The 56532-nt window shown below is 73.6% G+C and carries 50 protein-coding genes and 1 pseudogene (2 of these 51 only partly in view); 23 read left to right on the forward strand and 28 right to left on the reverse strand.

Annotated elements, in window-relative coordinates; genetic code table 11:
• Both ACZ4M8_RS00275 and ACZ4M8_RS00280 read left to right on the forward strand, forming a co-directional pair.
• Nucleotides 1–969, forward strand: the 3' portion of a protein-coding gene (locus tag ACZ4M8_RS00275; protein ID WP_467601891.1) for a cobyrinate a,c-diamide synthase. The gene continues 402 nt to the left of window position 1, outside the view; the window shows 969 of its 1371 coding nt (coding positions 403–1371); the start codon falls outside the window, past its left edge; its stop codon occupies nt 967–969.
• Nucleotides 966–1631 (forward strand): VOC family protein, encoded by a 666-nt coding sequence (locus tag ACZ4M8_RS00280; protein WP_467601894.1) that lies wholly within the window; start codon nt 966–968, stop codon nt 1629–1631. The genes ACZ4M8_RS00275 and ACZ4M8_RS00280 overlap by 4 nt, the downstream gene beginning before the upstream one ends.
• A gap of 32 nt (nt 1632–1663) precedes the next feature.
• Here the strand turns inward: ACZ4M8_RS00280 and ACZ4M8_RS00285 are convergent, their stop codons facing one another.
• Nucleotides 1664–2386: a ZIP family metal transporter gene (locus ACZ4M8_RS00285; protein ID WP_467603407.1), complete on the reverse strand. Its 723-nt coding sequence runs from the start codon at nt 2384–2386 to the stop codon at nt 1664–1666.
• A 131-nt stretch (nt 2387–2517) separates the two neighbouring features.
• On the opposite strand from ACZ4M8_RS00285, the gene ACZ4M8_RS00290 reads away from it, so the two are divergent.
• Nucleotides 2518–3831, forward strand: coding sequence for a sirohydrochlorin chelatase (locus ACZ4M8_RS00290; protein ID WP_467601897.1), 1314 nt, complete (start codon nt 2518–2520; stop codon nt 3829–3831).
• Nucleotides 3815–4912 (forward strand): Rv2231c family pyridoxal phosphate-dependent protein CobC, encoded by a 1098-nt coding sequence (cobC, locus tag ACZ4M8_RS00295; protein WP_467601900.1) that lies wholly within the window; start codon nt 3815–3817, stop codon nt 4910–4912. The genes ACZ4M8_RS00290 and cobC overlap by 17 nt, the downstream gene beginning before the upstream one ends.
• 350 nt (nt 4913–5262) lie before the next feature.
• On the opposite strand, the gene ACZ4M8_RS00300 is transcribed toward cobC, so the two are convergent.
• Nucleotides 5263–6324 (reverse strand): SCO1860 family LAETG-anchored protein, encoded by a 1062-nt coding sequence (locus ACZ4M8_RS00300; protein WP_467603408.1) that lies wholly within the window; start codon nt 6322–6324, stop codon nt 5263–5265.
• 548 nt (nt 6325–6872) lie between these two features.
• Here ACZ4M8_RS00300 and ACZ4M8_RS00305 point away from each other — a divergent pair.
• Nucleotides 6873–7817 (forward strand): bile acid:sodium symporter family protein, encoded by a 945-nt coding sequence (locus ACZ4M8_RS00305; protein WP_467603410.1) that lies wholly within the window; start codon nt 6873–6875, stop codon nt 7815–7817.
• A gap of 251 nt (nt 7818–8068) precedes the next feature.
• Here ACZ4M8_RS00305 and ACZ4M8_RS00310 read toward each other — a convergent pair.
• A pseudogene (locus ACZ4M8_RS00310) lies at nt 8069–9168 on the reverse strand (amidohydrolase family protein).
• Nucleotides 9169–9623: 455 nt separating this feature from the next.
• On the opposite strand from ACZ4M8_RS00310, the gene ectA reads away from it, so the two are divergent.
• The 5 genes from ectA to ACZ4M8_RS00335 all read left to right on the forward strand — a co-directional run bounded on the left by ectA (nt 9624) and on the right by ACZ4M8_RS00335 (nt 14506).
• On the forward strand, nt 9624–10190 hold the full coding sequence (gene ectA / locus ACZ4M8_RS00315; protein WP_467601903.1) for a diaminobutyrate acetyltransferase: 567 nt from the start codon (nt 9624–9626) through the stop codon (nt 10188–10190).
• Between the two features lie 107 nt (nt 10191–10297).
• A complete protein-coding gene (ectB, locus tag ACZ4M8_RS00320) occupies nt 10298–11566 on the forward strand; it encodes a diaminobutyrate--2-oxoglutarate transaminase (protein WP_467601906.1) in 1269 nt (422 codons plus the stop codon).
• 55 nt (nt 11567–11621) lie between these two features.
• Nucleotides 11622–12029: an ectoine synthase gene (locus ACZ4M8_RS00325; protein WP_399092777.1), complete on the forward strand. Its 408-nt coding sequence runs from the start codon at nt 11622–11624 to the stop codon at nt 12027–12029.
• An 80-nt stretch (nt 12030–12109) separates the two neighbouring features.
• Nucleotides 12110–13009, forward strand: coding sequence for an ectoine hydroxylase (thpD, locus tag ACZ4M8_RS00330; RefSeq protein WP_467601909.1), 900 nt, complete (start codon nt 12110–12112; stop codon nt 13007–13009).
• 177 nt (nt 13010–13186) lie between these two features.
• Nucleotides 13187–14506 carry an alpha/beta fold hydrolase gene (locus ACZ4M8_RS00335; RefSeq protein WP_467601912.1) on the forward strand — a complete coding sequence of 440 codons (1320 nt, stop codon included), beginning with the start codon at nt 13187–13189 and terminating at the stop codon, nt 14504–14506.
• A 47-nt stretch (nt 14507–14553) separates the two neighbouring features.
• Here ACZ4M8_RS00335 and ACZ4M8_RS00340 read toward each other — a convergent pair whose 3' ends face one another.
• The 5 genes from ACZ4M8_RS00340 to ACZ4M8_RS00360 form a co-directional block, all read right to left on the reverse strand.
• Nucleotides 14554–15621: an aminotransferase class V-fold PLP-dependent enzyme gene (locus ACZ4M8_RS00340; RefSeq protein ID WP_467601915.1), complete on the reverse strand. Its 1068-nt coding sequence runs from the start codon at nt 15619–15621 to the stop codon at nt 14554–14556.
• A gap of 69 nt (nt 15622–15690) precedes the next feature.
• The gene (locus ACZ4M8_RS00345) at nt 15691–16395 is read right to left on the reverse strand and encodes a DsbA family oxidoreductase (protein ID WP_467601918.1); all 705 of its coding nucleotides are present in this window, start codon (nt 16393–16395) and stop codon (nt 15691–15693) included.
• 123 nt (nt 16396–16518) lie between these two features.
• Nucleotides 16519–17115: a GNAT family N-acetyltransferase gene (locus ACZ4M8_RS00350; protein WP_467601921.1), complete on the reverse strand. Its 597-nt coding sequence runs from the start codon at nt 17113–17115 to the stop codon at nt 16519–16521.
• Nucleotides 17116–17176: 61 nt separating this feature from the next.
• Complete coding sequence (locus ACZ4M8_RS00355) at nt 17177–17719, reverse strand: GNAT family N-acetyltransferase (protein WP_467601924.1); 543 nt, start codon at nt 17717–17719, stop codon at nt 17177–17179.
• A 144-nt stretch (nt 17720–17863) separates the two neighbouring features.
• On the reverse strand, nt 17864–19417 hold the full coding sequence (locus ACZ4M8_RS00360) for an aldehyde dehydrogenase (NADP(+)) (RefSeq protein WP_467601926.1): 1554 nt from the start codon (nt 19415–19417) through the stop codon (nt 17864–17866).
• A gap of 121 nt (nt 19418–19538) precedes the next feature.
• On the opposite strand from ACZ4M8_RS00360, the gene ACZ4M8_RS00365 reads away from it, so the two are divergent.
• Nucleotides 19539–20309, forward strand: coding sequence for an IclR family transcriptional regulator (locus ACZ4M8_RS00365; protein ID WP_467601929.1), 771 nt, complete (start codon nt 19539–19541; stop codon nt 20307–20309).
• Nucleotides 20310–21393: 1084 nt separating this feature from the next.
• On the opposite strand, the gene ACZ4M8_RS00370 is transcribed toward ACZ4M8_RS00365, so the two are convergent.
• Complete coding sequence (locus ACZ4M8_RS00370) at nt 21394–22602, reverse strand: hypothetical protein (RefSeq protein ID WP_467601932.1); 1209 nt, start codon at nt 22600–22602, stop codon at nt 21394–21396.
• Entirely contained in the window at nt 22602–23558 is a 957-nt protein-coding gene (locus tag ACZ4M8_RS00375; protein WP_467601935.1) for a 5-dehydro-4-deoxyglucarate dehydratase, read from the reverse strand. The genes ACZ4M8_RS00370 and ACZ4M8_RS00375 overlap by 1 nt, the downstream gene beginning before the upstream one ends.
• 346 nt (nt 23559–23904) lie before the next feature.
• On the opposite strand from ACZ4M8_RS00375, the gene ACZ4M8_RS00380 reads away from it, so the two are divergent.
• The 3 genes from ACZ4M8_RS00380 (at nt 23905) to ACZ4M8_RS00390 (ending at nt 26505) form a co-directional block, all read left to right on the forward strand.
• Nucleotides 23905–24714 (forward strand): NAD-dependent epimerase/dehydratase family protein, encoded by an 810-nt coding sequence (locus tag ACZ4M8_RS00380; RefSeq protein WP_467601938.1) that lies wholly within the window; start codon nt 23905–23907, stop codon nt 24712–24714.
• 154 nt (nt 24715–24868) lie between these two features.
• Complete coding sequence (locus ACZ4M8_RS00385; protein ID WP_399092738.1) at nt 24869–25141, forward strand: GlsB/YeaQ/YmgE family stress response membrane protein; 273 nt, start codon at nt 24869–24871, stop codon at nt 25139–25141.
• A gap of 113 nt (nt 25142–25254) precedes the next feature.
• On the forward strand, nt 25255–26505 hold the full coding sequence (locus ACZ4M8_RS00390) for a TerD family protein (RefSeq protein WP_467603411.1): 1251 nt from the start codon (nt 25255–25257) through the stop codon (nt 26503–26505).
• A gap of 220 nt (nt 26506–26725) precedes the next feature.
• Here ACZ4M8_RS00390 and ACZ4M8_RS00395 read toward each other — a convergent pair whose 3' ends face one another.
• From ACZ4M8_RS00395 to ACZ4M8_RS00405, 3 genes are all read right to left on the reverse strand, one after another.
• On the reverse strand, nt 26726–27757 hold the full coding sequence (locus ACZ4M8_RS00395) for an MsnO8 family LLM class oxidoreductase (RefSeq protein WP_467601941.1): 1032 nt from the start codon (nt 27755–27757) through the stop codon (nt 26726–26728).
• A gap of 59 nt (nt 27758–27816) precedes the next feature.
• Entirely contained in the window at nt 27817–29262 is a 1446-nt protein-coding gene (locus tag ACZ4M8_RS00400; protein ID WP_467603413.1) for an alkaline phosphatase PhoX, read from the reverse strand.
• Between the two features lie 600 nt (nt 29263–29862).
• The gene (locus ACZ4M8_RS00405) at nt 29863–31341 is read right to left on the reverse strand and encodes a hypothetical protein (RefSeq protein ID WP_467601944.1); all 1479 of its coding nucleotides are present in this window, start codon (nt 31339–31341) and stop codon (nt 29863–29865) included.
• Nucleotides 31342–31560: 219 nt separating this feature from the next.
• Here ACZ4M8_RS00405 and ACZ4M8_RS00410 point away from each other — a divergent pair, with 219 nt between their 5' ends.
• Nucleotides 31561–33408, forward strand: a complete 1848-nt coding sequence (locus ACZ4M8_RS00410; protein ID WP_467601947.1) for an endonuclease/exonuclease/phosphatase family protein — start codon at nt 31561–31563, stop codon at nt 33406–33408.
• A 90-nt stretch (nt 33409–33498) separates the two neighbouring features.
• On the opposite strand, the gene ACZ4M8_RS00415 is transcribed toward ACZ4M8_RS00410, so the two are convergent.
• The 12 genes from ACZ4M8_RS00415 to ACZ4M8_RS00470 form a co-directional block, all read right to left on the reverse strand.
• Nucleotides 33499–34398 carry an EI24 domain-containing protein gene (locus ACZ4M8_RS00415; protein ID WP_467601950.1) on the reverse strand — a complete coding sequence of 300 codons (900 nt, stop codon included), beginning with the start codon at nt 34396–34398 and terminating at the stop codon, nt 33499–33501.
• A 121-nt stretch (nt 34399–34519) separates the two neighbouring features.
• Nucleotides 34520–35509 (reverse strand): 2,3,4,5-tetrahydropyridine-2,6-dicarboxylate N-succinyltransferase, encoded by a 990-nt coding sequence (dapD, locus tag ACZ4M8_RS00420; RefSeq protein ID WP_467601953.1) that lies wholly within the window; start codon nt 35507–35509, stop codon nt 34520–34522.
• 174 nt (nt 35510–35683) lie between these two features.
• The gene (locus ACZ4M8_RS00425) at nt 35684–36223 is read right to left on the reverse strand and encodes a TetR/AcrR family transcriptional regulator (RefSeq protein WP_467601956.1); all 540 of its coding nucleotides are present in this window, start codon (nt 36221–36223) and stop codon (nt 35684–35686) included.
• Nucleotides 36223–36543 carry a DMT family transporter gene (locus ACZ4M8_RS00430; protein WP_467601959.1) on the reverse strand — a complete coding sequence of 107 codons (321 nt, stop codon included), beginning with the start codon at nt 36541–36543 and terminating at the stop codon, nt 36223–36225. Before ACZ4M8_RS00430 ends, ACZ4M8_RS00425 begins: the two co-directional genes overlap by 1 nt.
• Nucleotides 36544–36662: 119 nt before the next feature.
• Nucleotides 36663–37004 (reverse strand): metal-sulfur cluster assembly factor, encoded by a 342-nt coding sequence (locus tag ACZ4M8_RS00435; protein ID WP_030282991.1) that lies wholly within the window; start codon nt 37002–37004, stop codon nt 36663–36665.
• Complete coding sequence (gene sufU, locus ACZ4M8_RS00440) at nt 37001–37459, reverse strand: Fe-S cluster assembly sulfur transfer protein SufU (protein WP_467601962.1); 459 nt, start codon at nt 37457–37459, stop codon at nt 37001–37003. The genes ACZ4M8_RS00435 and sufU overlap by 4 nt, the downstream gene beginning before the upstream one ends.
• Nucleotides 37460–37515: 56 nt before the next feature.
• Nucleotides 37516–38772 (reverse strand): cysteine desulfurase, encoded by a 1257-nt coding sequence (locus ACZ4M8_RS00445; RefSeq protein WP_467601965.1) that lies wholly within the window; start codon nt 38770–38772, stop codon nt 37516–37518.
• A complete protein-coding gene (gene sufC, locus ACZ4M8_RS00450) occupies nt 38769–39533 on the reverse strand; it encodes a Fe-S cluster assembly ATPase SufC (protein ID WP_399092704.1) in 765 nt (254 codons plus the stop codon). The genes ACZ4M8_RS00445 and sufC overlap by 4 nt, the downstream gene beginning before the upstream one ends.
• Nucleotides 39534–39540: 7 nt before the next feature.
• Entirely contained in the window at nt 39541–39870 is a 330-nt protein-coding gene (locus ACZ4M8_RS00455) for a non-heme iron oxygenase ferredoxin subunit (RefSeq protein WP_399092701.1), read from the reverse strand.
• Nucleotides 39867–41048 (reverse strand): Fe-S cluster assembly protein SufD, encoded by a 1182-nt coding sequence (gene sufD / locus ACZ4M8_RS00460; protein WP_467601968.1) that lies wholly within the window; start codon nt 41046–41048, stop codon nt 39867–39869. The genes ACZ4M8_RS00455 and sufD overlap by 4 nt, the downstream gene beginning before the upstream one ends.
• Before the next feature lie 86 nt (nt 41049–41134).
• Nucleotides 41135–42556, reverse strand: coding sequence for a Fe-S cluster assembly protein SufB (gene sufB / locus ACZ4M8_RS00465; protein WP_399092695.1), 1422 nt, complete (start codon nt 42554–42556; stop codon nt 41135–41137).
• Entirely contained in the window at nt 42553–43386 is an 834-nt protein-coding gene (locus ACZ4M8_RS00470) for a helix-turn-helix transcriptional regulator (RefSeq protein ID WP_467601971.1), read from the reverse strand. The genes sufB and ACZ4M8_RS00470 overlap by 4 nt, the downstream gene beginning before the upstream one ends.
• 289 nt (nt 43387–43675) lie before the next feature.
• Here ACZ4M8_RS00470 and ACZ4M8_RS00475 point away from each other — a divergent pair, with 289 nt between their 5' ends.
• The 3 genes from ACZ4M8_RS00475 (at nt 43676) to ACZ4M8_RS00485 (ending at nt 46718) form a co-directional block, all read left to right on the forward strand.
• Nucleotides 43676–44644 (forward strand): ABC transporter ATP-binding protein, encoded by a 969-nt coding sequence (locus ACZ4M8_RS00475; protein WP_467601973.1) that lies wholly within the window; start codon nt 43676–43678, stop codon nt 44642–44644.
• A gap of 88 nt (nt 44645–44732) precedes the next feature.
• Nucleotides 44733–45503: an ABC transporter permease gene (locus ACZ4M8_RS00480; RefSeq protein ID WP_467601976.1), complete on the forward strand. Its 771-nt coding sequence runs from the start codon at nt 44733–44735 to the stop codon at nt 45501–45503.
• A 222-nt stretch (nt 45504–45725) separates the two neighbouring features.
• Nucleotides 45726–46718 carry a COX15/CtaA family protein gene (locus tag ACZ4M8_RS00485; RefSeq protein WP_467601978.1) on the forward strand — a complete coding sequence of 331 codons (993 nt, stop codon included), beginning with the start codon at nt 45726–45728 and terminating at the stop codon, nt 46716–46718.
• Nucleotides 46719–46869: 151 nt separating this feature from the next.
• On the opposite strand, the gene ACZ4M8_RS00490 is transcribed toward ACZ4M8_RS00485, so the two are convergent.
• A complete protein-coding gene (locus ACZ4M8_RS00490) occupies nt 46870–47247 on the reverse strand; it encodes a hypothetical protein (protein ID WP_467601981.1) in 378 nt (125 codons plus the stop codon).
• A gap of 130 nt (nt 47248–47377) precedes the next feature.
• On the reverse strand, nt 47378–48334 hold the full coding sequence (locus ACZ4M8_RS00495) for a heme o synthase (protein ID WP_467601984.1): 957 nt from the start codon (nt 48332–48334) through the stop codon (nt 47378–47380).
• A gap of 443 nt (nt 48335–48777) precedes the next feature.
• On the opposite strand from ACZ4M8_RS00495, the gene tkt reads away from it, so the two are divergent.
• The 5 genes from tkt to pgl are packed head-to-tail and all read left to right on the forward strand — an operon-like array spanning nt 48778 to nt 55366.
• The gene (gene tkt / locus ACZ4M8_RS00500; protein ID WP_467601987.1) at nt 48778–50865 is read left to right on the forward strand and encodes a transketolase; all 2088 of its coding nucleotides are present in this window, start codon (nt 48778–48780) and stop codon (nt 50863–50865) included.
• A 35-nt stretch (nt 50866–50900) separates the two neighbouring features.
• Nucleotides 50901–52019, forward strand: coding sequence for a transaldolase (tal, locus tag ACZ4M8_RS00505; protein WP_467601990.1), 1119 nt, complete (start codon nt 50901–50903; stop codon nt 52017–52019).
• Nucleotides 52020–52023: 4 nt separating this feature from the next.
• Nucleotides 52024–53553 (forward strand): glucose-6-phosphate dehydrogenase, encoded by a 1530-nt coding sequence (gene zwf, locus ACZ4M8_RS00510; protein ID WP_467601993.1) that lies wholly within the window; start codon nt 52024–52026, stop codon nt 53551–53553.
• Nucleotides 53550–54587 (forward strand): glucose-6-phosphate dehydrogenase assembly protein OpcA, encoded by a 1038-nt coding sequence (gene opcA / locus ACZ4M8_RS00515; protein WP_450959011.1) that lies wholly within the window; start codon nt 53550–53552, stop codon nt 54585–54587. Before zwf ends, opcA begins: the two co-directional genes overlap by 4 nt.
• On the forward strand, nt 54584–55366 hold the full coding sequence (gene pgl / locus ACZ4M8_RS00520; protein ID WP_467601996.1) for a 6-phosphogluconolactonase: 783 nt from the start codon (nt 54584–54586) through the stop codon (nt 55364–55366). Before opcA ends, pgl begins: the two co-directional genes overlap by 4 nt.
• Nucleotides 55367–55447: 81 nt before the next feature.
• Here pgl and pgi read toward each other — a convergent pair whose 3' ends face one another.
• Nucleotides 55448–56532 carry the 3' portion of a glucose-6-phosphate isomerase gene (gene pgi / locus ACZ4M8_RS00525; protein WP_467603415.1) on the reverse strand. The gene runs 568 nt beyond the window's last position, so 1085 of the gene's 1653 nt are visible here — the last part of the coding sequence; its start codon lies beyond the right edge, outside the window; it ends in the stop codon at nt 55448–55450.

Here is a 56532-nt window from a genome sequence, read left to right on the forward strand (position 1 = left end):
CTGGTGCACGGCTTCGCGTCCTGGGACCCGGAGGTGCGGCTGGCCGGCGTGATCCTCAACAAGGTCGGCTCGGACCGGCACGAGGCGCTGCTGCGGGAGGCGATGGAGTCGTCCGGCGTCCCGGTGCTGGGCGCGCTGCGCCGCACCGGCGAGGTCCGTACGCCCTCCCGCCACCTGGGCCTGATCCCGGTCGCCGAACGCCGCGCGGAGGCGGTGGAGTCGGTACGGGAGCTGGCCGCGCGGGTGCGCGAGGGCTGTGACCTGGAGGCGCTGCTGGCGCTGGCCCGCAGCGCGGGCGAGCTGCCGGACGAGGTGTGGGACCCGGCCGGGGAGGTCGCCGCGGCGGGTGGTCCGGTGGCGGGCCGCCCGGTGGTCGCGGTGGCCGGCGGCGCCGCGTTCACCTTCTCGTACGCGGAACACACCGAGCTGCTGCGGGCGGCGGGCGCCGAGGTCGTACCGTTCGATCCGCTGCGCGATACGCGGCTGCCGGAGGGTGTGCGGGGGCTGGTGATCGGCGGCGGTTTCCCGGAGGTGCACGCCCCGGAGCTGTCGGCGAACGCGCCGCTGCGGGCGGCGGTGGCCGCGCTCGCGGCGACGGGCGCGCCGGTCGCGGCGGAGTGCGCCGGGCTGCTGTACCTGTCCCGGTCGCTGGACGGGCGGCCGATGTGCGGGGTGCTGCCGGCCGACGCGCGGATGACACAGCGGCTGACGCTCGGCTACCGCGAGGCGGTGGCGCTGACGGACAACGCGCTGGCCGCGGCGGGCACCCGGGTGCGCGGGCACGAGTTCCACCGCACCGCCGTGGAGCCGGGTGCGGGCGCGTCCCCGGCGTGGGGCGTCACGCACCCCGCGCGGCGGGTGGAGGGCTTCACCTCCGGCGGGGTGCACGCCTCGTATCTGCACGTCCACTGGGCGGCGGTGCCGTCGCTCGCCACCCGTTTCGTGGCCGCCGCGGCGGGCGCCCGGTGAGCGCCGCACCGGTCGTCCTCGACCATCTGGTGTACGCGGCGCCGGACCTGGCGGCCGCCGCCGACGAGGTGGCCGGGCTGACCGGGCTGCGGCCGGTGACGGGCGGCGGCCATCCGGGTCGCGGCACCCGCAACCGCCTGCTCAAGCTGGCCGGTCCCCTCGGCGACGGCGCGTATCTGGAACTGATCGGCCCGGACCCGGAGCAACCGGAGCCGGACGGTCCGCGCTGGTTCGGCATCGACGCGCTGACCGGTCCGCGGCTGGTCACCTGGGCGCTGCGGACCACCGGTCTCGCGGCCCGGGTCGCGCGGGCGCGGGCCGCCGGGTACGACCCGGGCGATGCGGCGGCGATGGGCCGCCGCACCCCGGACGGGCGGCGGATCACCTGGGAGCTGACGCCGCCGTGCGCGGGCGGCACCACCACCCCGTTCCTCCTCGACTGGGGCGCCACCCCGCATCCGGCGGCCGCGGACCTGCCCGCGGCGGCGCTGGAGGCGTTCACGGTGACCGACCCCGACCCGACGGCGGCCACCGCGCGGCTGACGGCGCTCGGCGGACGGTGGCCGGACGCGGCGGTGACCGGCGGACCCGCCGCGCTGACCGCCGTGGTGCGGGGCCCGCGCGGCGCGGTACGGCTCGGGCACGGGGCCGTCGCGGTATGAGCGCGGTGGTGGCGGGCGGCCTCGCGGGCCGGTCAGCCCGCGAGGCCGACGACCAGCCAGATCGCGCCCGCCCCGGCGACCGTGCAGGCCAGGGTGGGCAGCACCGGGTGGTCGTGGTGGGCCTCGGGCAGGATCCCGGAGGTCGCCAGGTAGAGCAGGATGCCGCCGAAGAACCCGAGATAGCCGCCGAGCCACTGCTCCGGAAGGGTGACGAACAGGGTCGCCGCCGCCCCCACCAGCGGCGCCACCGCGTCCGCGCCCAGCATCAGCAGCGCCCGGTGCCGGGCGTTCCCGTACAGGCTGGTGATCGTGTACGTGTTGAAGCCGTCGGCGAAGTCGTGGGCGATGACGGCGAGCGCCACCGCTGTGGCCATACCATGGCCCGCCTGGAAGGCGAGGCCGATGGCGAAACCGTCCATGACGCTGTGCAGCACCATCGCGGTGGCGGCGGTCAGCCCCACCTGCGGGACACGGCCGCCGTTCGGCGCGACGGCCCCGGCGGCGCCCGGCGGACCGCTGCCGCGGGCGGCGCGCCGCACCGCGAGGAGGCGCTCCAGGGCGTGGGCGGCGAGGAAGCCGAGGACGAAGCAGAGCAGCGCGAGCGGGACGCCGAAGACCGGGCGCCCGGCGGCGTGAAGCGCCTCCGGCAGCAGATCGAGGCCGACGACGCCGAGCATCAGTCCGCCCGCCAGTCCGAGCACGAGGTGGCGGCGGTCGGTGACGCGCTGGGCGACCCAGCCGCCCAGCAGCGTCATCAGGACCGCGCCGCACGCGATGAGGACCGGCACCGCCGCACCCCTTCCCGCCGGTTCGCCCCCGGCTCTGCCCCCTTCCTACTGACGCGCCGCGCTCCCCGCACCTCCGCGCGCCGCCCGGCGGACGCCCGGTGACGGCCCCGGACGCCCCGCGGTACGTGGGCGTCGGCGCGGCGCGCGGCGTCCCGGAGGAGGAAGTGCTGACGCTGGTCCGCGCCGCGCTGGCGGAGGCGGGCGGGGCGGTGGCCGCGCTGGCCACCGTCGAGGCGAAGGCGGCCGAACCGGGACTGACCGGCGCGGCCCGGCGGCTGGGCGTCACCCTGCATACGTTTTCGGCCAGGGAGCTGTCCGGTGTGCGGGTGCCGAGCGGTGGTTCGGCGGCGGCGCTGGCGGCCGTCGGGACGCCCAGCGTGGCCGAGGCGGCGGCGCTGCGGGCGGCCGGACCCGGTGCCCAACTGCTCGTCGGCAAACGCAAGTCGGCACCGTCCGCGGGACCGTCGCGGGCCACCTGCGCGGTCGCGGCGCCCACCGGCCACCACCACGCGGGTCCGCCCCGCCCCTCGGTTATCGTCATCCCTTCGTCACCCGGCCCGGCCCCGCCGGCGTACGGCCCCCAAGGAGATCTTGTGACCACCCCTCCCGCCCTGCTCATCTCCGGTCACGGCGACCGTGACGACGGCGGGGCGCAGGCCCTGCGCACGCTGCTGGACGCGGTCGCCGAGCGCTGCCCCGAGGTGCCGGCGGCGGCCGGTTTCCCCGGGCGGGCGCCGTCGGCGCTGCCGCTGGCCGAGGCGGTCGACGGGCTCGCCGCCCGGGGCGCGGCGGAGGTCGTCACGGTGCCGCTGCTGCCCGAGGGGCCCGTACGGCGCGGGCCGGCCGCGGAACTGACAGCGGCGACCGCGCGCCATGCCGGACTGTCGCTCGTCCAGGGGCGGGCCCCCGACGGCCACCCGGCGCTGCTGGGCGCGTGGGAGCGGCGGCTGGACGAGGCGCTCGGCGGCGGTGCGCGGCGCCCGCGCGACCGGGCCCGGACGACGGTGTTGCTGGTGGGCGGCGGTTCCGGGGACCCGTACGCCAACGCCGAGGTGGTGCGGGCGGCCCGGCTCCTGTGGGAGGGCCGGGGTCTGGCCGGGGTGGAGACGGCGTTCCTGTCGTACGCGGCGCCGGACGTCCCGGCGGGTCTTGAGCGCTGCCGGGTGCTGGGCGCGGCGGTGCCCGGTCCGGACGCGCCGGGCCGCATCGTGGTGCTGCCGTGCTTCCCGCTGCCCGGCGCCGAGCAGGAGCGGCTGCGGCTGCAGACCGAGGGCTGGGGCGCGGCGCACCCGGAGTCCGAGGTGACCTGCGCCGAACCGGTCGGCGCGGTGGCGGAGGTGGCGGACGCGGTGGTGGCGCGCTACCGCGAGGCGGTCCGGGCGGAGGCGGAGCGCCGTGTCGCCGTCGGCTGACCCCGCGCCGCGTCCGGCGGCCGAACCCGATCTGCGCCACCACGGCGACGCCGAGGTCCGCGGCGCCGCCGCCGCGTTGACCGATCTCGCGGTCAACGTCCGCACGGGAACACCCCCGGAGTGGCTGAAAACAGCGCTCACCGCCTCGCTGGACTCGCTCGCCGCGTACCCGGACGGGACGGCGGCGCGGCACGCGGTCGCGGCGCGCCACGGCGTGCCGGTGGCGCGGACGTTGCTGACGTCGGGTGCGGCGGAGGCGTTCGTGCTGCTGGCGCGGACGGTACGGGCGCGCCGCCCGGTGGTGGTGCATCCGCAGTTCACCGAGCCGGAGGCGGCGCTGCGGGACGCCGGGCACACGGTGGAGCGGGTGCTCCTGCGCGAACGGGACGGTTTCCGGCTGGACCCGGCGGCGGTCCCGGACGGCGCGGACCTGGTCGTCGTCGGCAATCCGACCAACCCGACGTCGGTGCTGCACCCGGCGGACACCCTGGCCCGGCTGGCGCGCCCGGGGCGGACGCTGGTGGTGGACGAGGCGTTCATGGACGCGGTGCCCGGCGAGCGGGAGTCGCTGGCCGGGCGGACGGACCTGCCCGGTCTGGTGGTGCTGCGCAGTCTGACGAAGACCTGGGGGCTGGCCGGGCTGCGGATCGGCTATCTGCTGGCGGAGCCGGGAGCGGTGACGGAGCTGGCGCGGGCGCAGCCGCTGTGGCCGGTGTCGTCGCCCGCGCTGACGGCGGCCGAGGCGTGCTCCGGCCCGGCGGCGCTGGCGGAGGCGGCGGCCGCCGCGCGGCGGACCGCGGCGGACCGGGCCCATCTGGTGACGCGGCTGACGCGGCTCCCCGGCGTGCAGGTCATCGGCCCCGCCGAGGCCCCCTTCGTCCTCATCCGGCTGGCGAACGCGGCGGCCGTCCGGGAAACCCTGCGGACCAGCGGTTTCGCGGTCCGGCGCGGCGATACGTTCCCGGGCCTGGGCCCCGACTGGCTCCGTCTGGCGGTCCGCGACCGCACCACGACGGACCGCTTCACGGCCGCCCTCGCGGAGGCGATGGCGAAGGTGAAGGCCGGGTCGGCCCGGGGCTGAGACCGCGGCGAGGACCCGAGCGCGGGGCGCCGGGCGGGCCGGGCCGGGTGAGGTGAACGCGGCGGCTCCGGGCCGGAACTGACGGCTCGTACGGCGACGGCTCATACGGCGACGCACGGCCGCGCCGCCTTCCCCTGGGCCGGACAGAAAGATGCGGGGCCGACCGCCACCTGGCCGGCCCCGCATCGTCGGGCGCCGTCCGTCCCGCCCTGGCACCGGTGGCGTCTCCCACCCGGGCTGCGGGCGGGAGACGGCACACGGACCGTTGGCGGGCACGGGGTTGCGGACCGCGCCCGGACCGCACCCCGGGCCGGCGCCCCCACGGCACCGGCCCGGCGTACGGGGTCGTATCAGCCGCTCGCGGCGGCCTTGCGCTTACGGGCGTAGCCGACGGAGCCGGCGCCCGCGAGGAGCAGCACCACGGCGCCGCCCGCGAGGTACGGGGTGGTGGAGCTGCTGCCCGTCTCGGCGAGGTTGCCGTCGCCGCCGCCCTGGGGCCGCGGGTCGGAACCGCCGGAGCCGGAGGCGCCGCCGTCCTGGCCGCCGGAGCCGCCGTTCGCGCCGCCGGAGCCGGAGCCGCCGGTGGTGGCGCCGGTCGAGCCGCCGTCACCGCCCGCCGTCGAACCGCTGGTCGTGGCGCCGCCGTTCTGCCCGCCGGTCGTCGCGCCGCCGTCCGAGGAGCCGCCGGAGCCGCCCGTCGTCGAACCGCCCGCGGTGCCCTGGCCGGGGTCGGTCCCGGGGGTGGTGCAGCTCGCCTCGGCGAGCCGGACCCGGCCGTTGACCTCGGCGACGTTCAGCTTGAGCGGGTTGACGCCGACCTTGAGGTCGAGCGCGGTGGCCGCGGCGCTCTTCGAGGTGGTCTGCGTCTTGGAGAGGTCGAGGCGGACCTCGCCCAGACCGGGGACCTTGACCTCGGTGGTGCCGCCCGCGGTGAGCGTGACGGTCTTGCCGAGGATCTTGACGGTGCCGAGCACGTTCGAGGAGGCGGTGGGCCGCTCGCCCGCCGCGCAGACGGCGCGGGAGGTGACCTTCTCGACCTCGATGAGGGAGAGCAGCGGCAGACCGGGGACGTTGACCTTGGCGTGCGCGAGGTTGCTGTAGCCCTCGGCCTTCGCCGCGTCGGCGGTGGCCCGTGCGGTGGCGACGTCCGCGCGCAGCACCGAGAAGGGCTTGCCGCCGTCGACGCCGTCCAGATCGACGCTGAGCGCCGTCTTCTTCGCGTCGGCCGGGGCGTGCACCTCGTTGAGGGTGACGTTCAGCGGCAGCGTGACGGCCTTGTTGAGCAGGCTGACGTCCAGACCGGTGCGGAGCACGGAGGCACCGGCGGTGCCGTGGTCGGCGGCGTGGGCCGGAGCGGCACCGAGGAGGACGGGGCCCGCGGCGAGCGCCGTGGCGACCGCCGCGTGGGCCAGCCGGCGCGCGGGACGACGTGTCGGGGCCGTGAAGTCAGGGCCGGTCCGCGGGGAGGCGGGCAGGCCGGACGGACTGGTGGAACTCGTGGACACGTGTGTGGAACCCCCACAGAGGAATGGAGCCACCGTCCGCGCCAATGGGGGACATCGCGACGGCCGGTGACCTCGACCCATCCATACTGTACGCACACAGGGTGAACGGTCAGCCACGAATGGTGATTTCATTCGTATGAGTGTTTTTCGCTTGCATGTTCGGATCATGGAACGCCAGGGGCCCGCCCGCCACGGCCGCCACAGAAGTGCGCCGACGGCCGCCGCGCACACATCCGCGCCGCGAAGGGGGCAGCACGGGGCGCGGAACGGGCCGGGCGTCCAGCATCCGGATCTGTTGCGCCGTACACGGAGGTGGCGGCTACAGTGCCGCCGTGTCGAACGAGCAGACGAATCCCCCGAAAGAGCCCTCCGGCGGGACGGCCGGGCGCCCCGCCGCGACCGGCGCCACCGCGCCCCCGGCGGGCGGTGACGCACCGGCCGCGGCCCACGGTGATCTGCCCTCGTCCGACCGCGCGGCCCGGCGCGCCGTCACGGTCTTCCCGTTGCTGGTGATCGCCGCTGGCGCGGTGGGGCTGCTGTGGCCGTCGCACTTCACCGGCTGGGCGCCCGCGGTGCCGTGGCTGCTCGGCGTGGTGATGTTCTCGATGGGCCTGACGCTGACGCTGCCGGACTTCACCGCCGTCGCCAAGCGGCCCTGGGCGGTCGGTCTCGGCCTGGTGGCGCACTACGTGATCATGCCGGGGCTCGGCTGGCTGATCGCCACCGTGCTGGATCTGCCGCCGCAGCTGGCGGCCGGTGTGATCCTGGTCGGCTGCGCGCCCAGCGGCACCGCGTCCAACGTCGTGACGTTCCTGGCCCGCGGCGACGTGGCGCTGTCGGTCTCCGTCGCCACCGTCTCGACCGTCCTGGCGCCGCTGATCACACCGCCGCTGACACTGCTGCTCGCCGGGCAGTTCCTGGACGTCGACGCCGGGGTGATGGTCACCGACATCCTGAAGACGGTGCTGCTGCCGGTGGTGGCCGGACTCCTGGTACGGCTGATCGCGGGTCGTTATGTCGACAAGGTGCTGCGGGCGCTGCCCTGGCTCTCCGCCGTGACCATCGCGGCCATCGTGCTCGCCGTGGTCTCCGGCAGCGCCGCCGCGATCAAGGACGCGGCGCTCCTGGTGATCGTCGCCGTACTGCTCCACAACGGTCTGGGCCTGGCGCTCGGCTACGGCGCGGGCAAGCTGGCACGGCTGGGCCGTCCGGCGAGCCGGGCGATGGCCTTCGAGGTCGGTATGCAGAACTCCGGTCTGGCCGCGTCCCTGGCCACCGCGCACTTCAGCCCGGCGGCCGCGCTGCCCGCCGCGGTGTTCTCCGTGTGGCACAACATCTCCGGCGCCCTGGTCGCCGCGTGGATGGCGCGTACGGGACGGCGGGACGCCCGGCAGGCGTGAGGGATCCGGGGCGAACGCCCCGGGACCGCGGCGGGGCCGGGTGCGCACAGCGCCCGGCCCCGCACTGTCGGTGCCGCCCGGCGCCCGGCGCCCGCGCCGTCGGCGGCGCCCGGCGCCCGCCGCCCCGCACCACCGTTACCGCCCGTCGCCCGCGCCGCGTCCGCACCCGGACGCGTCACCCGGCACCGTTCACCGTCCGCGCCCACCTCTCCCGGCCGTCCCGCACTCCTCTGTGGCACCCGGTGCCAAGCTCAGCCGATGATCTGCCCGCGCAGGACGACCCGGCGGGGCGCGGCCAGCACCCGGACGTCCGCACGCGGGTCCTCGGGGTAGACGACCAGGTCGGCGGAGGCGCCCTCGGTGAGGCCGGGGCGGCCCAGCCAGTCGCGGGCGCCCCAGGTGGTGGCGGAGAGCGCGGCCCTCGCCGGCAGTCCGGCCCTGCGCAGCTCGGCGACCTCCTGGGCGATCAGCCCGTGCGCCAGTGAACCGCCCGCGTCGGTCCCGGCGTAGACCGGCACCCCGGCGTCGTAGGCGGCGCGGACGGTGTCGTAGCGGCGGGCGTGCAGGCGGCGCATGTGGTCGGCCCAGCGCGGGAACTTCTTCTCGCCGCCGGCGGCGAGGTCGGGGAAGGTGGCGATGTTGACCAGCGTCGGACGATCGCCACGCCCCGTTCGGCGAAGAGCGGGATGGTCTCCTCGGTCAGTCCGGTGGCGTGCTCGACGCAGTCGATACCCGCCTCGACCAGCGGGGCGAGGGACTCCTCGGCGAAGCAGTGGGCGGTGACGCGGGCGCCGAGCCGGTGCGCCTCGGCGATGGCGGCGGCGACCTCACCCGGCGGCCAGCAGGAGCCCAGATCGCCGGTGGAACGGTCGATCCAGTCACCGACGAGCTTGACCCAGCCGTCACCGCGCCGCGCCTCCCGCGCCACGTAGGTGACGAGGTCGTCCGGCTCGATCTCGTGGGCGTAGTTGCGGATGTAGCGGCGGGTGCGGGCGATGTGGCGTCCGGCGCGGATGATCCGGGGCAGGTCGGCGCGGTCGTCGATCCAGCGGGTGTCGGACGGGGAGCCCGCGTCGCGCAGCAGCAGCGCGCCGCCGTCGCGGTCGGTGAGCGCCTGCTTCTCGGCGGTGGCCGCGTCGACGGGGCCGTGGGCGTCGAGTCCGACGTGGCAGTGGGCGTCCACGAGACCGGGCAGCACCCAGCCCTCGACGGTGGTGAACTCGTGGGCGGCGGTCGGGCGCGCGTAGGTGATACGGCCGCCGACGACCCACATCTCGTCGCGCACGTCGTCCGGCCCGACCAGGATCCGCCCCTTGAGGTGCAGCGCCGCACCTTCACTCTTCGACGTCATGATGGCACTTTATGCGCAGGCTCACACCGGCTCGTCCGCGCGCCCGCGTGAAGGGGCGCACGCCGGTTCATTTCCGTGAACGCAAATGCACTCCGGCGCTTTCCCGAACGTTCTTCCCGGGGCGTCCGAGGCAACCTTGCGAAGAATCTTCCGCTGGCAAATTCCCAATTCTTTGGATGCCAGCTTCCCGTATTCTCCTTCCCGCTTTTCCCGACCTCAAACGCCAAGATTTCGCTAGCGCCGGAAGCCAGAATTCAGATCCGCTTCGGGGACGTTACGGACCTGTGACCGACTCCACACACCGTCCGCTTCGTCCGAGATTTCCGGTACAAAAGCATACATCTTGCAAGGGGTCCGCGCGCTCGGGCGCCCCCGCGCGATAACACAAAACCCCCCTCCCCCGTAACCCCTGCCCGCGATGCAATTTGCTTTTTCCCTCGGTAAATTTAATTCCCATGACCGCCGCACAAGCAGACCATGCACGTGCCCGAAGCGATATCAAGGAATTGCCGGAGGGTTTCAAGCTCGACGCCCCACGCATGGAGGACGGAGCCGCGATCTGGCGAATCGCCCGCGACTCCCGGACACTGGACCTGAACTCCTCCTACAGCTACCTGCTGTGGTGCCGTGACTTCGCCGCCACCTCCGTCGTCGCCCGCGACACCGAGGGAGTGCCGGCCGCCTTCGTCACCGGCTACATCCGCCCCGACCGTCCGGACACCCTGCTCGTGTGGCAGGTGGCCGTCGACGACGCGCACCGCGGGCGTGGCCTGGCGGCCGCCCTGCTCGACGGGCTGACCACCCGTACCGCGCGGGAGCGGGGCGTGAGCCGTCTGGAGACGACGGTCACCGCGGACAACACCGCGTCCAACCGGCTCTTCTCCTCGTTCGCCGAGCGCCACGGCGCGCCCCACCGCCGCGAGCCGCTCTTCGATGCGGCGCTCTTCCCCGAGCAGGGGCACGAGCCGGAGGTCCTGCACCTCATCGGCCCGTTCACCGCACCCGACGCCCCCTGTCTCTGACCGCGCCACCCCGCGGGCCCCGCGGTGGCACCCGGTGCCACCGGCCGGACGGGCCCGCACCCCGGACTTCGCAATCCCCCACGCCACTCATCTCCCAGGAGCATGCTGTGACCATCACCCAGCCCGACCTCAGTGTCTTCGAGACCGTCGAGTCGGAGGTGCGGAGCTACTGCCGCAGCTGGCCGACCGTGTTCGACCGTGCGCAGGGCAGCCGCATGACCGACGAGGACGGCCACATCTACCTGGACTTCTTCGCCGGCGCCGGTTCGCTCAACTACGGCCACAACAACCCGGTCCTCAAACGCGCCCTGATCGACTACATCGAGCGGGACGGCGTCACCCACGGTCTGGACATGTCGACGACCGCGAAGCGGGCGTTCCTGGAGTCGTTCCAGAACATCATCCTGCGGCCGCGGGACCTGCCCTACAAGGTCATGTTCCCGGGCCCGACGGGCACCAACGCCGTCGAGGCGGCGCTGAAGCTGGCCCGTAAGGTCAAGGGCCGCGAGTCGATCGTGTCCTTCACCAACGCCTTCCACGGCATGTCGCTGGGCTCCCTCGCGGTGACCGGCAACGCCTTCAAGCGGGCGGGCGCCGGTATCCCGCTGGTGCACGGCACCCCGATGCCGTTCGACAACTACCTCGACGGCGCCACCGAGGACTTCCTCTGGTTCGAGCGGCTGCTGGACGACGCGGGCTCCGGGCTGAACAAGCCCGCCGCGGTCATCGTCGAGACGGTCCAGGGCGAGGGCGGCATCAACGTCGCCCGCCCGGAGTGGCTGCGCGCGCTGCGCGAGCTGTGCGACCGGCAGGACATGCTGCTGATCGTCGACGACATCCAGATGGGCTGCGGCCGTACCGGCGCGTTCTTCTCCTTCGAGGAGTCGGGCATCGTCCCGGACATCGTCACCGTCTCGAAGTCGATCAGCGGCTACGGGCTGCCGCTCGCGCTCACGCTGTTCAAGCCGGAGCTGGACCTGTGGGAGCCGGGCGAGCACAACGGCACCTTCCGCGGCAACAACCCGGCGTTCGTCACCGCCGCCGCGACGCTCGACACGTACTGGGCCGACGGGCAGATGGAGAAGCAGACGCTGGCCCGCGGTGAGATCGTCGAGTCGCACCTGAAGGCCATCGCCGAGGAGCACCCGGACGCCATCGTCGAGTACCGCGGGCGCGGACTCGTGTGGGGCATGGAGTTCCGCGACAAGAGCCTCGCCAACAAGATCGCCAAGCGCGCCTTCGACCTGGGTCTGCTGATCGAGACCTCCGGGCCGGAGAGCGAGGTCGTCAAGCTGCTCCCGGCGCTGACGACCACCCCCGAAGAGCTGGACGAGGGTCTGCGGATCCTCGCCCGCGCCGTCCGCGACCGCGTCTGACCACGCACCGCGCCCGGCACTTCGTCACCGTTCCACAGAAAGGCACCGACTCACCGTGATCGTTCGCTCGTTCAAGGACATCGAGGGCACCGACCGCCACGTCAAGGCGGCTTCCGGCACCTGGGAGAGCAAGCGCATCGTGCTCGCCAAGGAGCGCGTCGGCTTCTCCCTCCACGAGACCACGCTGTACGCGGGTACCGAGACGTCGATGTGGTACGCCAACCACATCGAGGCGGTCCTGTGCGTGGAGGGCGAGGCCGAGCTGACCAACGACGAGACCGGCGAGAAGCACTGGATCTCCCCGGGCACGATGTACCTGCTCAACGGCCACGAGAAGCACACCCTGCGGCCCAAGACGGACTTCCGCTGCGTCTGTGTCTTCAACCCGCCGGTCACCGGACGTGAGGACCACGACGAGAACGGCGTCTACCCGCTGCTGACCGAGGACGGCGCCGACGCCTGAACGGCGCCCCCGCGTCCGGTAGCCGCCGGACGGCCCCCGGCATCCACGGAGCACGTACGAGAGGAGAGGAAGGCAACACCATGACCATCGCACCCGAGCGCACCGCCGACCTGTACCCGAGCCGCGGCACCTCCGAGGTGATCACCCCGCGGAAGGACCCGGTGGTGTGGTCGCAGCCCGGTACGGCGGGCCCGTTCCAGCCGTCCGAGCTGAGCGACTTCGAACGCGACGGCTTCTTCGCCATCGGGGAACTGCTGACGGCGGAAGAAGTCGCGGTGTACCGCACCGAGCTGGACCGGCTGGTGAACGACCCGGAGATGCGCGCGAACCCGCGCTCCATCGTCGAGCCGAAGTCCCAGAGCATCCGGTCCGTGTTCGAAGTGCACAAGATCAGCGAGGTGTTCGCCCGGCTGGTCTCCGATCCTCGCGTGGTGGGCCGGGCCCGTCAGATCCTCGGCTCCGACGTCTACGTCCACCAGTCCCGGATCAACGTCAAGCCCGGCTTCGGCGCGTCCGGTTTCTACTGGCACTCCGACTTCGAGACCTGGCACGCCGAGGACGGACTGCCGCGCATGCGGACGGTGTCGGTGTCGATCGCGCTCACCGAGAACTTCGACACCAACGGCGGCCTCATGATCATGCCGGGTTCGCACCGGCACTTCGTGGGGTGCGAGGGCGAGACGCCGAAGGACAACTACAAGCGCTCCCTCCAGATGCAGGACGCCGGGATCCCGTCGGACGCGGCGCTGACGCGGATGGCCGACGAGCACGGCATCCGGCTGTTCACCGGCAAGGCGGGCTCCGCGACGTGGTTCGACTGCAACGCGATGCACGGCAGCGGTGACAACATCACGCCGTACCCGCGCAGCAACGTCTTCATCGTGTTCAACAGCGTGGAGAACGCCGCGGTGGACCCGTTCGCGGCGCCCATACCGCGCCCGGAGTACATCGGCGCCCGGGACTTCACGCCGGTGCGCTGAAGTCACCCGCCGCCGCATCCGCGCGGCCGTCGCACAGCCTGCTCCGTGCGACGGCCGCGCGGTGCGTTCCCGGGGCGCGTATCCGCCGCCGGACCGTCACCTCGTAGGGTCCGGCCAGGGTGTTCGGGCCCGTCCGGCGGTGGCGGGCGCACCCGTGAGAGGGAGTGAGGACGGGCCATGAACGTCGACCGGCTGCCCGGGGTGACCCTGACCGACCATGTGCTGGACGTGCCGCTGGACCATGACGACCCGGGCGGTGAGCGGATCGAGGTCTACGGCCGGGAGGCGGTCGCCGCGGGCCGGGAGGGCGACGCGCTGCCGTGGCTGGTGTACCTCCAGGGCGGCCCCGGCAACGCCGCGCCGCGTCCGCCGGGCCGGGAATCATGGCTGGGCCGGGCGCTGGAGGACTACCGGGTCCTCCTCCTCGACCAGCGCGGCACCGGCCGCTCCACGCCCGCCAACCGGCAGACGCTGCCGCTGCGCGGCGGGCCCCGCGAACAGGCCGCGTACCTGGCGCACTTCCGCGCCGACGCGATCGTGCGGGACGCCGAGTTGTTCCGCCGCCGGCTGGCGGGGGCGGACACCCCGTGGAGCGTGCTGGGGCAGAGCTTCGGCGGGTTCTGCACCGTCACGTACCTCTCACGGGCGCCCGAGGGGCTGCGCGAGGCGCTGGTGACCGGCGGGCTGCCGGGGCTCGACGTGAGCGCCGAGGACGTCTACCGGGCGGCGTATCCGCGGGTGGCCCGGAAGAACGCCGCGCACTACGCCCGGTATCCGCAGGACGTGGCGGCGGCGCGGGAGATCGCCGGGTACCTGCGGGAGCGGGAGGTGCGACTGCCGGGCGGCGGGACGCTGACACCGCGGGCGTTCCAGGCGCTGGGGATGCTGCTGGGCAGCGGCAGCGGCTCGCACGTCCTGCACCATCTGCTCGCCGACGCGTGGGTGGTGGGCCCGGCCGGACGGGAGTTGGGCGACGCGTTCCTGGAGGGCGTCCGGGCGCAGCTGTCGCACGCCGCGTCGCCGCTGTTCGCCGTGGTGCACGAGGCGATCTACGGGCAGCGGTCGGTGGATCCGGGCCCGACGGCGTGGGCGGCGCAGCGGGTGCGGGACGGTCTGACGGCGTATCCGCAGTTCGACGTGGACACGGTGCTGGACGGCGACGGGCCGCTCCACTTCACCGGCGAGATGATGTACCCCTGGCTCTTCGACACCGATCCGGCGCTGCGTCCGCTCAAGGAGACCGCCCAGGAGCTGGCCGAACGGCGTGACTGGCCGGATCTGTACGACACCGCCCAACTGGCGGCCAACACCGTACCGGCCGCCGCGGCGGTCTACTTCGACGACATGTACGTCGACACCGCGCACTCCCTGGCGACGGCGGAGCGCATCCGGGGGATGCGGGTCTGGGTGACCAACGAGTGGGAGCACGACGGCCTGCGGGTGAGCGACGGCGCGGTCCTGGACCGGCTGCTGCGGATGGTGCGCGGGGAGGTGTGAGCCGGGAGGGCCGGGCGCGGCGGTGCCCGCGCCCGGCCCTCGTCCGGTCAGCCCTCTCCCATGACCGCCAGGGCCCGGTCGACGTCGTCGGTGGCGTTGTAGAGGTGGAAGGCGGCGCGCAGCAGACCGCCGCGGAGCGCGACGCGGATGCCCGCGGCGGCCAGCCGGTCCGCGGCGCCGGGCGGGGCCGGTACGGAGACGATCGCGGAGCCGGGCGCCGGGCGGGGAGTGAGGCCGCGGGCGGTCAGCCCGGCGCGGAAGCGGTCGGCCAGCGCGGTGTTGTGAGCGTGCACCGCGGGCACGCCGATCTCGCCGAGCAGCGCGAGGGAGGCGGCGGCGCCCACGTAGGAGAGCAGGGCGTGCGGTTCGTCGTAGCGGCGGGCGGTGGTGGCGGGGTGGGTGACCGTGCCGTAGCAGGACTTCGCCGGGTCCTCGCCCGCGACCCATCCGGCGTGCCGGGCGGGCGGTCCGGCCTCGCCGAGGGAGCCGTCACCGAACGCCAGGAAGGTGGTGCCACGCGGGCAGAGCAGCCATTTGAAGGCGCCGCAGACGACATGGTCGAAGCCTGCGGGGCGCAGCGGCAGCCAGCCCGCGGCCTGGGTGACGTCGAGGTAGGTACGGGCGCCGTGCGCGCGGGCGGCGGCGCGGACCGCGTCGAGGTCGGCGATCCGTCCGTCGAGCGACTGCACGGCGCTGAACGCGACCAGCGAGGTGGTGGGCCGTACCGCGTCGGCGAGCGCGTCGAGCGGCGCGGTGCGGAAGGTGACGCCGGGGACGGCGGCGAGCGGGTTGACCAGCGAGCTGAAGTCGCCCTCGGGGACCAGGACCTCCGCGCCCGGCTCCAGGGTGGTGGCGACGAACGCGGAGTGCACGGCCACGGAACTGCCGACGGCGACCCGCTCGGCCGGGATCCCCAGCAGCCGGGCGAACCCCCGCCGGGCCTCCTCGGCCGGTCCGAAGTAGTCGCGGCCCATCGTGCCGTACGTGGCGGCCTCCTCGATCGCCGCGCCCAGGGCGGCCCGCGAACGGGCCGGGAGCAGCCCGCCGGAGGCGGTGTTGAGGTACGGGGTCCCGGGCGCGAACTCGGCTCCGCCGAGTGAGTCGTGTCGCTGCATGGCACCACTGTGCGCCGCCGGGGACGCCGCGTCCATGGCGGCTCCGGCCGGCGGCGCCCCTCCGTGTGGCTACGCGGTGGGCACCGCGCACCCGTCGTCCCCGCAGACACCGGCGTTCCCGCTCGGTAGCACCTGGATCGCGCTCTCCTCGTGGGCGCGCTCCAGGGCCTGGCGGAAGACCTCGGCGGGCTGGCCTCCGGAGATGCCGTAGCGGCGGTCGATGACGAAGAACGGGACGCCCGTGGCGCCCAGTCGGGCCGCCTCGCGTTCGTCGGCGCGCACCGCGTCGGCGTAGGAGTCCGGGTCGGCCAGCACCCGGGCGGCCTCCTCGGCGGGGACGCCGGCCCCGGCGGCGAGGGCGACCAGGGTGTCCCGGTCGCCGAGCGGGCGGGCCTCGGCGAAGTTGGCACGGTAGAACGCGCCGAGCAGGGCGTCCTGCACCCCGTGGGCCTTGGCGAGGTGGAGCAGCCGGTGGAGGTCGAAGGTGTTGCCGTGAACACGGTCCGAGCGGTAGCCCAGGCCCTCGCCGCGTGCCGCCTCGGCGACCCGTGCCTCCATCGCCTCGGCCTGCTCCTGGCTGACGCCGTACTTGGCCGCCAGCATCTCCAGCACCGGCACGTCGGTGGGCGCGGGCGCGTCCGGGTCCAGCTCGAAGGAGCGGTGCACCACCTCGACGCCGTCCCGGTGCGCGAACGCGGCGAGCCCCGCCTCGAAGCGGGCCTTGCCTATGTAGCACCAGGGGCAGGCGATGTCGGACCAGATTTCGACGCGCATGGGGTTTCTTTCCTCGTACGGGGCGGGCACGGGGAGAACCCGGACGGCGGGCAGGTTATTCCGGGCCGGGAGCAGCTCCCACGGAATTCCGGCGCGCCCGCGCAACGCGCCGGAAACGGATGTCTAAGCCGCCGGCTCCCGCCACATCGTCCACAGGACGGGGCCGCCGCCGGGCAGGCGCAGTTCGTCGCGGACGGTGAACCCGAAGTGTTCGTAGACGGGGATGTTGGCCGGCTTCGAGGATTCGAGGTAGGCGGGCCGGCCGGCCGCGTCGGCCTTGGCCAGGCCGGAGCGGAGCAGGGCGGCGCCGTGGCCCCGGCCCTGGACGGCCGGGTCGGCGCCGAGGAGCGCCAGGGACCAGTGCGGCTCGGCGGGCGTGTACGCGGCGGCGGCCTCGACCGCCTCGCCGAAGAGGTCCGCCCGGTCGCCGAGGATGGCCGTCAGCTCCGCGATGGTCGCCGCGTCGGGCACGGCCCGGTCCTGTGCCTCCGGCGGCACCCAGAACGACACCGCCGCACCGGTGTGCTCGCACACCCCGGCGTGGACGTACTGCCGGGTGAAGAGCGTGGTGAAGTAGCGGCCCAGCGACGCCTCGCGGGTGGCGTCGTCGGGGAAGAACCAGCGCATCATCGGGTCGTCGTCGAAGGCGCGGACCAGGGTCCGGCTGATCAGCGGGGCGTCGTCGGGGGTGGCCGTCGACAGCGGGTGCGATATCGGCATAGGGCCCATTCTGTACCGGGTGATCTTGGACGGTACGGCGGGGCCCGGTACGGCCCGCGGCCTACCGGTTCCGGCCCGGCGACAGGGCGTCCGGACGCGCCTGCCGGGGCCGCGGTACGTCGTCCAGCAGCAGCGCCAGCCTGAGGTGGGTGGCGTCCGGGGCGGCTCCCCGGGACGGGTCGGGGTACCAGCCGCGGGCGGTGTAGAAGGCACGGGCGCGGCGGTTGTGCCACACCACGTCCAAGGTGGCTGCGGTGTGCCCGGCCGCCCGCCAGGCCCGCAGGCACGCCGAGTGCAGGGCGTGGCCGACGCCGGTGCCCCAGTGGGCGGGATCGACCTGGAGCTGGTGGAGGGTGACGGTGCCGGGCGCGGCGGCCGGTCCGTGGCAGGCGGCGCCGACGACGGCACCGTCCCGCTCGGCGCAGAGCATCCGGGCGCCCGGCCCGGCCAGCGCGTACCGCCAGTCCCGGTCGGCGGCCGGGCGGTGCGGGTCCGGGCCGGTGGCGCTTCCGGGGTGGCGGGCCCGGTCGTACGCGGCGCGGGCGCGGGCGTGCAGCGCGGTGACGGGTCCCAGATCCCCGGGGCCGCCCGCGCGGACGGTCACGGCGCCGATGCCGGCGGGGGTCACCGCGCGGGCCCGGCCGGGACACGCGCCGCCGGAGCGCGCCGGGCGGCCACCGGCCGGAGCCGGGCACCGGCGCGGCGGCCCTCGGGCCGCGCGTCCCTCTCGGCGTTCACCGGGCGCCCGTCAGCTCCGCTCCGTCCGCCCGTCCACCCGGCGGGGCAGGCCGAGCGGGTTGCCGTCGCGGAGTTCGGGCGGCAGGAGCGCCGGCGGGGTGTCCTGGTAGGCGACCGGGCGCAGCCAGCGTTCGATCGCGGTGGCGCCGACCGAGGTGGCGGTGGAGGTGGAGGCCGGGTAGGGGCCGCCGTGGTGCTGGGCGGGGGCGACCGCGACGCCGGTGGGCCAGCCGTTGACGACGACGCGTCCGGCGAGCGCGGTGGCCTCGGCGAGCAGCCGGGCGCCGCGGCCCGCCGGGTCCGTGCCCGCGCCTTCCTCGGCGGAGAGGTGGAGGGTGGCGGTGAGGTTGCCGGGCAGCTGGGCGAGGACCGCGCCGACCGCGTCGTCACCGGTGTGGCGGACGACGACGGTCACCGGGCCGAAGCACTCCTGAAGCAGCAGGTCGTAGGCGGCCGGGTCGTCGAGGACGCGGGCGGCGGGCACCGTCAGGAATCCGGCGCCGACGGTGTGTTCGCCGCCCGCGCCGGGCGTCACCGGCGCCTCGACGCCGGGCAGCTGGGCGCGGGCGCGGACCCCGTCGATGAACGCGTCCCGCATCCGGTGGTCGAGGAGGACGCCCGCCTCGGTGTCGCTGACGGCGGCGGTGAGCGCGGTCAGCAGCCGGTCGCCGTCCGGGCCCTCGGGGACGAGGACGAGGCCGGGCTTGACGCAGAACTGGCCGGTGCCGAGCGTCACCGACGCGGCGAGCCCGGCGCCGATCTCCTCGGCGCGCTCCGCGGCCGCCGCCCCGGTGACGACGACGGGGTTGAGGCTGCCCAGTTCGCCGTGGAAGGGGATGGGGTGCGGGCGGGCCGCCGCCGCGTCGAAGAGGGCACGGCCGCCGCGGACCGAGCCGGTGAACCCGGCGGCGGCGATCAGCGGGTGGCGGACCAGTTCCACCCCGGCGTCGAAGCCGTGGACCAGTCCGACGACGCCCTCGGGCAGCCCGGTGTCGGCGGCGGCCCGGCGCAGCAGGGCGGCGACCAGTTCGGAGGTGGCCGGGTGGTCGGGGTGGGCCTTGACGACGACCGGGCAGCCGGCCGCCAGGGCGCTGGCGGTGTCGCCGCCGGGGACCGAGAAGGCGAGCGGGAAGTTGCTGGCCGCGTAGACCGCGACCGGGCCCAGCGGGATCTTGTGGCGCCGCAGGTCGGGGCGGGGCGGGGTGAGCGACGGGTCGGCGTGGTCGATCCGTACGTCGAGGAAGGCGCCCTCGTCGACGGCGTCGGCGCAGGCGCGCAGCTGGTAGGTGGTGCGGGCCAGTTCGCCGGTGAGGCGGCCGGGGCCGAGCGCGGTCTCGGCGTCGGCCGCCTCGATGACGCGGGTGCCGGCGCCGTCGAGCAGATCGGCGGCGCGGCGCAGCAGGGCGGCGCGGGCGGTGCGGTCGGCGAGGGCCGGGAGGGCGGCGCGGGCGGCGCGGACCGCCGTGTCCACCTCGGCGGCGGTGGCCTCCACCGCGACCTGTTCGCGCCGCTTCCCGGTTCGGGGGTCGACACTCCAGACTGGTGCTGCCGCCGCTGTGGTCACCGCGTATTCCTCCCGAGCGCAACTCTTGCCGCAGGCCGGAGGCCGTTCGATATGGTGAACGGCGTCCCGGATGCTGAACCTCTGGGACTCTAGGGCGGGCCGATCAGAGGGGTCAAGGGCGATGTCAGCTGCGGAGACGGGTGGAGCGCAGGTCAAGTCCGCGGTACGGACGGTGGAACTGCTGGAGTACTTCGCGGGCCGCCCCGGTATGCACAGCCTCGCCACCGTCCAGGAGGCCGTCGGCTACCCCAAGTCCAGCCTCTACATGCTGCTGCGCACCCTCGTCGAGCTGGGCTGGGTGGAGACCGACGCGACCGGTACGCGGTACGGCATCGGGGTGCGCGCGCTGCTGGTCGGCACGGCGTACATCGACGGTGACGACGTGGTCGCCGCGGCCCGGCCGACGCTGGACCGGCTCTCGGACGACACCACCGAGACCATCCACCTCGCGCGGCTGGACGGCGTCGACGTCGTCTATCTCGCGACCCGTCAGTCCCAGCACTACCTGCGGCCGTTCACCCGGGTCGGACGGCGGCTGCCCGCGCACTCCACCTCGCTGGGCAAGGCGCTGCTGGCCACCTACTCCGACGAGCAGGTCCGCGAGCTGCTCCCGGCGAAGCTGACGGCGCTGACCGAGCACACCCTCACCGACCGCGAGCAGCTGATCGAGGAGTTGCACACGGTCCGCGAGCAGGGGTACGCGGTCGACCGCGAGGAGAACACGCTGGGGCTGCGGTGCTTCGGCATCGCGATCCCCTACCGCTCCCCGGCGCGCGACGCGATCAGCTGCTCGGTGCCGGTGGCGCGGCTGACGCCCGATCACGAGCAGCTGCTCAAGGACACGCTCTTCGACGCCCGCGACCGGCTGCTGCTGGCGACCCGCCGCCTCTGAGCCCGGCCGGCCGCCGCCGTGGCCGCGCCACGCCGTGCCACCTGCGGGCCGAGCGGTGAGCGGGCCGCGGCTGCTCACCCGTTCACCCCAGCGCGCCCCGGGCGGGCCCGACACGCCGTGACACGCCGTCCGACCTGCGAAGATCGCGAATTCGGCGGCTGGTGTGCCGGTCGGTCGGGGGCGTTCTGACAAGACGTCAGCAGGCTCGCGGCGCGCCGGGCGGTTTATCTCGAAGCAGCAGGTACGGAAAGTCCGGCGGCGCGAGGGCGCCGCGTCCGTACCGCACGGAGGTTTCGTCGTGTACGCCACCCGCCCGCGCACCGGTACCGCGCCGGCCGCCACCGGCCCGGGGCGTGCCGCCGCCGCGCGCCGCCCGCCCGTCCCGGGGTGCCCCGCCGGTGTCCCCGGACCGTTCCGCCGCACCGCTGGGCGGGCCTGAGATGTCCGGCGCGCCCGGGGCCGCACCCGGAAGGCGGCGGCGCGGGAGGGCGGGGAGCGGCACGCTGCTCCTGGCGCTCGCCGCGGTGGGCACCGGGGGGTGGCTGATATCCGTCGGCGCCCGGACCACGACGCCGCACCGGCCGCTCGCCGCCCAAGGGCTCGGCGGCCCGGCGGCGCGCTCGGCTGCCCGGGAGACGGCGCCGCCGCCCCTCCGGCTCCGGGTACCGGCCGCCGGGACCGACGGCGCGCCGTCCGGGCCCGGCCGCGGCGGCCCGCTCCCGGTGCCGCCCGCGGGCCGGTACCGCGACGGCGTCCCGCCCCGCTGTCCGGGCGCCACCGCCGTCCCCGGACGCGCCACCGGACCCGCCGCCTGGCGCGCTCCGGCCGCACCGGCGCCGCGCGCCGGCGCCGCGGTACGCCGGGCGGACGGCCGTATCGCGCTCCTCACCGCCGACGCGGTCGCGTCCGAGGGGGACGGCGGGGCGCCGGCCACCGCCTCCCGGCCGGTGAGACCCCTGCTGACCTGCGGGGACGCCGGGCGCGGGAGGGTTTCCGTCCCTCTCGCGGGCGCCGGATAGCCACCCTCCAGGGGGGTCACAGACGGCCGGGGCGGCCCGCGGGAGCCGCCCCGGTCAACCGTTCGTCAGCGCGCGGCCAGCGCTTCGAGGGCGGTGCCGACGGCGGCCAGATCCGCGTCGCTCGCCAGGCCCGCGTGGTAGAGCCGCAGCTCACCGGCGCCCAGCTCCGCGGCGTGCGCGGCGTCCGCGGCGAGGGTGGCGGGGCTGCCGCCCATCCCGGAGACGACGGGAAAGTTGGCGGCGAGGGTCGCACCGGCCGCGCCGGGTGCGGCAGCGAACGGTCCGAGCGCACCGGCCCGCTGCGCCGCGTCCGGACCGCACGGCACCACCACCCCGTCGGCGTACCCGAACACCCCCGCCGGATCGACGCCGGCGTTGGCGCCGCAGCGGTGCGCGGCGGGATCGGCGTGCAGCAGCACCCGGAAGCCGGGGGCTGCTGCCTCCCGGACGGCGGCGACGGCGGCCCGCCGCAGCCCCCCGGCCGCCCGCGCCCGCCAGCCCCGGACCACGGCGGCCCGGTCGGCGCCGAGCAGCGCCTCGACGGCGGCCCACTCCCCCGCCCGGTCCACCGCGGCGGGCCGCTCCGCGCCGGACCACACCGGCTCCAGCGCCCGGCGCACCGCCGCGCCCAACTCGTCGGCGTCCAGCCCCAGTCCGGCGTACCCGTGGCGGCACTCCGTACAGAAGCAGAGCGACATCAGGTACTGCGCGGCGCCGGTGAGCGGCACGCCGCCGGTCTTGTCGTGGGCGTGCAGATGGGCCATGCCGTACCAGCCGCAGGACTCCAGCTCGGTGCCGTGCGCGCCGGGCCGTACGGCGGCCTCGGCGGCGAGGGTGACGAGGTGGTCGCGGACCTCGGGGCGGGCGATGCACGGCGCCCAGGGGTAGCGGTCGCCGTAGGCGTTGCGGACGGAGGTGTCCGGATGTTCCTCGCCCAGGCGGGAGTTGTGGGCGAGGACGACCCAGCTGTGCACCTCGATCCCGGCGTCCGCCAGCGCCGCCGCGGCCGCGCCGTACGGATCGGGCTCCGGCATCCAGTCCTGGACGGCGGGGCGCAGCGCCCGGTCGGCCCAGCGCCGCGGGTCGGGCGGGTAGAGGACGGCTGCGTGGCGGGCGGTGACCACGCGGTGGCGGGGGTGGCGCGGGGTCAGGGCGCGAGTGGAGTGGTAGGCGGCGGCCAGGGTGACCTGACGGATGCCCAGCGCGGCGAGGCGGGGCGCGGCCCCGGGGTCGCCGACCACGTCCCAGGGGTAGAGGAAGGCGGCGGCACGCATCAGGCGCGGCCCGCCGGGCCGTCCGTACCGGGGAGCAGGGTGAGTCCGTGGTCGAGCAGGGCTCGCAACTCCTCGACGTGCCGGGGATCCGGCGGGGCGAGCGGCGGCCGGACCTCGCCCGCGTCCGGTCCGCGCAGTCCGACGCCCGCCTTGACCAGCGAGACCGCGTAGCCGTGGCCCTGGTTGCGCAGGTCGACGAGGGGGCGGTAGAAGCCGTCCGTGAGGCGGTCGACGGTCTCCCGGTCGCCGGTGGTGAGCGCGCGGTGGAAGGCGAGGGCGATCTCGGGGGCGAAGGCGAAGACGGCGGAGGAGTACAGGCGGACGCCCAGCCCCAGGTAGGCGGGGCCGGTGAGTTCGGCGGTGGGCAGGCCGTTGAAGTAGAGGAAGCGGGAGCCGGCGGCCTCGGTGCGGACGGCGCTGATGATGCGCTGGAGCAGATCGAGGTCGCCCAGTCCGTCCTTGAGGCCGATGATGCCCGGGGTGCGGGCGAGCGCGACGACGGTGTCCGGGGTGAAGACGGCGTTGTCCCGCTGGTAGACGATGACCGGCAGGTCGGTGGCGGCGGCCAGCGCCCGGTAGTGGCGCAGCAGTCCGTCCTGCCCGGCGCGCACGAGGTAGGGCGGCATGGCGAGCAGTCCGTCGGCGCCCTGTTCGCGGGCGAGGCGGGCGAAGCGGACGGCGAGCGCCGTGCCGTAGCCCGCCGCGGCGACCACCGGTACCCGTCCGGCGGTCTCCTCGACGGCCGCGCCGACGCACGCCGCGAACTCCTCGGGCGTCAGGGCGTGGAACTCCCCCGTCCCGCAGCAGGCGAAGACGGCGCCCGCCCCGGCCTCGACACCGCGCCGCACATGGGCGCGGTAGGCGTCCAGATCCACCTCGCCGTCGGGTGCGTAGGTGGTCACGGGGAAGAACAGCACTCCGTCGAGGCGGTCGGCGAGCGGCGAGGCTGGGGTCACGGGCCCTCCCTGGCATGCGGCGCCGGCGCGGTGCGAGGCCCCGCGGCACCGGCGGACTGCGGATGGGTCGCGGACGGACGGCGGCCCACCACCCCCGACGTGCACGTCTCTGACCAATGTCCATATTTCTGAACAGCGCCACGCTAGAGCAGCCCGCGACCGCCGGTCAAGAGAACGGGCCGCCGCCCCTCCGTACAGCGAACACCCCGCCGCCTTCGGCGTCTTGACCACCGGCGATCACGCTCCCTACGGTGCTGACGACCGTGTCCACACCTCTGAACGCCACCCCGCGCGCACGCATCGCCGTCGCCCCCGGGGCCGCACCGTTCCCGCCGGAGGATCCGCCATGCCCGCACCCCGCACCGTCCTGCTCACCGGCGCCGCAGGCGGCATGGGCAGCCTGATGCGCGAACTGCTGCCCGCGTACGGCTACCGGCTGCGCCTCTTCGACGAGCGCCCCGTACCGGGCGCGCCCGACGCCGTCACCGCGCCGCTCGCCGACCGGGAGGCGCTGCGCGCGGCGGTCCGCGGCACCGACGCGGTCATCCATCTCGCCGGGATCTCCCTGGAAGCGACGTTCGAGCAGATCCTGCGGGCCAACATCGAGGGCGTCCACCGGCTCTACGAGGCGGTCCGCGAGGAGGGCGTCCCCCGCGTCGTCTTCGCCTCCTCCAACCACGCCGTCGGCTACACCCCGCGCCCGGCGGACGGCTCCGCCGCGATCGGCGTCGGCACCCCGCGCCGCCCGGACACCTTCTACGGCCTGTCCAAGGGGTTCGGCGAGGACCTCGCCTCGCTCTACCACGACCGGCACGGCATCGAGACCGTCTCGCTGCGCATCGGCTCCTGCTTCCCCGAGCCGACCTCCGTGCGGATGCTGTCGATCTGGCTGAGCCCGGCGGACTGCGCCCGGCTGCTGCACGCCGCCCTCACCGCCGAGAACGTCGGCCACACCGTCGCCTACGGCTCGTCCGCCAACACCCGCCTGTGGTGGGACCTGTCGACCGCCCGCGCCCTGGGGTACGAGCCGCAGGACGACTCCGAGCCGTACGCGGCGGCGCTCATCGCGGCCCAGGGGGAACTGGACCCGGACGATCCGGCGCAGGCGCACCTGGGCGGCGCGTTCTGCACCGACCCGCCCCGCTGGCAGCACTGACCCGGGCACGCCGTACGGTCGGGTCCTCGGCCTGCCCGGTCCGCCGCCGGAGGGAACTCGCGGGCCCTCCACGGCGTCCTTGAGGGCGGCACGTCAGATACCGAAACCGCACGTCACACCGGCGCCACGGCGCGCAGGAACGAGGAAACACACCATGGGAATCGTCAGCTGGATCGTCCTGGGGCTGATCGCGGGCGTCATCGCCAAGATCCTGCTGCCGGGACGGGACCCGGGCGGGCTGGTGGGCACCACGCTCACCGGCATCGTCGGGTCGTTCGTCGGCGGCTGGCTGTCCGTCAAGATCCTGGACCGTCCCATACCGAAGGACATCTTCGACCTGTCCACCTGGGTCGCGGCCGTCGCCGGCTCCCTCGTCCTGCTCATCCTCTACCGGCTGCTCTTCGGCAACTCCCGCGAACGCCGCTGACCGCCCGCCCCGCCGGAACACGTCCGGCGGGGCCCGCACAACCGCGCTCCCCCGGGCGGGGCGGGTAATGGAACCGCAAAAGCGAGCCGTTCGTTACTGCTGGCATGACCGCAATGACTCCTGGCTCGAATCTCCCGCTCGGCGCCGCGCGGGTGGCGGTGGACGTCACCGCCCCCGTACGGCTGGACGTCTCGGGCCTGTTGCTCACCGCCGCAGGCAAGGTGCGCTCCGACGACGACTTCGTCTTCTACAACCAGCCCAGCGGCGGCCCCGGGGTGACCCACGCCGCCGGGGCGCCCGGCGGCGGTGACACCATCACCGTCGACACCACCGCGATCCCCGCGGAGATCGAGAAGATCGTCGTCACCGCGAGCCCGGACGCCCCCGGCGCCACCTTCGCCGGTACGGAGCCGACCGGCACCGTGCGCGACGCGGACAGCGGCGCCGTCCTCGCCTCCTTCACCCCGCCCGGCCTCGGCCCGGAGACCGCGCTGGTCGTCGTCGAGATCTACCGCCGGGGCGGCGCCTGGAAGGTCCGCGCCGTCGGTCAGGGCTACGCCGACGGACTGGCCGGTATCGCCACCGACTTCGGCGTCACCGTCGAGGAACCGGCGGCGCCCCCGGCAGCCGCCCCCGCGGCCCCCGCCGCCCCTCCGGCCGCACCGCCCGCCCCCGCGCCGCAGGCCGCCCCCGCGCCGCCCGCCGGGCAGTGGGCGCCGCCGGCCGGGGCCCCCGCCCCGCTGGCCCCGCCGCCGGGTGTCACACCCGGGGCCCCGCCCGCCCCCGGCAAGGTCAACCTGGACAAGGGCCGGGTCAGCCTGCGGAAGAACGAGACGGTCTCGCTGGTCAAGAACGGCAGCCCGCTGCTCAGCTCGGTCCGGATGGGGCTGGGCTGGGAGCCCGCGTTCCGCGGCAAGTCCATCGACCTGGACGCCTCCGTCATCGCGTACGGCCCCGACCGCAAGAAGATCGACAACTGCTTCTTCGGCAAACTGTCCGTCCTCAACGGCGCCATCCAGCACTCCGGCGACAACCTCACCGGCGACGGCTCCGGTGACGACGAGGTGATCACCGTCCACCTCGGCGGGATCCCCCCGCAGGTCACCGGCCTGGTCTTCACCGTGAACTCCTTCTCCGGCCAGAAGTTCACCGACGTCGCGAAGGCGTACTGCCGCCTCAGCGACGCGCAGACCGGCGAGGAGCTGGTCCGCTTCGACCTGACCTCGGCCGAGCCCCGCACCGGCGTCCTGATGGCCAAGCTCATCCGCCAGTACTCCGGCGAGTGGGAGATGACGGCCCTGGGCGAGTTCGTCGACGCCCGCACCGTCCGCGGCATGATCAAGCCGGGCGGCGCGGCGCTCTGAGGCGAAGAGGCCGGGCGGGAGCCGAGCCCGCCCGGCCCCCGCCCGGCCCGAGCACAGGCCGTGGCCCGCGCGCCCCCGGGCGCCCCGGCGCGCCTCGCCGCACCGGCGCCGGCCCCGTCCCGCGACCGGTCACCCGGCACCCGGGCCCCCGCCTGCTCCGGTACCTGCCGTCCACCCCCGCCCGGAACTCCCGGGACGGTCCTTCCACGGCACCGCCCGGTCACTCCTCCCCCGGCCGTCCCCGCAGCCCCGCCACCCGGGCCAGTCGGGCGTACGACTCCAGCAGTGCCTCGCGGTCGTAGGTGCTGGTGGTCACCAGTACCTCGTCCGCCGCGGTCTCCTCGGTCAGCCTCTTCAGCGCGTCCGCCACCTCCGCCTCCGTGCCATGGATCCGGCCGCGCAACTCCTCCTCGACGTAACCGCGCTCGCGTGCGCCCAGCCCCGGGCCGGCCGCCACCGCGTCGGCCACCGGACGCAGCGGCGGGAAGACACCGTGGGTGCGCGCGTGGGCCATGGCGTGCGCCTCCGGGAGCAGCAGCCGGTACGCGGCGCCGGTCGTGGCGGCGACCGCGACCGTCGCGGCGACCACGACGTACGGCCGCGGCCACAGCGCCGACGGGCGGAACGCCGCGCGGTAGCCGTCGATCGCCTCCCGCATCCGGCTCCGGCCACGCACCTCCCCGATGACCAGCGCCAGCCCCGCCTTGGCCGCCACCCGTGCCCCGGCGCCCGTCGCCAGGACGAACGCGGGGACGCGGAGCCCTTCGGCGGGCCGGGCGCGGACCTGCGGATGGGCGCGCTGGGTGCCGTCGAAGTAGCCGGTCAGCTCGGTGAGTTGACCGGCGAAGTCCTCACCTGCCGCCTTGTCGGCGCCCAGGGCGCGGCGGACGCCGTCGGTGAAACCGACCGACCGGCCGAGCCCCATGTCGATCCGGCCGGGGAACAGCGCCTCCAGCACCCCGAACTGCTCGGCGACCACCATCGGCCGGTGGTTGGGCAGCATCACCCCGCCCGTACCGACCCGGATCGTGTCCGTCGCCGCGGCGACGGCGGCGGCCAGCACCGTGGGCGCGGACCCGGCGACACCCGGCACGCCGTGGTGTTCGGAGACCCAGAAGCGGTGGTAGCCGAGGCGTTCGGCGTGGCGGGCCAGCGCCACCGTGTCGCGCAGCGCCGCCGCGTCCGGGTGTCCCTGCCGGGTGCGGGAGCGGTCCAGGACCGAGAAGCGGGTCGTCCGTGTCGTCGGGCTCATCTCTCCTTCAACGCCCGTGGGCGCCGGGGATTCCGCCCGGACCGGCGGTCACGCAGGCGTCACCGCCGGTGGCCGGGGCCCTCCTGGCGGCGCCACGGGCCGGTGATCGCCAGCATCAGGCCGGGCTCTTGGATGTTGACGAAGAGGGTGCGGCCGTCGGGCGCGAAGACCGGGCCGGTGAACTCGCTGTACTCCGGCTCCTGCGCGGTGCCGAGGTTCAGCTCGTTCCGGGCGATCGGATAGGTCCGGCCGTCGTCGGTGGCGCCGAAGAGGTGCTGCACGCCGTCGCCGTCCTCCGCGATGATCAGCCCGCCGTGCGGCGAGACGCTGATGTTGTCCGGCCCGTCGAACGCGCCGTCCCGCCCCGGGTCCGGATTGACGCCGAACCGCAGCTTCAGCGTCAGCGTCCGGCGGCGCGGATCGTAGAACCACACCTGGCCGTCGTGGTGGACAGGGCTCTCGTCCCGGGCGTACGAGGCGACGACGTACGCGCCGCCGTCCGCCCACCACAGGCCCTCCAGTTTCCGGGCGCGGGTGATCTCACCGTCGGCGAACTGCCGCCGCACGGAGGTGGTGCGGGCGTCGCGGTCGGGGACCTCGATCCAGTCGACGCCGTAGACCGTACCGGGCCGGGTCGCGCGGGAGAGGTCGTCGACGAACCGGCCGCCGGAGTCGAAGCAGCGGAACGCGGCGAGCGTCCCGGCGTCGTCGGCGAGGGTCCGCAGCCGCCCGCGGCCGTGCCGGAAGCCGGACGGCGGGGTCCAGCGGTACAGCAGGCCGTTGGGGGCGTCGGCATCCTCGGTGAGGTAGAGGTGGCCGCGGCGCGGATCGACGGCGACGGCCTCATGGGCGAAGCGGCCCAGCGCCTTGACCGGCCGCGGGTCACGGCCCGCCGCGAGGTCGTGCGGATCGACCTCGAAGACGTAGCCGTGGTCTCGGGTCATGCCCCGCTGCCCGGCCTTGTCCTCGGTCTCCTCGCAGGTCAGCCAGGTGCCCCAGGGTGTGGTGCCGCCCGCGCAGTTGGTGGACGTCCCCGCGATGCCGACCCGCTCACCGACCGGAACGCCGTCCTGCGCCACCTCCACGACCGTGCAGCCGCCGGCCGCCGCCGGATCGTAGACCAGCCCCGCGGCGAGCGGCACCGGATACGGCTGATCGGCGCGGTGCCCCTTCAGCTCGTGGTTGTTGACCAGCAGGGTGGTGGCGCGCGGCCCCGCGAACGCGCCGGTGCCGTCGTGGTGCGAGGGCGTCGGCTCCCCGCTGTCGAGCCGGGTGACACCGGTACGCGTGACGACGCGGTACGAGAATCCGGCCGGCAGCGCGAGGATGCCCTCCGGGTCGGGGAGCAGCGGCCCGTACCCCGGGCCGTCCGCGGCGCCGCCCTCCGCGGCCCCGGCGGCGACCGCGCCGGGTGCGGTGGCCAGCACCCCCGCGCTTCCGGCCAGGGCGACCCCGGCGCCGGTGGCGGCGGAACGCTTGGCGAAGTCTCTCCGGCTCAGCGGCATGGTCATCTCCTGGACGGCCCGATTCGGTCCCCTGTACCTACGGTGCCCACCGTGCCGTCCCGCTGCGAACGGAAGGTGAACGCCGCACGGCAGCCCGGGAGCGGGGCACAGGCGCGCGGGCTGAGGCCGCCGTCTGGGGGGCGAGGCCGGACGGGGCCGGGCGCCTGCCGGGGCTCGGGCCAGGGCCGGTGCCGGGGCCCGGCGGCAGGGTGGCGCCCCGGATGGCCGGGGCGGACAGATGCCTACCCCGGGCCGCCCCGGCGGTAAGGCCGTGCGGCTGGGGCTGGGCCTGGGGCCCGAGCGGCCTGGGCGGGGACGGTCTCCGGCCGGGGCCTCCGGCAGGCCGTGCACCCGGCGGCCGGGTGCACGGCCGTGCGGTACCGCCGGCCCCGGGGCAGGGCCGCGTTCCAGGTCTGCCGGTCCTCACCGAGGCGGGTGGCGTACGGCCGGGCGTCACCCGGCCGCCGGGCCCCGGAACGTACGCGCGCCCCGGCTCCGCCCCGGAGTCGTGCTCGCCTCGGCCCACGCCCCCGGGAACGCCGGCGGGCGGCGCCGACACCCCGTGTCCGCGCCGCCCGCCGTGCCGGGTTGCCGCCCGCGTCAGCCCTCCGCGCGGGAGCGCGCCTTGAAGGCGGCCGTCCGGGCCTCCTTGGCGGCCTTGCGGTCGGGGTGCAGGCGGCCCATCGCCTCCAGCACGTCGGGGGTCGCCGGGTGGTCCACCTGCCAGACCGCGTCGAAGAAGCCGCTGTGCCCACCGGTCAGCCCCGTGATCAGGTCACGCAGCTCCTCGGTGTCCTCGTCGGCGGTGCCCAGCTGGGCGGCGATGGTGTCGACGGTCAGCCAGAAGATCATGTCCTGGGACGGCTCGGGGATGCCGGGCAGCCCGCGCTCCGCCAGCCAGACCCGGGCCAGCCCGCCCAGCTGCCGGTCGTCCAGCACCTCGCGGAGCGCGGGCTCCGCGTCCGCGCCGGCGAGCGCCAGCGTCTGCTGCGCGGCGAGCCGGCGCAGCGGGGCCCGCTCGTCGTCCCCGCGGGCCGCCACCAGCAGCTCCCGCGCGGCGTCCAGGGGCGTACGGGCCGCGAGCCACTGCTCGGACTCCTCCCGCGCCAGCTCCTCGGGGTAGTCGGGCAGCGCGTCCAGCAGCATCCCGCCGGCGGCGTCCCGCAGATCGCCGACGGCCGGGGCGTACACACCGGCCTCCTGCATCCGGGCGCGGACCGCGTAGATGCCGAGCGGCGTCAGCCGGACCATGCCGTACCGGGTGACGTCCTCATCGGTCAGCGGCTCGGCGTGACGGACCGTCTCGCCCGCGTCGTCCAGCTCCTCGATGAGCGCCTCGTCGACCGGCTGGTACGCCACCAGACCGATGGGCTCCAGCACCCGGAACTGATCGTCCAGGCGCATCATCGCCTCGGAGACCTCTTCGAGGATGTCGTCGGTGGGCTCCTCCATGTCGTCGGGGACGATCATGGAGGCGGCGAGTGCGGGCAGCGGCACGCTCTGGCCGGACGCGTCGCCGAGCGCGGTCAGCAGGTAGAGGTTGCCGAGGATGCCGTCGAGGAGTTCGGCCTCCTCCTCGGGGTTCCAGTCGAGCGCGTCGAGGTCCAGTTCACCGCCGTCGGCGAGCTGGTCGGCGAGGTCGGCGAGGTCCGGGGCGACCGCGTCGGCGAGCACCGTCTCCATACCGCCGAGCCAGATGTCGAGGATGTCCTGCGGGCTGCCGCCGGTGAGCTGCGCCAGCTCCTCACCGGGCCGGGCCAGACCGACGGCGGCGCCGTCCTCGGTGTCGTCCTCCGCGGCGGTCTCCTCGACCTCGACCAGCCCGGTGTCGACGGCGAGCTGCCACGCCTCGGCGGTCAGCCCGGCGCCGTCCTCGTCGGCGGCCAGGCCCAGGTGCTCGGTGGCGGCGCCCAGCGACTCCTCCAGGATCTCGCCGCCGACGCCGACGGGGACGCCCCGCTCCGCCCAGCGGGCGAGCTGCGCGGCCCGTGCCATCAAGGGAGCGCTCAGCGCGTCCCGGGCCAGTTCCGCGTCGGAGTGCAGCCGCACCGGCGGCAGGGTCGGGCGGTCTGCGGACATCTGGGGCTCAGCTCCTCAAGGGACTTCGGCTCGTGCGCGCCCCAGCGTAGACGGAATTCCGCGCATGCCGGACGCTTCACCCCGCGGCCCCCTCCCGGCCATCCGGAACACCTTGACAACTCCCCCGGGCACACAAGAGATTGACGCGCGTAGAAGGCTGGATCCCGCGTCCCGCCCCGCTCCGCACCGTCCTCTCCCACCCTCCGGAAGGCGCCTGCCATGCCGTCCTCACCGTCCCGCCGTCCGCTCCGCAGACCGGTCACCGTCGCCGCCGCGGTGGCCGCCGCGCTCGCCGCCGGGCTGGTGGCGCTCCCGCAGACCGCCCACGCCGCCGGCACCCGTATCCACGACATCCAGGGCACCACCCGCCTCTCCCCGCTCGCCGGGAAGCGGGTCTCCGGGGTACCCGGCACCGTCACCGCGCTGCGCGCCTTCGGCTCCGCCCGCGGCTTCTGGGTGCAGGACCCGAAGCCGGACGGCTCCCCCGCGACCAGCGAGGCGCTCTTCGTCTTCACCGGGAAGACCACGCCGCAGGTCACCGTCGGTGACGCGGTCACGCTGGACGGCACGGTCGAGGAGTACTACCCGGGCGGCGAGGACGCCGGTCTCCAGTCCGTCACCGAACTGACCGGCGCCACCTGGAACGTCACCGCGTCCGGCCGGCCGCTGCCCGCCGCCGTCCGCCTCGACGCCGCCGTGATCCCCCGCGCCTACGCGCCCGACGCGCACGGCGGCAGCATCGAATCGCTGCCGCTGCGCCCCCGCTCCTACGCCCTGGACCGCTACGAATCCCTGGAGGGCATGCGGGTCTCGGTCGCCGACGCGCCCGTGGTCGGCCCGTCCAACGCCCACCACGAGCTGTGGGTGACCGCCGACCCGAAGCACTCCCGCACCGCCCGCGGCGGCGTCCTCTACGGCTCCTACGCCGACCCCAACCCGGCCCGGATCAAGATCGGTTCGCTGCTGCCGCTCGCCACCCACCCCTTCCCGGTGGCCGATGTCGGCACCACCCTCGGCGGCACCACCGAGGGCCCGCTGGACTACGACAACTTCGGCGGCTACACCCTCCAGGCCACGGCGCTGGGCAAGCTCACCGGCCGCGCCCCGGCGCCGGAGACGACCCGCGCCGCCCGGCCCGGCGAGGTCTCCGTCGCGACGTACAACGTCGAGAACCTCTCCCCCGCCACCCCGCAGGCGAAGTTCGACCGGTTGGCCAAGGGGCTGGTGAAGAACCTCGCCGCACCGGACGTGGTGGCCCTGGAGGAGGTCCAGGACAACAGCGGCCCCACCGATGACGGCACGGTCGCGGCCGACGGCACGCTCAAGAAGCTGACCGACGCCGTCAAGGCGGCGGGCGGCCCGGCCTACGCGTGGCGGCAGATCGACCCCGAGAACGACAAGGACGGCGGGCAGCCCGGCGGAAACATCCGGGTCGCCTTCCTCTACAACCCCGCGACCGTCGGCTTCACCGACATCCCCGGCGGCGACGCCACCACCCCCGTCGAGCCCCGCGCCGACCACGGCAGGGCCACGCTCTCCGCCTCCCCCGGGCGGATCGCACCGGCCGACCCGGCGTGGCAGGACAGCCGCAAGCCGCTGGTGGGGCAGTTCACCGTCAAGGGCCGTCCGGGCAGCCGGCTCTTCGTCGTCGCCAACCACTTCAACTCCAAGGGCGGCGACCAGGGCCTCGACAGCCGTTTCCAGCGGCCCGCCCGCGGCTCCGAGAAGCAGCGCACCGCCCAGGCCGGTCTGGTGAACGGCTTCGTCAAGGACCTGCTGGCCAAGGACCCCGAGGCGGATGTGGTGGTCGCCGGGGACCTCAACGACTACCAGTTCTCCCCCGCCCTGAAGACCCTCACCTCGGGCGGCGTCCTCACCGACCGGGTGAACGGTCTGCCCCGCGCGGAGCGCTACGGCTACGTCTACGCCGGCAACTCCCAGGTCCTCGACCACATGCTCACCAGCCCCCATCTGAAGAACGCCGACTACGACGTGGTGCACCTCAACGCGGAGTACGCCGACCAGGCCAGCGACCACGACCCGCAGGTGCTGCGGATCCGCCCCTGAGCCGCCCCGCCCTGGGCGCCGTCGGCAGCCCGGCCCGCCGCGGTCCACGCGAGGGTCACGGCCCGCCCGCCGGCGGCGCCCCGGACCCCGTCACGTCCCCGGGGTGAACGGTGCGGGCGGCGGCCCGAACCCGCCGTCCGCACCGGCCGGGCCGTCCGCACCGGGCCACGGTGCCGCCGCGCCCACCGGCCCGGCGGCACCCGGCACCTCCACGCCGGGCCCGTCCGCCTCATCGCCCTCGTCCCCCTCGTCCACGGCCGGCACCAGATCGCGTACCAGCAGCGTCGCCCCGGCCACCGCGCCCGGCATCAGGAACACCGCGGCGAAGGGGATGAGGAACAGCAGGACGACGGGGGTGCCGAAGCCGACGGCGAGCGCCTTGCGGCCCCGCAGCAGACGCAGCCGCTCGCGCACCGGTATGTCGCGGCGCTGCATCGCCACCGACGTCAGCTCGACGGCGAGGAAGAAGCCGGATACGCAGAAGCCGACGGCCGGGACGACGGTCTGCCCGACGAACGGCAGGAAGCCCAGCACGAACAGCGCGATCCCGAACGGCGCCGCGCGCAGCAGCACATGGACGCTGTCGCACAGCGCGATCCAGATCTCCCGCCACAGCGACCGCTCCGGCCCGCGCGGGCAGTGCCCTTCGGACTCCTCGACCCGCTCCGACAAGGACTCGTAGAACGGATCGCCGATCAGCAGCGTCACCGCCGTGAAGGTCAGCACGGAGAGCAGCAGCCCGCCGGCGACGAGCAGCGCCACGAACAGACCGCGCAGCAGCCCCTGCCACGGCGCGCCCCAGCCGTCCGCGAACGGCGTGACCCAGGCCGCGACGTCCCCCGAGAAGAGGGCCAGCGCGGTCAGCGCCGCCCCGTAGAGCACCAGGGCGATGAGCGCCGGGATCATCCCGAAGCCCCACCACCGCCCGTGCCCGGCGACCCACCGCTGGCCCCTGGCCAGATACCGCATCCCCACTGCAAGATCACGCATGGGGCAACCCTACGATCGGCCCGCGCCCGGCCGGTAGGGCTGTGGATAACTCCGCGTCACCGCATGCGGACGCCCCCGCACCACTGGGTACGGGGGCGTGCGCCGGGGCCGGGAGGACCACTCAGTTGTGGCTGTGCAGCACCTCGTTGAGGCCGCCCCACGTCGCCTTGTTCGGGCGGGCCTCGACGACTCCGGTGGTGGAGTTGCGGCGGAAGAGGATGTTGTCGGCGCCGGACAGCTCCAGGGCCTTGACCACCTGACCGTCGGGGAGCGTGACGCGGGTCCCGGCGGTGACGTACAGACCGGCCTCGACGACGCACTCGTCGCCCAGGGCGATGCCGATGCCGGACTCGGCGCCGAGCAGGCAGCGCTCGCCGATGGAGATGATCTGCTTGCCGCCGCCGGAGAGGGTGCCCATCGTGGAGGCGCCGCCGCCGATGTCGGAGCCGTCGCCGATGACGACGCCCGCGCTGATCCGGCCCTCGACCATGGAGGTGCCGAGCGTCCCGGCGTTGAAGTTGACGAAGCCCTCGTGCATGACGGTGGTACCGGCCGCGAGGTGGGCACCCAGGCGCACCCGGTCGGCGTCGGCGATCCGCACCCCGGCGGGCGCGACGTAGTCGGTCATCCGCGGGAACTTGTCGACGCTGGTGACCTGGAGGTGCTTACCCGCGGCGCGGGCGTTGAGGCGGACCGTCTCCACCTGGTCGACGGCGACCGGGCCGAGCGAGGTCCAGGCGACGTTCGCCAGCAGTCCGAACTGGCCCTCCAGGCTCAGGCCGTGCGGCGCGACGAGCCGGTGGCTGAGCAGGTGCAGGCGCAGGTAGACGTCGTGTGCGTCGAGCGGCTTGTCGTCGAGCGAGGAGATGACCGTGCGGACGGCCACGACCTCGACGCCACGGACCGGGTCCGGGCCGACGGCCTGCGGCGCGGCCTCGCCCAGCAGCTCGGCCGCCTGCTCGGCGGTCAGCCGCTCGGTACCGGCCGGGCCGGGCGCGGCGTCCAGAACGGGCGCGGGGAACCAGGTGTCGAGGACGGTGCCGTCGGGCGTGACGGTGGCGAGCCCGGCGGCGACGGCGCCGGTCGTACGGGAGGTAGCAGCATCGGTCATGCCGAAAACCTAACCGGAGGGCACCCGCCGAGGCGAACCGGTCTCATCGATCGGGCCCGCCGCCCGGAACCCGCCCGGCACACGGCCCCCGAGCACAGCGGCGTGGCACCCCGGGGCCGCCCGGCCCGCCGGGGCGCCACGCTCACCGGGCACGCCCCGCGCCGGCCGTCCGCCTCAGACCAGTGCCGCCGTCAACCCCGCCCGCAGCGCGTCCGGTTCGAAGGGGCGGCCCGTCAGCAGGTGCTGGAGCAGCAGTCCGTCCGCGAAGGCCACCAGGGCGCGGGCGGTGGGCAGATCGCCGGTACGGCGGGCCAGCAGCCGCGCCATCGCGTCGAGGCAGTCGGCGGCCAGCGGACGCAGCCGCGGATGGCGCAGCGCCGCCAGGTACAGCTCGTACTCCAGCGTCACCCGGGAGCGGTCCCCGGCGAGCAGGTCGGCGACCAGCCGCAGGATGTCGTCGGCCGCCGGGGCGTCGCCGGCCGGCCCGTCCGCCCAGCGGCCGAAGTCCGCCAGCCACGCGGCGTTGACCTGCTCCAGCGCGGCGACGAGGAGATCGTCGAGGGTGGCGAAGTGGTACGTCGTCGAACCGAGCGGCACATCGGCGGCCGCGGCGACCGCACGGTGGCTGAGCCCGGCGATGCCGTGGGCGGCGACCACGCCGATCGCCGCGTCGATGATCCGCTGCCGCCGCTCGGGGTCGTGCCGCCGGGCCATCAGTGCGCACCGCCCATGTGGAGCACCACGACGCCCGCGATGACCAGCAGCACCCCGAGGATCTTCAGCGGACCGGCGCTCTCCCCGAGGAAGATCATGCCGATCGCCGCGATCACCGCCGTACCGGCCCCGGCCCAGATCGCGTACGCGGTGCCGACGCTCATCGTCCTGAGCGTCCGGGCGAGCAGGGCGAAGGCCACGAGGTAGCCCGCCAGGGTGGCCAGCGAGGGCCACAGCTTGCTGAAGCCGTCGCTGTACTTCATCGCGGTGGTCGCCAGGATCTCCGAGACGATCGCCCCGGCCAGCGTCAGATAGCCCATGGCGGGAGCCTAACCGGCGATACGTACAGGCGTACACATAGCGGGTCCGCACACGCCGACGGCCGTGCCCTTCCGAGGTCTTCGGAAGGGCACGGCCGTACGGGGCGACGGGGCGTCGGTCAGACGTTGAAGCCCAGGGCGCGCAGCTGCTCGCGGCCGTCGTCGGTGATCTTGTCGGGACCCCACGGGGGCATCCAGACCCAGTTGATCTTCAGCTCGTTGACGATGCCGTCCGTGGCGGACTTCGCCTGGTCCTCGATGACGTCGGTCAGCGGGCAGGCCGCGGAGGTCAGCGTCATGTCGATGGTGGCGATGTTGGCGTCGTCGATGTGGATGCCGTAGATCAGGCCGAGGTTGACGACGTCGATGCCCAGCTCGGGGTCGACGACGTCGTACAGGGCCTCGCGGACCTCTTCCTCCGAGGCCGGCTTGGTCAGGGTGTTCTCGGGCGTGTCGGTCATGCGGTCGTCGCCTCCTCGGAAAGGGCCTTGGCCGTGGCGTCCTTCCAGGCCATCCAGCTCAGCAGGGCACACTTCACCCGTGCCGGGTACTTCGAGACGCCGGCGAACGCCACGGCGTCCTCCAGCACCTCCTCCATCGCGTCGTCCGGCTCGATCTTGCCCTTGGACTGCATCAGCTCCAGGAAGGTCTCCTGGATCCGCTGTGCCTCCCCGAGCTGCTTGCCGACGATCAGGTCGTTGAGCACCGAGGCGCTGGCCTGGCTGATGGAGCAGCCCTGGCCGTCGTAGGACACGTCCGCGACGGTCGTGCCGTCCAGCCGCACCCGCAGGGTGATCTCGTCCCCGCAGGTGGGGTTGGTGTGGTGCACCTCGGCATCGCCGTCCCGAAGACCGCGCCCGTGCGGGTGCTTGTAGTGGTCCAGGATGACGTCCTGGTACATCGAATCCAGCTTCACGGCTCAGTCAGTCCTCGTCCTCATCCGCTGTGCGTGGTCAACCGCGTCGTCTTGTACTAACCGAAGAAGTTGCGGACGTACTCCAGGCCCTCGACCAGGGCGTCGACCTCGGCCGGGGTGGAGTACAGATAGAACGACGCACGGGTGGTCGCAGGAATTCCGTACCGCAGGCAGACCGGCCGCGCGCAGTGGTGGCCGACCCGGACCGCGATGCCCTGCTCGTCGAGGACCTGACCGACGTCGTGCGGGTGGATGTCGCCGAGCGTGAAGGAGAGCGTCGCCCCGCGGTCCTCGGCCGTGCTCGGGCCGATGATCCGCAGGTCGGGGACCTCCAGCAGCCGCTTGACGGCGTACTCGGTGATCGCGTGCTCGTGCGCGGCGATCTTCTCCATACCGATCGCGGTGAGGTAGTCCACGGCCGCGCCGAGGCCCACGGCCTGCGCGATCGGGGGCGTACCCGCCTCGAACTTGTGCGGCGCCGGGGCGTACGTCGACGAGTGCATCGAGACGGTCTCGATCATCTCGCCGCCGCCGAGGAACGGCGGGAGGTCCTCCAGCAGCTCCTGGCGGCCCCAGAGCACACCGATGCCGGTCGGGCCGCACATCTTGTGGCCGGTGAAGGCCACGAAGTCGGCCTGGAGCGCCTGGACGTCCAGCACCATGTGCGGGGCGGCCTGCGAGGCGTCGATGACGACCAGCGCGCCGACCTCCTGGGCCCGCCGGACGATCGTCTCGACCGGGTTGATGGTGCCCATGAGGTTGGAGACCAGGGTGAAGGAGACGACCTTCGTCCGGTCGGTGATGACCTCGTCGATGTTGGAGAGGTCGAGCCGCCCGTCATCGGTGAGGCCGAACCACTTCAGCTTCGCGCCGGTGCGCTGCGAGAGCAGCTGCCACGGCACGATGTTGGAGTGGTGCTCCATCTCCGTGATGACGATCTCGGTGTCGTGGTCCACGCGGTAGGGCTCATCGGCCCAGCCGAGCATGTTGGCCACGAGGTTGAGCGACTCGGAGGCGTTCTTGGTGAAGATCACCTCGTCGCGGCTGGGAGCGTTGATGAAGGCGGCGACCTTGTCGCGGGCGCCTTCGTACAGCTCCGTGGCCTCCTCGGCGAGGACGTGCACGCCGCGGTGGACGTTGGCGTTGTGGCGCTCGTAGTAGGCGTTCAGCGCGTCGAGCACCTGGCGCGGCTTCTGCGACGTCGCCGCGTTGTCCAGGTACACGACCTTCTTGCCCTCGTGGATCTGACGCTCCAGGAGGGGGAAGTCCTTGCGGATCGCCTCGGTGTCGAGGAGGCCCGGAATCTGTGTCACAGGGTCGCGCCGCCCTTCGTGTACTCCTCGTAGCCCTCGGCCTCCAGCTTGTCGGCCAGCTCGGCGCCGCCGGATTCGACGATGCGGCCGGCCGCGAAGACGTGGACGTGGTCGGGCTTGATGTAGCGCAGGATGCGCGTGTAGTGGGTGATCAGCAGAGTGCCGACCTCGCCGGTCTCGCGGACGCGGTTGACGCCCTCGGAGACGGTGCGCAGGGCGTCGACGTCGAGGCCGGAGTCGGTCTCGTCGAGGATCGCGATCTTCGGCTTGAGCAGCTCCAGCTGAAGGATCTCGTGGCGCTTCTTCTCACCGCCGGAGAAGCCCTCGTTGACGTTGCGCTCGGCGAACGCGGGGTCCATGTGCAGGCGCTCCATGGCCTCCTTGACCTCCTTGACCCACAGCCGCAGCTTGGGGGCCTCACCGCGGACGGCGGTGGCGGAGGTGCGCAGGAAGTTGGAGACGGAGACGCCGGGGACCTCGACCGGGTACTGCATGGCGAGGAAGACACCGGCGCGGGCGCGCTCGTCGACGGACATCTCCAGGACGTCCTCGCCGTCGAGGGTGACGGTGCCGCCGGTGATCGTGTACTTGGGGTGACCTGCGAGGGAGTACGCGAGGGTCGACTTGCCGGAGCCGTTGGGGCCCATGATGGCGTGCGTCTCGCCCTGCTTCACGGTCAGGTCGACGCCCTTCAGGATCTCGCGCGGGCCGTTCTCGGCTTCGACGGAGACGTGCAGGTCGTGGATCTCAAGCGTTGCCATGGGGAACTCAGGACTCCTGGGTGACGGAGACGAGCACGGAGGCTTCCGGGCCCTCTCCTTCGATCTTGACGGGGTAAACGGGGACGGGGCGCGTCGCGGGGAGGCCGGACGGCTTGCCGGTGCGCAGGTCGAAGGCCGATCCGTGCAGCCAGCACTCGATCGAGCAGTCCTCGACCTCGCCCTCCGACAGGGAGACGTTCGCGTGCGAGCAGATGTCGTTGATCGCGAACACCTCGCCCTCGGTACGGACGAGGGAGACCGGCGTGCCGTCGATTTCCACCCGCTTCGGGGTGTCCTCCGCCAGCTCGCCCAGCGTCGCCACACGTACGTAGCTCATGCCGCGGCCGCTTCCAGCTCGGCCTCGATCTTGGCCATCAGCCGCTCTTCGACGTCCGGCAGACCGATCTGCTGGATCAGCTCGGCGAAGAAGCCGCGCACGACCAGGCGGCGGGCCTCTTCGGCCGGGATGCCGCGGGCCATCAGGTAGAAGAGCTGCTCGTCGTCGAAGCGGCCGGTCGCCGAGGCGTGGCCGGCGCCGACGATCTCGCCGGTCTCGATCTCCAGGTTGGGGACCGAGTCGACCCGCGCGCCGTCGGTGAGGACGAGGTTGCGGTTGAGCTCGTAGGTGTCCGTGCCGGTGGCGGCCGCCTGGATGAGGACGTCACCGATCCACACCGCGTGCGCGTCGTCGCCCTGGAGGGCGCCCTTGTACGTGACGTGCGAGCGGCAGTTGGGAGTGTCGTGGTCGACCATGAGCCGGTGCTCCTGGTGCTGGCCGGCCTCGGTGAAGTACAGGCCGTACAGCTCCGCCTCGCCGCCGGGCGCCGCGTAGGTGACGCGCGGGTGCAGCCGGACGAGGTCGCCGCCGAAGGTGACGACGACGGACTTGAAGCTCGCGTCGCGGCCGACCAGCGCGTTGTGCTGGCCGACGTGGACGGCGGCGTCGTCCCAGTCCTGGACGGAGACGACGGTCAGCTTGGCGCCGTCCCCGAGGAGGTAGTCGACGTTGGCGGCGAGGGTGGCGTCACCGGTGTGGTCGATGACGACGACGGCCTCGGCGAACGCGCCCAGCTCGATGACCTGGTGACCGAAGGCGGTGCCGCCCTGGCCGTGCACGGAGATCCGGATCGGCTCGGTGAGCTGGGTGTCCTTGGGGACCGTGACGACCGACGCCTTGTCGAACGAGCTGTACGCCTGCGCGGCGACGCGGTCCACGGGCTTGCCCGCCTTGCCGACCCGCGGGTCGTCGCGGTCCACGGTCTCCTGGGTGACGCCCGCCGGGGTTTCCACCTCGACGAGGACGCCGCCCTCGGTGACGGCGGTGCCGTCGTGCAGGCCCTTCAGGCGCGCGAGGGGGGTGAACCGCCACTCCTCCTCCCGGCCGTGCGGCACCGGGAAGTCCGCCACGTCGTAGGAGGGCGGCGCACTCATGCGGGTGGCGACGGTGGACTCCGCGGCCACCGCGATGGAACCGGTGGTCGTGGAACCCGCCGGGATGTTCTGAGCCTCAGCCATGGCTGTCGTCGTGCTCGCTTTCTGGTTGCGCTACTCGGCCTTCCCCGAGGAAGGCCGCCGCGTCGGTCAGGGGTGTGCTGTGGCCGTCAGCCGACCGCGCCTTCCATCTGCAGCTCGATCAGCCGGTTGAGCTCCAGCGCGTACTCCATCGGGAGCTCCTTGGCGATCGGCTCGACGAAGCCGCGCACGATCATCGCCATGGCCTCGAACTCCGTCAGGCCACGGGCCATCAGGTAGAAGAGCTGGTCCTCGCTCACCTTGGAGACGGTCGCCTCGTGGCCCATCGACACGTCGTCCTCGCGGACGTCGACGTAGGGGTAGGTGTCCGAGCGGGAGATGGTGTCGACGAGCAGGGCGTCGCACAGCACGTTGGACTTGGAGCCCGCCGCGCCCTCACCGATCTCGACCAGACCGCGGTACGAGGTACGGCCGCCGCCGCGCGCCACCGACTTGGAGACGATGTTGGAGGAGGTGTTCGGCGCCATGTGGACCATCTTGGAACCGGCGTCCTGGTGCTGGCCCTCACCGGCGAAGGCGATGGAGAGCGTCTCGCCCTTGGCGTGCTCGCCCATGAGGTACACCGCGGGGTACTTCATGGTGACCTTGGAGCCGAGGTTGCCGTCGATCCACTCCATCGTCGCGCCCTCGTAGGCCACGGCCCGCTTGGTGACGAGGTTGTAGACGTTGTTCGACCAGTTCTGGATCGTCGTGTAACGGCAGCGGCCGCCCTTCTTCACGATGATCTCGACGACCGCGGAGTGCAGGGAGTCCGACTTGTAGATCGGAGCGGTGCAGCCCTCGACGTAGTGCACGTAGGCACCCTCGTCGACGATGATCAGCGTCCGCTCGAACTGGCCCATGTTCTCGGTGTTGATCCGGAAGTAGGCCTGGAGCGGGATGTCGACGTGGACACCCTTGGGGACGTAGATGAAGGAGCCGCCGGACCAGACCGCGGTGTTCAGCGACGCGAACTTGTTGTCGCCGACCGGGATGACCGTGCCGAAGTACTCCTGGAAGAGCTCCGGGTGCTCCTTGAGCGCGGTGTCGGTGTCCAGGAAGATGACGCCCTGCTCCTCCAGGTCCTCACGGATCTGGTGGTAGACGACCTCGGACTCGTACTGCGCGGCGACACCGGCGACCAGGCGCTGCTTCTCCGCCTCCGGGATGCCCAGCTTGTCGTAGGTGTTCTTGATGTCCTCGGGCAGGTCCTCCCAGGAGGCGGCCTGCTCCTCGGTGGAGCGGACGAAGTACTTGATGTTGTCGAAGTCGATGCCCGAGAGGTCGGAGCCCCAATTGGGCATGGGCTTCTTGTCGAACAGCTTCAGGCCCTTGAGACGGAGCTTGAGCATCCACTCCGGCTCGTTCTTCTTGGCCGAGATGTCGCGGACGACGGCCTCGGACAGACCGCGCTTGGCGGAGGCGCCGGCCACGTCGGAGTCGGCCCAGCCGTATTCGTACTTGCCCAGTCCGTCGAGCTCGGGGTGGGCAGTCTCCGTGGGGAGCGTCATGCGGGGTTCCTCCCGGCCGTGCTTGCAGATGCTGTGGTGGTCTTCGTGGTGTCGGGCGCGGCGGTGCCGTGCGCGCCCGCCTTCGGGATGAAGGTCGTGCACACCCCGTCGCCGTGGGCGATGGTGGCGAGCCGCTGTACGTGGGTCCCCAGCAGACGGGAGAAGACCTCGGTCTCCGCCTCGCACAGCTGCGGGAACTGCTCGGCGACATGGGCGACCGGGCAGTGGTGCTGGCAGAGCTGTTCACCGAGCTGGGAATTGGGCGCGCTGCGCGCCGTAGCAGCGTACCCGTCCGCGGTCAATGCCTCGGCCAGGGCCCGGGTGCGGCCCTCGGGACCGGCGGCCTCGACGGCCCGGCGGTACCCCTCGGCCTGCGCGGCGAGCCGGGCGCGGGCGAACTCGGCGACCGCCGCCTCGCCCTTCTCCCCGCCGCCGGCGCTCTCCGCGATCCAGCGCAGGGCGTCGGCGGCCAGCTCGTCGTAGGACTGGTCGAAGGCGTCCCGGCCGCAGTCGGTGAGGGCGAACGCCTTGGCGGGGCGGCCACGGCCGCGGGTGCCGTAGACCCGCTTCTCGCGGGGCTCGACGACGCCGTCGGCGGCCAGCGCGTCCAGGTGGCGGCGGACGGCCGCCTGGGTCAGCTCCAGACGCAGGGCCAGCTCGGCGGCGGTCGACGGACCGTGATCAAGGATGGAGCGGGCGACGCGGTTACGGGTGCCCTGCTGCTCGTCCTGCGCGGCGGCGCCCCGGGCGGACTGCTCGGAGACAGCGGGACGCGCCCCGGCGGCCGTACCGGCCGGGGACCCCTTCCGCTCCTCGCTCGCGTTTTTCACAACGCCATTGTTGCGTAATTCCACGAGCCGCGACAACCCTCGACGGGGCCACCCCACGGTGTCCTCGATCACTTAGGGTTACCTAAATGCAGGGGTGCCGGGAGGCCCGGAAGCCCTCTGTTGAGCGGAAGCGCGCCGGGCCGCGATCTTCGTGCGGACGCCCGGCGGAACCCGGAAAAAATCTTCGCCGGACCGCCGCACCCGGGGACGGCCGCCCCGCCGCCGCCCCGCACCCCGCGAGCCCGGCCCGGCGGCGGCCGCCCGCCGCGCGCTCCGTAGACTGCCGGGCATGCCCAGCACCTCCCCGGGGAGCCCCCGGACCTCCGGCCGCGCGCCCGCCGTCGAGGTCACCGGCCTGGTCAAGCGGTACGGCTCCCGGTCCCCCAAGACCGCGGTGGACGGCCTCGACCTGACCGTGGCACGTGGCGGCGTCACCGCCCTCCTCGGCCCCAACGGCGCCGGGAAGACCACCACCGTCGAGATCTGCGAGGGCTACCGCCGCCCCGACGCCGGTAGGGTCCGGGTGCTGGGTCTGGACCCGGTCGCCGACGCCGCGCGGCTGCGGCCCCGGATCGGCGTGATGCTGCAGTCCGGCGGCGTCTACAGCGGCGCCCGCGCCGAGGAGATGCTGCGGCACACCGCGTCCCTGCACGCCGACCCGGTCGACGTCGGGCTGCTCATCGAACGGCTGGGTCTGGGCAGCTGCGGGCGCACCACCTACCGGCGGCTCTCGGGCGGTCAGCAGCAGCGGCTCGCGCTGGCGATGGCCGTCGTCGGCCGCCCCGAGCTGGTCTTCCTGGACGAGCCGACCGCCGGCCTCGACCCGCAGGCCCGCCACGCCACCTGGGACCTCGTCCGCGAGCTGCGGACCGACGGCGTCAGCGTGGTGCTGACCACGCACTTCATGGACGAGGCCGAGCAACTGGCCGATGACGTCGCGATCATCGACGGCGGCCGGGTCATCGCCCAGGGCACCCCCGAGGAGCTGTGCCGGGGCGGCGCGGAGAACACCCTGCGCTTCACCGGGCGGCCCGGTCTGGACCTCGCGTCGCTCCGCAAGGCGCTGCCCGAGGACAGCACCGCCGCCGAACCGGCCGCCGGCAGCTACCGCGTCACCGGCACCGTGGACCCCCAGATGCTGGCCACCGTCGCCTCCTGGTGCGCCCAGAACGGCGTCCTGCCCGATTCCATCGCCGTCGAACGGCACACCCTGGAAGACGTCTTCCTGGACCTGACCGGCAAGGAGCTGCGGGTATGAGCCGGCACCACACACCGTCCGGCCGGGGGCCCGGGGGTCGCCCCCCGGGACAGCACAGCCTGGACCTGACCGGCAAGGAGCTGCGGGTATGACCGCGACCGGTACGTTCACCCCGCGGCCCGGGGCCGCGCCGCTGGCGCGGATGATCCGTGCGCAGGCGGTGCTGGAGACCCGGATGCTGCTGCGCAACGGCGAGCAGCTGCTGCTGACGGTCGTCATCCCGACGCTGCTGCTGGTGCTGTTCTCCGCCGTCGACATCATCGACACCGGCGCCGGCAGCGCCGTCGACTTCCTGGCGCCCGGCGTGCTGGCGCTCGCGGTGATGTCGACGGCGTTCACCGGGCAGGCCATCGCCACCGGTTTCGAGCGGCGCTACGGCGTCCTCAAGCGGCTCGCCGCCTCGCCGCTGCCGCGCTGGGGTCTGATGACCGCGAAGACCTGCGCGGTGCTGGTGACCGAGGTGCTCCAGATCGCGCTGCTGACCGTGGTCGCGCTGGCGCTGGGCTGGTCGCCGCGGGGCAATCCGCTCGCGGTCGCCGTGCTGCTGATCCTGGGCACCGCGGCGTTCTCCGGACTCGGGCTGCTGATGGCCGGGACGCTGCGGGCGGAGGCGACGCTGGCCGCCGCCAACCTCGTCTTCCTGCTGCTCCTGGTGGGCGGCGGCGTCATCGTGCCGCTGACGAAGTTCCCGGAGGCGGCGCAGACCGTCCTCGGCCTGCTGCCGATCTCCGCGCTCTCCGACGGGCTGCGCGCCGTCCTCCAGCACGGGGCCCCGCTCCCCTGGGGCGATGTCGGCGTCCTCGCCGTCTGGGCGGTGCTCGGGCTGGGCGCCGCGGCCCGGTTCTTCCGCTGGGAGTGACGGGCGGCCCCGGGCGCGGCGGACACCCCGGCGCGCCCGGGGCCGACCCGGTCGCCCACGGCCCCGGGACCGTCGCCCGTCGCCCGATGGCGCCCCCGCGCCCCGGGACCCGCTGTCCCGCACGCGTCCGCCGCCCCGGCCGTTCCGTCGTGCTACGTACCACCCTGGGCCCTGTGCACCCCTCGTGAAACTTTGCACAAGGCGGCGCCTACGATGTCCCCCGTGCCGAAAACGCTGAACCCCCTTGAGCTGATCTCCCGCGTCTGGCAGCCTTCCGCGCGCCTGGTGCGACGGGCCGCGCTGACCACCGTCGTGATGGCCGTCGTCATCGTCGTCACGGGGGGCGCGGTGCGGCTGTCCCAGTCCGGCCTCGGCTGCTCCACCTGGCCGCGCTGCACGCCGGACAGCCTGACGCCGACGGCGGCGATGGGCGTCAACGGTCTGATCGAGTTCGGCAACCGCCTGCTCACGTACGTGCTCTGCGTGGTGATCGGCGTGTTCATCATCGCGGCGCGGGCGCGGGCCCCGCACCGCCGGTCGCTGACCCGGCTGGGCTGGGCACAGTTCTGGATCGTCATGGGCAACGCCGTCGTCGGCGGCATCACCGTCCTGACCGGCCTCAATCCGTACATCGTCGCCGGGCACTTCCTGCTCTCCACCGGGCTGCTCACGGTGGCCGTGGTGACCTGGCGGCGCTCGGCCGAGGGGGACGAGACGCCGCGGGACCTGGTCGCGCGGCCGGTGCGCCAGCTGGCGTGGGTGCTGCTGGGCGCGACCGCCGTGCTGACGCTGGTCGGCACCCTCGTCACGGGGACCGGGCCGCACGCGGGCGACGCCCGGAAGGTCCATCGCATCCCGCTGGACTGGCGTGAGGTCACCCAGCTGCACGTCGACTTCGTCTACATCGTCGTCGGCCTGACGATCGCCCTGTGGTTCACGCTGCGCGCGGTCAAGGCGCCCGCCGCGCCCCGCCGCGCCGTCCGCGACCTCGTCGTCTGCCTGCTCCTCCAGGGCGTCATCGGCTACGTCCAGTACTTCTTCGGGCTGCCGGAGCTGGTCGTCGGGCTGCACATGCTCGGCTCGACGCTGGTGTGGATCGCCGCGCTGCGCGTGGTGCTGGCGCTGCGCGACCGCGGCCCGCTCGTGGAACTGCCGGAGCAGCAGAGCGACGAGGCCGAGCCGGTCCGGTCCGCCGAACCGGCCGCCGCGGGCTGACCGCCGCCCTTCGGGGCGCCCCGTACAGGAAGGAGCCCACCGGGCGCGCGCCTCACGCGCCCGGTGGGCTCCTTCGTACGTTCGTGTCCGGCGTACGTCCGCGTCCTTCGTGCGTCCGTGTGTCCGGCGTACGACCTCGTCCGGGGCGGGCTCAGCCGTCGGCCGGGCCGCCGATCTGGATCCCGGCCATCCGGGTCCACTCGTAGCGGCCGGTGCGCACCCTGGCGGCGAGATCGCCGTCGAAGTCGTCCTGGAGGGTGATCCCGGCCCGCTCGGCGCCGGTGCGCGCCTCCTCCCGGGAGGCGGCGACGAGGTTGCCCCAGCCGCCGTCGGCGCCCACGAGGGCGATACGGATCCGGCCGCGGCCGATGTGGGCCAGCTGCCCCTCGGCGCTGCCGCCGTGCGCGGCGGCGAAGGCCCGCATCTCCTTGGCGAGCCGCGCCGCGTGCCGCTCCGTCCGCCTCTGTGCCCGCGCGTCCGCCCGCTCCTCGGCCGCCGGCTGCTCGTCCGCCTGCTTGGTGTCTGCCATACCCCGATGCTACCCACCGGTAGGACTCTTGGGGAGAGGTGCCCGCCCATCCCGTCCCCGGGGCGCCCCCGGACCGCGCGAAGGCCCGCCCGGAGCGTGCCGGACGGGTCTTGCGGAGGAACGTACGAGGTCAGCGGAGGAAGGGGTCCACCGCGACGGCGACGAAGAGGAGCGAGACGTACGTGATCGACCAGTGGAAGAGCCGCATCTCCTTGAGCTTGGGGCCCGTGATGCCGGCCTTGGCGCGGGCCTGGAGACCGTGCGCCTCCCGCAGCCAGAACGCGCCGCAGGCCAGCGCGACCACGGTGTAGAACCAGCCGGTGTACCCCAGCGGCTGGAGCAGCAGCGACACCCCGACCATGACCCAGCTGTAGAGGACGATCTGCCGGGCGACGGCCTTGTTGCCCGCGACGGCGGGGAGCATCGGCACACCGACCCGCTCGTAGTCGTCCTTGACCTTCATCGACAGCGGCCAGTAGTGCGGCGGCGTCCAGAAGAAGATCACCATGAAGAGGATGACCGCGGCCCAGGAGAGCGAGTTCGTCACCGAGGACCAGCCGATGAACACCGGCAGACAGCCGGCGATACCGCCCCAGACGATGTTCTGGCTGGTGCGCCGCTTGAGGATCATCGTGTAGACGATGACGTAGAAGAGGATCGCGCCCAGCGAGAGCATCGCCGACAGCGGGTTGACGAGGTACCAGAACCACGCGGTGGAGCCGACCGTGAGCGCGCTCGCGAAGACCAGGCACTCACGCGGCGAGACCATGCCCGTCACCAGCGGGCGCTGGGCGGTGCGGTCCATCAGCGCGTCGATGTCGCGGTCGATGTACATGTTGTACGCCGCGGCGCCGCCCGCCGAGAGGTAGCCGCCGATACAGGTGGCGAGCACCAGCCAGAGGTCCGGGACGCCGCCGGCGGCCAGGAACATCACCGGAACCGTCGTCATCAGCAGCAGCTCGATGACGCGCGGCTTGGTGAGCGCGATGAACGCCTTGACGCGGGCGCCGAACGGCCGGTGGCCGGGGTTCGGACTCCCGGGGCTCTGAGAGAGCGCCCCCGCAGGACGGGATTCGACGGCCGTCACGCACACCCCTGGAAGTAACATCAGCGGCTTTCACCGCGGAGATAAAGGCCAGCAAGCACATCCGGCCCTGGCGGCCGCGAGGCTTGCGCGTACCACGCCACTTTAGACGTTGGCCATACCGCGATCTTCGCGGGGGTCCGCTCGTGTTGGGTTCGCCGGCCGCGCCGCCGGGTACCCGCTCCGGCGCCCCGCTCTCCTCCTACAAGAGGCGAAGGCGGACCGCGCCCGGCAGTCTGGGGGACGAAGGCCGTGTCCCGCACGTCCGGAATGCCGGGGATACGGCGCCGGTTCCCCGGAGGAAAGGTGTACTCCACCGGGCGGCGGCGCCGGTTCCGCGTCGAGAAGTCGAAAAGACGCACGCACCGGCAGGGGTAGGCTCGACACCGCCTGGCGGACATACCGTCCGCGGCATTTCGACATGTGGAGAGGAGCCCTGAATCAGGGTGAGCACCAAGCCGACCACCACAGACATCGAGTGGACCGAACTGGACAAGCGGGCCGTCGACACGGGCCGTGTCCTGGCCATGGATTCCGTGCAGAAGGTCGGAAACGGCCATCCTGGTACGGCCATGAGCCTGGCTCCTGCCGCCTACCTTCTCTTCCAGAAGCTGATGCGGCACGACCCGGCCGACGCGGAGTGGACCGGTCGCGACCGGTTCGTCCTCTCCGCCGGCCACTCCAGCCTGACCCTCTACATCCAGCTCTTCCTCGCCGGCTACGGCCTGGAGCTGGACGACCTGAAGGCGTTCCGCACCTGGGGCTCCAAGACCCCGGGCCACCCGGAGTACGGCCACACCACCGGCGTCGAGACCACCACCGGCCCGCTGGGCCAGGGTGTCGCCAACGCCGTGGGCATGGCGATGGCCGCCCGTTACGAGCGCGGTCTGTTCGACCCGGAGGCGCCCGCGGGCACCTCCCCGTTCGACCACACCATCTGGGTCATCGCCGGTGACGGCTGCCTCCAGGAGGGCATCTCCGCCGAGGCGTCCTCCCTCGCCGGCCACCAGAAGCTCGGCAACCTCGTCCTCCTCTGGGACGACAACCACATCTCGATCGAGGGCGACACCGAGACCGCGGTCTCCGAGGACACCCTCAAGCGGTACGAGGCGTACGGCTGGCACGTCCAGCGCGTCGAGCAGCTGCCCAACGGCGACCTGGACCCGATCGGTCTGGCCCGCGCGCTGCAGGCGGCCAAGGCGGAGACCGAGCGTCCGTCGTTCATCGCGGCCCGGTCGATCATCGCCTGGCCGGCGCCGAACGCGCAGAACACCGAGGCCGCGCACGGCTCGGCCCTGGGCGCCGAGGAGGTCGCCGCCACCAAGCGGGTGCTCGGCTTCGACCCGGAGCAGTCCTTCGAGGTCGCCCCCGAGGTCCTGGCCCACACCCGTGAGGCGCTGGACCGCGGCCGCGACGCCCGCGCCGAGTGGGACAAGGCGTTCGCCGCCTGGCGGACCGCCAACCCCGAGCGCGCCGCCGAGTTCGACCGCATCAGCGCGGGCGAGCTGCCGGTCGGCTGGGAGGACCACCTCCCGGCGTTCGAGACCGGCAAGGCGGTCGCCACCCGCGCCGCCTCCGGCAAGGTGCTGGCCGCGCTGGGCGGTGTGCTGCCCGAGCTGTGGGGCGGCTCCGCCGACCTCGCCGGCTCCAACAACACCACGATCGACAAGACCTCGTCGTTCCTGCCGGTGGGCAACCCGCTGCCGGGCGCCGACCCGTACGGCCGCACGATCCACTACGGCATCCGCGAGCACTCCATGGCCGCGGAGATGAACGGCATCGCGCTGCACGGCAACACCCGCATCTACGGCGGCACCTTCCTGGTGTTCTCCGACTACATGCGCAACGCCGTCCGGCTGTCCGCGCTGATGCACCTGCCGGTGACGTACGTCTGGACGCACGACTCCATCGGTCTGGGCGAGGACGGCCCGACCCACCAGCCGGTCGAGCACCTGGCCTCGCTGCGCGCCATCCCGGGCCTGAACGTCGTACGCCCGGCCGATGCCAACGAGACCGTCATCGCGTGGCGCGAGATCCTGAAGCGCTACACGAAGGAGTTCGGCGTGGGCGCCCCGCACGGCCTGGCGCTGACCCGCCAGGGCGTGCCGACGTACGAGGCGAACGACGACGCGGCCAAGGGCGGCTACGTCCTTTTCGACTCCGAGGGCGGCGCACCGCAGGTCGTGCTGATCGGCACCGGCTCCGAGGTGCAGCTCTGCGTCGAGGCGCGCGAGCAGCTCCAGGCCGCGGGGATCCCGACGCGCGTGGTGTCGATGCCCTGTGTCGAGTGGTTCGAGGAGCAGGAGCAGTCCTACCGCGACAGCGTCCTGCCCCCGTCGGTCAAGGCGCGCGTCGCCGTCGAGGCGGGCGTGGGCCTGACCTGGCACCGCTACGTCGGTGACGCCGGGCGGATCGTGTCGCTGGAGCACTTCGGCGCCTCGGCCGACGCGAAGGTCCTCTTCCGCGAGTTCGGTTTCACCGCCGACGCGGTGACCGCCGCCGCCCGGGAATCGCTGGAAGCCACCGCGCGCTGACGCCGGTACACGAACAAGTAGGAGATGCAATCCCCATGACAGACGCACTCAAGCGCCTCTCCGACGAAGGCGTCGCGATCTGGCTGGACGACCTGTCGCGCCAGCGCATCACGTCCGGCAACCTCGCCGAGCTGATCGACCAGCAGCACGTCGTCGGCGTCACCACCAACCCGTCGATCTTCCAGAAGGCGATCTCGGACGGCCACGGCTACGACCAGCAGGTCGCCGATCTGGCCGCCCGCAAGGTCACCGTCGAGGAAGCGATCCGCATGATCACGACGGCGGACGTCCGGGACGCCGCCGACATCCTGCGGCCGGTCTTCGACGCCACCGACGGCCAGGACGGCCGGGTCTCCATCGAGGTCGACCCGCGCCTGGCGCACCACACCACGCCCACCGTCGCCGAGGCGAAGCAGCTGGCGTGGCTGGTGGACCGGCCCAACACCCTCATCAAGATCCCGGCCACCAAGGCGGGTCTGCCGGCGATCACCGAGGTCATCGCCCGGGGCATCAGCGTCAACGTCACGCTGATCTTCTCGCTGGAGCGCTACCGCGAGGTGATGGACGCCTACCTGACGGGTCTGGAGAAGGCGAAGGCCGCCGGCCTGGACCTCTCCAAGATCCACTCGGTGGCGTCGTTCTTCGTCTCCCGCGTCGACTCCGAGATCGACAAGCGGCTGGACGCCCTCGGCACCGACGAGGCCAAGGCCCTCAAGGGCAAGGCGGCGCTCGCCAACGCCCGGCTGGCCTACGAGGCGTACGAGGAGGTCTTCTCCTCGGAGCGCTGGGCCGCCCTCGACAAGGCGCAGGCCAACAAGCAGCGTCCGCTGTGGGCCTCGACCGGCGTCAAGGACCCGGCGTACAAGGACACCCTCTACGTCGACGAGCTGGTCGCCCCGGGCACGGTCAACACCATGCCGGAGGCCACCCTCCAGGCGACCGGTGACCACGGCGAGATCACCGGTGACACCGTCCGCGGGACCTACGAGCAGGCCCGTGCGGACCTCGACGCCGTCGCGAAGCTCGGGATCTCGTACGACGAGGTCGTGCAGCTCCTGGAGGACGAGGGCGTGCAGAAGTTCGAGGCTTCCTGGAACGACCTGCTCAAGTCCACCGAGGCGGAGCTCAAGCGCCTCGCTCCTTCGGAGGGCTGACACCTTGACCGCAGTTCATGGAGCGAACCCGCTTCGTGACGCCGCGGACCGACGGCTCCCGCGTATCGCGGGGCCGTCGGGCCTGGTCATCTTCGGCGTCACGGGCGATTTGTCGCGTAAAAAGCTGATGCCGGCGGTTTACGACCTCGCCAACCGCGGTCTGCTCCCGCCCGGCTTCTCCCTCATCGGCTTCGCCCGCCGCGAATGGCAGGACGAGGACTTCGCGCAGGTGGTGCACGACGCCGTCAAGCAGCACTCGCGTACGCCGTTCCGCGAGGAGGTCTGGCAGCAGCTCATCCAGGGGATGCGCTTCGTCCAGGGCAACTTCGACGACGACGCGGCGTTCGAGACGCTGAAGGAGACCATCGAGGAGCTGGACAAGGCGCAGGGCACGGGCGGCAACTTCGCCTTCTACCTGTCCGTCCCGCCCAAGTTCTTCCCCACGGTCGTCAAGCAGCTCAAGAACCACGGACTCGCCGACCAGAAGAACGGCTGGCGCCGCGCGGTCATCGAGAAGCCCTTCGGCCACGACCTCAAGAGCGCCCAGGAGCTGAACCAGGTCGTCGACGAGGTCTTCCCGCCCGAGGCGGTCTTCCGGATCGACCACTACCTCGGCAAGGAGACCGTCCAGAACATCCTGGCGCTCCGCTTCGCCAACACGATGTTCGAGCCGCTGTGGAACCGCAGCTACGTCGACCACGTACAGATCACCATGGCCGAGGACATCGGCATCGGTGGCCGGGCCGGTTACTACGACGGCATCGGCGCGGCGCGTGACGTCATCCAGAACCACCTGCTCCAGCTGCTCGCGCTGACCGCCATGGAGGAGCCGTCCTCCTTCGACGCGGACGCGCTGGTCGCGGAGAAGACCAAGGTGCTGGGCGCCGTACGGCTCCCCGCCGACCTCGGCAAGGAGACGGTGCGCGCGCAGTACACCGCCGGGTGGCAGGGCGGTGAGCAGGCCGTCGGCTACCTCCAGGAAGACGGTATCGACCCCAAGTCGAAGACCGACACCTACGCCGCGATCAAGCTGGAGGTGGACAACCGCCGCTGGGCGGGCGTCCCCTTCTACCTGCGCACCGGCAAGCGGCTGGGCCGCCGGGTCACCGAGATCGCGCTGGTCTTCCAGCGGGCGCCGCACTCCCCCTTCGACCACACCGCGACGGAGGAGCTGGGCCAGAACGCCCTGGTCATCCGGGTGCAGCCGGACGAGGGCGTGACCGTGCGCTTCGGCTCGAAGGTGCCCGGCACCTCGATGGAGGTGCGAGACGTCTCCATGGACTTCGCGTACGGCGAGTCGTTCACGGAGTCGAGCCCGGAGGCGTACGAGCGGCTCATCCTCGATGTGCTGCTGGGCGACGCCAACCTCTTCCCGCGGCTGGAGGAGGTCGAGCAGTCCTGGCGGATCCTCGACCCGATCGAGGAGTACTGGGACCGCCACGGCAAGCCGGCGCAGTACCCGGCCGGCACCTGGGGGCCCACCGAGGCGGACGAAATGCTCGCACGAGACGGACGGAGCTGGCGTCGCCCATGAAGATCGACCTGACGGAAACCACGGCCAGCAAGATCAACAAGGCGCTGGTGCAGGGCCGCCGCGCCGTCGGCACGCCCGCCGTCGGCATGGTGCTCACCCTCGTCATCGTCACCGACGAGGAGAACGCCTACGACGCCCTGAAGGCGGCCAACGAGGCGTCCCGCGAGCACCCCTCGCGGACCCTGGTCGTCATCAAGCGGGTCAGCCGGACCCCGCGCGACCGGGCCAAGGCCCGGCTGGACGCCGAGGTCCGGGTCGGCGCGGACGCCGGTACGGGCGAGACGGTCGTCCTGCGGCTGTACGGCGAGGCGATCGACCACGCCCAGTCCGTGGTGCTGCCGCTGCTGCTGCCGGACGCGCCCGTCGTCGTGTGGTGGGCGGTCAACGGTCCGCTGGACCCGGCGAAGGACCCGCTCGGTGCGCTGGCCCAGCGCCGCGTCACCGACGCCTACGCCTCCGAGCAGCCCATCCAGGAGCTGACCGACCGCGCCGCCACGTACACCCCCGGGGACACGGATCTGTCCTGGAGCCGGATCACGCCGTGGCGTTCGATGCTGGCGGCGGCGCTGGACCAGATGCCGTGCAGGATCACCTCCGCCGTGGTGGAGGGCGAGGAGTTCAACCCCAGCTGCGAGCTGCTCGGCATGTGGCTCGCCAGCCGGCTGGACGTCCCCGTCGAGCGCACCGTCTCGTCCGGCCCCGGCCTCACCGCGGTACGGCTGGAGACCGACGGCGGGCCGATCGTGCTGGACCGGGCGGACGGTTCGCTGGCCACCCTGTCGATGCAGGGCCAGCCCGACCGGGCGGTGGCGCTCAAGCGGCGGGAGACCTCCGAACTCCTCGCCGAGGAGCTGCGCCGGCTCGACCCGGACGACACCTTCGCCGCCGCGCTGAAGTACGGCGTGGAGCGGCTGGGCGAGGCGGCCCGCACCACCGCGCCCGGGACGGCGGCCGAGGCGCCGGCCGAGGGCGGCCAGGAGGCGGCGAAGCCCGCGCCGAAGAAGTCCGCGGCGAAGAAGGCGGCCGCCAAGTGAGCGCACCGCAGGTCGTCGTCCACCGCGACAAGGAGCTGATGGCCCAGGCCGCGGCCGCCCGGCTGATCACGAAGATCGTGGACGCCCAGGCCGCCCGGGGCTCCGCCTCCGTCGTGCTGACCGGCGGGCGCAACGGCAACGGGCTGCTCGCGGCCCTCGCCGCGGCGCCCGCCCGGGACGCCGTGGACTGGTCCCGCCTCGACCTGTGGTGGGGCGACGAACGGTTCCTGCCGGACGGCGACCCGGAGCGCAACGAGACCCAGGCCCGCACGGCGCTGCTCGACTCCGTCCCGCTCGACCCGGCGCGGGTCCACGCCATGGCCCCGGCCGGCGGCCCGTACGGCAACGACGTGGACGCCGCGGCCGAGGCGTACGCCGCCGAACTCGCCGCGGCGGCGGGCCCGGAGGACCACGGCCCGGTGCCGTCCTTCGACGTCCTGCTGCTGGGCGTCGGGCCGGACACCCACATCGCCTCCCTCTTCCCGGAGCTGCCGGGGGTGCGGGAGACCGAGCGGACGGTGGTCGGGGTGCGCGGCGCGCCGAAGCCGCCGCCCACCCGCGTCTCGCTGACGCTGCCCGCGATCCGCGCGGCGCGGGAGGTGTGGCTGCTCGCCGCCGGTGAGGACAAGGCGCAGGCCACGGCCATGGCGCTCTCCGGCGCCGGGGAGATCCAGGCGCCGGCCGCCGGGGCCCGGGGCCGCAGCCGCACCCTGTGGCTGCTGGACGAGGCGGCGGCCGCCCGGCTGCCGCGCGACCTCTACCCGCCGGCCTCCGCCTGACACCCGGCACACACGCAAGGGCTCCCGCACCGTCCGACGGTGCGGGAGCCCTTGCGTCATACGGGCGCACGGCCCGTGGGATCACCGGCCGCGCAGCTCGCGGTACGTGGTGACCAGGGCTGCCGTCGAGGCGTCCAGGCCCGGCACCTCGGCGCCTTCGGTGAGCGCCGGCTCGACCCGCTTGGCGAGGACCTTGCCCAGCTCCACGCCCCACTGGTCGAAGGAGTCGATGTTCCACACCGCGCCCTGGACGAACACCTTGTGCTCGTAGAGGGCGATCAGCTGGCCCAGGACGGACGGGGACAGCTCGGCGGCGAGGATCGTGGTGGTGGGGTGGTTGCCGCGGAACGTCCTGTGCGGCACCAGTTCCTCGGCGACGCCCTCGGCGCGCACCTCGTCCGGCGTCTTGCCGAAGGCCAGCGCCTGGCCCTGGGCGAAGAGGTTGGCCATCAGCAGATCGTGCTGGGCGGCGAGGCGGGGCTCCAGATCCGCCACCGGCCGCGCGAAGCCGATGAGGTCCGCCGGGATCATCTTCGTGCCCTGGTGGAGCAGCTGATAGTAGGCGTGCTGGCCGTTGGTGCCGGGCGTGCCCCAGACCACCGGGCCGGTCTGCCAGTGCACCGGACGGCCCTCGCGGTCCACCGACTTGCCGTTGGACTCCATGTCGAGCTGCTGGAGATAGGCGGTGAACTTCGACAGATAGTGGCTGTACGGCAGGACGGCGTGCGACTGCGCGTCGAAGAAGTTGCCGTACCAGATGCCGAGCAGACCCAGCAGCAGCGGCGCGTTCTCCTCGGGAGGGGCGGTACGGAAATGCTCGTCGACGAGGTGGAACCCGGCGAGCATCTCCCGGAAGTGCTCCGGACCGATCGCGATCATCAGCGACAGGCCGATCGCCGAGTCGTAGGAGTAGCGGCCCCCGACCCAGTCCCAGAACTCGAACATGTTGGTCGTGTCGATCCCGAACGCCGCGACCTTCTCGGCGTTGGTGGACAGCGCCACGAAGTGCTTGGCCACCGCCTTCTCGTCGGCGCCCAGCCCGTCGAGCAGCCAGGCACGCGCCGAGGTGGCGTTGGTCAGCGTCTCGATGGTGGTGAAGGTCTTCGACGCGATGACGAACAGCGTCTCGGCCGGGTCCAGATCGCGCAGCGCCTCGTGCAGATCGG

It is taken from the genome of Streptomyces sp. NPDC027185 (assembly GCF_055567035.1).

What these genes read in the sequence shown, in the direction of transcription:
- ACZ4M8_RS00285 (WP_467603407.1), bottom strand. Translation starts at nt 2,386, where the DNA reads ATGACGCTGCTGGGCGGCTGGGTCGCCCAGCGCGTCACCGACCGCCGC.
- ectA (WP_467601903.1), top strand. Translation starts at nt 9,624, where the DNA reads ATGACCGCCGCACAAGCAGACCATGCACGTGCCCGAAGCGATATCAAG.
- thpD (WP_467601909.1), top strand. Translation starts at nt 12,110, where the DNA reads ATGACCATCGCACCCGAGCGCACCGCCGACCTGTACCCGAGCCGCGGC.
- ACZ4M8_RS00335 (WP_467601912.1), top strand. Translation starts at nt 13,187, where the DNA reads ATGAACGTCGACCGGCTGCCCGGGGTGACCCTGACCGACCATGTGCTG.
- ACZ4M8_RS00340 (WP_467601915.1), bottom strand. Translation starts at nt 15,621, where the DNA reads ATGCAGCGACACGACTCACTCGGCGGAGCCGAGTTCGCGCCCGGGACC.
- ACZ4M8_RS00345 (WP_467601918.1), bottom strand. Translation starts at nt 16,395, where the DNA reads ATGCGCGTCGAAATCTGGTCCGACATCGCCTGCCCCTGGTGCTACATA.
- ACZ4M8_RS00350 (WP_467601921.1), bottom strand. Translation starts at nt 17,115, where the DNA reads ATGCCGATATCGCACCCGCTGTCGACGGCCACCCCCGACGACGCCCCG.
- ACZ4M8_RS00365 (WP_467601929.1), top strand. Translation starts at nt 19,539, where the DNA reads ATGTCAGCTGCGGAGACGGGTGGAGCGCAGGTCAAGTCCGCGGTACGG.
- ACZ4M8_RS00370 (WP_467601932.1), bottom strand. Translation starts at nt 22,602, where the DNA reads ATGCGTGCCGCCGCCTTCCTCTACCCCTGGGACGTGGTCGGCGACCCC.
- ACZ4M8_RS00380 (WP_467601938.1), top strand. Translation starts at nt 23,905, where the DNA reads ATGCCCGCACCCCGCACCGTCCTGCTCACCGGCGCCGCAGGCGGCATG.
- ACZ4M8_RS00385 (WP_399092738.1), top strand. Translation starts at nt 24,869, where the DNA reads ATGGGAATCGTCAGCTGGATCGTCCTGGGGCTGATCGCGGGCGTCATC.
- ACZ4M8_RS00390 (WP_467603411.1), top strand. Translation starts at nt 25,255, where the DNA reads ATGACTCCTGGCTCGAATCTCCCGCTCGGCGCCGCGCGGGTGGCGGTG.
- ACZ4M8_RS00395 (WP_467601941.1), bottom strand. Translation starts at nt 27,757, where the DNA reads ATGAGCCCGACGACACGGACGACCCGCTTCTCGGTCCTGGACCGCTCC.
- ACZ4M8_RS00400 (WP_467603413.1), bottom strand. Translation starts at nt 29,262, where the DNA reads ATGCCGCTGAGCCGGAGAGACTTCGCCAAGCGTTCCGCCGCCACCGGC.
- ACZ4M8_RS00405 (WP_467601944.1), bottom strand. Translation starts at nt 31,341, where the DNA reads ATGTCCGCAGACCGCCCGACCCTGCCGCCGGTGCGGCTGCACTCCGAC.
- ACZ4M8_RS00410 (WP_467601947.1), top strand. Translation starts at nt 31,561, where the DNA reads ATGCCGTCCTCACCGTCCCGCCGTCCGCTCCGCAGACCGGTCACCGTC.
- ACZ4M8_RS00415 (WP_467601950.1), bottom strand. Translation starts at nt 34,398, where the DNA reads ATGCGTGATCTTGCAGTGGGGATGCGGTATCTGGCCAGGGGCCAGCGG.
- dapD (WP_467601953.1), bottom strand. Translation starts at nt 35,509, where the DNA reads ATGACCGATGCTGCTACCTCCCGTACGACCGGCGCCGTCGCCGCCGGG.
- ACZ4M8_RS00425 (WP_467601956.1), bottom strand. Translation starts at nt 36,223, where the DNA reads ATGGCCCGGCGGCACGACCCCGAGCGGCGGCAGCGGATCATCGACGCG.
- ACZ4M8_RS00430 (WP_467601959.1), bottom strand. Translation starts at nt 36,543, where the DNA reads ATGGGCTATCTGACGCTGGCCGGGGCGATCGTCTCGGAGATCCTGGCG.
- ACZ4M8_RS00435 (WP_030282991.1), bottom strand. Translation starts at nt 37,004, where the DNA reads ATGACCGACACGCCCGAGAACACCCTGACCAAGCCGGCCTCGGAGGAA.
- sufC (WP_399092704.1), bottom strand. Translation starts at nt 39,533, where the DNA reads ATGGCAACGCTTGAGATCCACGACCTGCACGTCTCCGTCGAAGCCGAG.
- ACZ4M8_RS00455 (WP_399092701.1), bottom strand. Translation starts at nt 39,870, where the DNA reads ATGAGCTACGTACGTGTGGCGACGCTGGGCGAGCTGGCGGAGGACACC.
- sufD (WP_467601968.1), bottom strand. Translation starts at nt 41,048, where the DNA reads ATGGCTGAGGCTCAGAACATCCCGGCGGGTTCCACGACCACCGGTTCC.
- sufB (WP_399092695.1), bottom strand. Translation starts at nt 42,556, where the DNA reads ATGACGCTCCCCACGGAGACTGCCCACCCCGAGCTCGACGGACTGGGC.
- ACZ4M8_RS00475 (WP_467601973.1), top strand. Translation starts at nt 43,676, where the DNA reads ATGCCCAGCACCTCCCCGGGGAGCCCCCGGACCTCCGGCCGCGCGCCC.
- ACZ4M8_RS00480 (WP_467601976.1), top strand. Translation starts at nt 44,733, where the DNA reads ATGACCGCGACCGGTACGTTCACCCCGCGGCCCGGGGCCGCGCCGCTG.
- ACZ4M8_RS00490 (WP_467601981.1), bottom strand. Translation starts at nt 47,247, where the DNA reads ATGGCAGACACCAAGCAGGCGGACGAGCAGCCGGCGGCCGAGGAGCGG.
- tal (WP_467601990.1), top strand. Translation starts at nt 50,901, where the DNA reads ATGACAGACGCACTCAAGCGCCTCTCCGACGAAGGCGTCGCGATCTGG.
- opcA (WP_450959011.1), top strand. Translation starts at nt 53,550, where the DNA reads ATGAAGATCGACCTGACGGAAACCACGGCCAGCAAGATCAACAAGGCG.